Here is a 57,671-nt window from a genome sequence, read left to right on the forward strand (position 1 = left end):
AGCTTAGTCCTTTTATCGGCTCTGCCCAAAATAACAGGCTTACCGGCCTGCCTTTTCTGCTTAAAGATTATATCGAGCTAGTCGAACAAACCGGTCGACAATTTCAGCCCCGAAAACGTGGACGAATAACAAGCTCTCTACCCATAACAGAAAACACAGGCCTTTCAAATACAGACTGGCTCTGGTTAGTTAACAACATTGAAACCAGGTTCACCTCGCGTGTGAGTCTAAATGAGTCAACTCAAAAGCTAGGGCGTGAGCGTCGTCGAGTTATCTAAACATCCACTAGCTTCTGTCACATTTAGAAAAATGACAATTAACCCGTGAAAGTTTTCTTTAGCAAAAGCAAATCATATCTTCAGTTAAATTATTATATCGAAATTTTTTAAGAAAAGTTTGGGTATAATTGTACCCGGCACCGCATGTTTTCGGACCCCGAAGCCCAAGATTTCATCTTAAACATCTAAAGAGATTTAATAAGAGAGTCCTTAAATTTATTAACTCGATATGGATGTCCATGGTTTAGCCTATTCGACATGGATGTCCAAGGTTAATCCATTTTCGACTTATCGAAAGTATAAGGGAAATTACATGGTATTTTAGATGGTTAGTACCAAACAGAGCGTTGTAGCTATAAGCAAAATTCAAACTATCACAAATGGGTGTCTAGCTATTTGTCACCAACCTAAGTGAGTGTCCACCTATTTACCATTTAAAGTGTGAGTGTCCACATCTTTACACGTGAAATTCAAACGCTTTAGTACCTCAACCACAACCTCAGGATGAGTGGCTAAATTCAGACGGAAATAGCCGGGTTTACCGAATTGAGTACCATCGCCCAGTGCCAGTTTGTAGTGGTTAAGCATAAGATATTTTGCATTATCACCTAACCGGCTCGCGTCCAGCCAAGCAAAATAAGTTGCCGGACCTAAGTATAATGAAAATGGTTCACTCAGGTTAGATGTGGATACTATATGACGATTTGCGGCTATAGCCTGCTTCACTGCGTCAAACCAATCTTCACACATACTGCAGGCTGCATTTGTGACAATACTGGCTAATGGGCTGGGCTGCTGATGGTGTCGTTCCACATCTTTCGCCAATCTGTGCTTAATGCCTGAATTAGCTGTGATGATATATGCTGCAGGCCCAATTCCCGCTAAATTAAAGCTTTTTGAGGGCGAACCGAGCATGATGCAGCGTTCAAGTAACTCCGTTGGCAAATTGAGAACGCTATTAACCTGAGTATCAAACCCGAAATCCCGGTGTACTTCGTCGCTAATAAGTACAATGTTATGCTGTTTACAATGCCGGGCTAACGCCTCCAGCTCGTCATAGTTCCAAACACTGCCGGTGGGATTATTTGGCTGGCAGATAAGTATTATTGATACATCGGTAGGCAGATTGGCAATATCGGGGCGATAAGTCTGGCCATTATATTGCCAGTTTAGCTCGACTAACTCGCGCTGCTGCTCGGTTATACTATTAAAAAAAGGTCCATAAACCGGTGAAAATAACGCAATCCGATCTCCCGGTTCAGAGAATATATCAATACACCGCCAAAGGCTGTTGACAACGCTGGCTATGGGCACTATCCAAGAGTCACATGCGGGTACTCCTTGCTGTTTTAGCCAGGAAATAACAGCAGAGCAGATATCGACGTTTTGATACCCCACTTGCTTAGAGTGGAGATACTTAGTTATCGCCTGGCTGACGGGGCGTGGCATTGCCACGTCCATATCGGCAATCCACATGGATAAAATATTATCACCGACGACGCCAAACTTTTGCTCAATACCGTCGTATTTCAGCGAGCCGGTGTGGCTACGGTCAATAAACAGCTTATTTCACCCGTTCAAAGATATTGAATTCAGAAATACTGTGCTGAAATTTGCGTTTTGTTTCACGGATAACAAATTCAATATTTTTTGGTCCGCCTATACGTTTGCAATGAGTGAGTGCAGACTCTAAAGCAGCGGTTGAAGTCAATGTTTCACCCGTATTGTCTTTATAGCCCCCTAGCCATTCATCTCGCTCGGTATACTCTTCTAGCCAGGTAAAGGGCGAAGCGACGACCAGAATTCCATTCATGTTCAGACGCTGCTGTATGTCGGTCGATAACTTACGGGGTGAATAAACCCGATCTAACAGGTTACCTAAAAATATAAGATCATAACCACTGAACTGAGATTTCAGATTGCACGCGTCGCCCTGGGAAAAGAATACTTTATGGGCGACCTCTTCAAGGTCGAAGTCTTTAAGTTTGCGCGATTTAAATGAAGTCAGTTCGCCTTCGTCTATCAAGGTATAGCGCAGCTCTTTACGCTCCTGCATATCCGTAGCAGTTTTAATAAACCGGGCTGAAAAATCAATACCGTGTACTTCATCAAACTGTCGGGCCAGCTCAAATGAACTGCGACCTACCGCACACCCTAAGTCCAGGGCTTTGTTCTGAGCACGGCCTTTGGTGTATTCCAGACATAATTTAGCCGATTGCTGAGCAAAATTAGCTACGCCAAAAAACTGCTGGCCATAATGAAATTCGCTGTATTGTGACACCTGAGTGTCGCTTTCATAATCAAAATCGTTCACAGAAATCTTCTTATCAGATTGTACATACCGAAAACCCGCATGTTGAAAAAAGTGTCGCCGAAAGGCATATCGGCTATCGCGGGTCGCCTCGTTGCCTGTTGAAATCCACGAGCCACCTTTTATTAAATTATGCTTATTATCAAAGGTGGGCGTGGTGAAATCATCATATATTGGATGAACCTGAAATCCATCAAACGGATAAATAGGCGTTTCGGTCCATTGCCAAATATTGCCGGCAACATCAAAAAAGTCTCCATGCGCATTTTTTGTTACCGGTTCGGAAGATGCCGCCCTGGCCAGGTTGATATTCATATTTTCATGAAAGCGCATTTGATCTAATCCACTTTCGTCGCGCAAGCGCTGCCATTCATTCTCGGTAGGCAGACGAATATCCTCGCCCGTCAGGGCTGTTTTAAAATTACAAAAAGCTTTGGCTTCATGATAATTTACATCCACTGGCCAGCTCAAAGGTAGCGGCATTTCCTTTATCATCGCCCGGTACACGTATCCGTTATCTGTATTGCGCCAAAATACCGGGTGGCGGGCCTGCGTGAATTCACGCCACTTCCAGCCTTCATCTTCCCAAAATTCTGAACGGTGATAGCCTTGCGCTTCAACAAACTCCAGAAATTCAGCATTACTTACCAAATATCGGCTCGCCTGAAACTCAGGCACGTTTTCATGTTGATAACCAAATTCATTGTCCCAGCCATACCACGGTGATTTGACTGATTTGTCGTTCTTCACCTCTCCCTGTCTTACCGATCGCAATGTGTTAGCAGGGGCATCGCAGTGAATATCACTTGGCAACCATTGAGGCTGCGGTTTAATAAACCTCAAATCAAGCTGACGAATAAGCACCGAGGAGGTTTCCAGATGTATACGCTCATGCTCGATGCCCATCACCAGCGTCCACATCGGACTCTGCCAATTTATAGGCAACGAAAATTCAATATTGCTGATAATATCACTTACCTTCTCACGAACCGCTGAACGGTAGGCTTTTACTTTAGCGACATCGGGCCAGTCATAGTGAGCTTCATTTAAATCATCCCAGCTCATTTCATCAACGCCAATAGCAAATAACGATTCGAATTCCGGGTCAATTCGCTCATTAATTAGCTTTGCCAGCATTAATTTGTTGATAAAAAAGGTAGCCGTATGGCCATAATAGAAAATCAATGGGTGTCTGAGGTTATCTGGACGCTGATAAAACGCTTCGTCGCTGTTTAAATTTGTGAACAGGCTTTCATAGGTATCAAATGAGTCATGAAAATACGCCAACAATTCTGCGCGTTTTTGTGCAACGGTTCCCTCGTGCAGGTTGGGGGTATGAATGACATTCATGGTACTTCCTCTTACTAAAAGCCGCAAAACTGAACTACGCTCATTTCTGAGGATGAGAAACTCGCAGAACAGTGAAAGTAAATTGGTGTGCGATATCGCAGGTACAAACAACTGTGGTCAGTCAGTTGGTCTTATAAACAACTGTGGTCAGTCAGTTGGTCTTATAATACGCGGCAAAGCTACAACGCTCAGAATAAACAGGTAAGTTAATACGAAAATAATAAATGATTGAGATCAGCAAAGAAAGACATAGAAGCAACCGGGGTATAATAAATCACCCTAATTTATACTTTATTACCTCCATAAAAAAACCCACCAAAAGGTGGGCTTTTTTTATATGGCGGAGAGGGAGGGATTCGAACCCCCGGAAGGTTTGACCCTTCGCCTGATTTCAAGTCAGGTGCATTAAACCGAGCTCTGCCACCTCTCCATAAATTGTGTGTTAACCTGATTAAAGTTAACGAGTGTAAAACTTATCGCTATTACACTGTGAATATCGCTATGCGCTATTCTATAATAAGTTGGCGGAGAGGGAGGGATTCGAACCCCCGGAAGGTTTGACCCTTCGCCTGATTTCAAGTCAGGTGCATTAAACCGAGCTCTGCCACCTCTCCGGCAAGAGATGCGTATCTTAATGAAATTTTGCGTGCTGTAAAGAGGTAATTTGAAAAAAAGTTTTAACTGGTGGTGATTTAGCCAATTTGATGGATGTCTTAATCTTATTGATTATTTTTCATCCCAGGAGCAAAATATTTCGTATAATATATCATTAGAAATACTTGAATTTGGGAACCAAAACCCATACAAATGACTCAAATAGAAAACTTACTGTTTTTTGCTGTTTTTAATCCTGTTGGAGGGAATGATGGATAACCGTTCGATGTATGCTAATGCATCACAGCAGTCGGTGCTGGAAACTAACAAAGTGCTACGAAACACTTACATGCTATTGGCAATGACGCTGGCCTTTAGTGCTGCTTGTGCGGGTGTTGCTATGGCAGTGGGTGTAACAGCTATTCAATCACTGGTGATGATGATAGGTGCATTCATTACGCTATTTGTAGTACATAAAAAGGCTGAATCTGCCTCGGGCATTTATTGGGTGTTTGCCTTCACAGGTCTTATGGGGGCGTCACTTGGGTACACCCTTTCTTATTACCTGAACGTAGGTGGTCCTCTTTTAATCATGCAAGCGTTAGGCGCTACTGCATTAGTATTTTTTGCGCTATCGGGTTATGCCCTGACCACTAAAAAAGACTTCTCCTTCTTAGGCGGCTTCTTAATGGTGGGTCTGGTCGTTGTTATTGTAGCCGGAATCGCCAATATCTTCTTTGCGGTACCCGCAGTTACACTGGCGTTGAATGCGGCAATCGTGTTTATCATGTCAGGACTTATCCTGTTTGATACCAGTCGTATCATCAATGGTGGTGAAACCAATTACCTGCGTGCTACGGTTGCTTTGTACCTGAACATTTATAACCTGTTCACCTCTATGTTGCATCTTTTAGGTGTATTTGGCGGCGACGACTAAATTTTATAACAAGGAAAACACCCCGCCTGCCGGGGTGTTTTTATTTGTATGACTACCTATTCATTATTGATTACGCATTCTCCTTCTGATGTAACACAAACTATTGCTGCTCAGCAATTTGCACAAAATCTTCAGTTGCAAGGCCATCACCTTGACAACATTTTTTTTTATGGCGAAGGAGTATTGCATGCTAATGCCCTTAACCTGGCCCCCAGCGACGAACATGCCACCTACCATCATTGGTGCAACCTGCATCATGCGACTCAATGTCAACTGTTAGTGTGCATTACCGCGGCGATAAAACGGGGTGTAGTCAGCGCTGATGAAGCTAAAGACGACATGCATAATTTGCACAAGCCGTTTGAACAGGCGGGTTTAGGCGAATTTTTTTCAGCTCTTCACCAGTGCAATAAGCTGGTGCAATTCTAATGGCACGTATATTGGTTCGATTTACCCATAGCCCCTATCAGAACAGTCATGCTATCGATGGACTTGAATTTGCCATGTCGGCGACAAATTATGGACATAAGGTATCGGTCTTATTCGAAGGCGATGCGGTATGGATGTGGCAAAGCAATCAACAACCCCCTGTGGGTGTAAAGAATATCCAAAAAAAGCTCAGGGCACTGCCATTATTTGAAGTTGAACCTTGCTATGTGAGCCAGTCTGCAGCTGCCACTCATTGTATTGATATACCTACTAGTCAAGGTATGTTGGTAGACAATGCCCGTATTGTAGAGCTTATTAAAGAAGCAACACACGTGGTGACTTTCTAATGCTAATGGTACTTCAATACAACAATGTAAATTACGACCTTAATCAACAATTGAGTGCGCTTACCCAGGATGATGTTGTTTTGCTGATGTCTGACGCGGTCTACCTGACAATATGTGGTATGGCCGACCTGCAAGCGCAAATAGTGGTGTATGAGCCCGATGCGTTGGCCCGCGGTGTCGCCGTAAGCTGTGGTTATAAAGCGGTCAGCTCAGATGAACTGGTCAGGTTAAACGAAAAATATTCTACCTGGATTAAATGGTAAAAAATGGAACAAGCATATTTCAATTGGCAGGATCAGCAAATTGTACTAGATAAAAACGGCTATTTTCAAAATGTTTCAGACTGGCACGAAGACATGGTGCCCAGGCTGGCTGAAGAGGAGAACATACAGCTAACAGAAGACCATTGGCTGGTTATTCGCTTTGTTCGCCAATTTTATATGGACTACGATACCAGCCCGGCTATACGGGCATTGGTAAACGCAATGAAACAATCTTATGGGCCCGAGAAAGGCAATAGCCGGTATTTACAGCGCTTGTTTCCAAAGGGCCCGGCAAAGCAAGCAACCCGTCTGGCCGGGCTGCCAAAGCCCGCTAAATGCCTTTAGCGTGTTCAATCCTGCAAATTTAGCTATATTTTAGTGAACATCATTGAATGATAGAAAGAAAGAAGCTGAGTGGATTGACGTAGGCGTCTCGAAAAGCTGAAAGTGTCTTGGCTAGTCGTTAGCCGCACTTCTAATCCCGACTCAAAAAAAAGCCCAATGAACTTCATTGGGCTTTTTCATAGTAATATTGCTATCAACTGATATACGGGGATCAATGAATTTTAGCTTTTAAGCTCGCCTGTCGACGATTCAAGATGCGCGCGGACAAACCATTGATACTGCTCTAAGTCTGCAAGCTGACCTGTGATCATATCTTCTGACACGGGATCTATCTCGCTAAGCTCTTCTAATGCTTTGCGGTGATCGCCGTTAACGCCTTTGTATACATTATCCAGCGCTATCAGGTGATCTTTAACCAATGCTCTGCCTAAATCGTAATCGTCCCAACTACGGGCATCTACAATAGATTTAGGTGTCCCTTTCGGCACGCCGCCTAATGTAGCGATACGCTCGGCCAATGTGTCAGTCATACCACGTACCGAGTCGACCTGAGGATCGAGCATCTCATGTACGCCGATAAAATTAGGCCCTACTACGTTCCAGTGTATGTGTTTCAACGTTAGTTGAAGATCTAACAGTGCGGTCAAACGTTGCTGAAGAATATCAATAGTACGCTTCGCCGATTCGTTATCCATACCTGGAGCGGTGAACTCAATATTATTACTCATAGCTTCTCCTGTTTTCGCAATTTGAATGCGTATATAACATTACATAATAATATCAGGTGCAATGCATGTGCCTGTTTTCATCATTGCTCTGCATACCCCCTGCTATCAGTGGTTCAGCCATCATTAGCCTACTGCATACACAACAAGTAAAAATCAAAAATCGCAAAAGCTGCAAACTATCTGTAAATTTTATTGAGTATCAAGTAGCCGCTGAGTGAGAAACGGGTTGAAAAATACCGGGCTTTAAAAAGTACGAGCAGCAATAGATTCTGTACCCTACGCGGCTCGCGAACCTAAGCGCTCAGCCAACAACAGAACATTTTATAGTCGGTAAGCTATATAGGCCTTGTTTATCCGCATGGTTTAAAAAAATCTGGCCGCAGGCTTGTTAGTGGCAAAACTGTAGGTGGATTAATCACAGGGGGATAATAAGCGCCAGTAAATCAGGTAGGTTTTTTACCCTGTATATATTCAAAAGATACTTAGCGAGGAAGGGCCGCACAGACAATGAAGCCAATAATTTGTCTCATTGTCTGTGCGGCTTATTTATGCGCATTCACATTGCTTTTATATGGGTCACGCCACCCATATAATTAACCAGTGCCTCAGGTACTTTTACACTGCCATCAGCCTGCTGATAATTCTCGAGAATGGCGACTAATGTTCTGCCCACCGCCAGACCCGAGCCATTTAACGTATGTAATAATTCGGGTTTGGCCCCTTCAGCACTGCGGTAGCGAGCCTGCATCCGACGAGCCTGAAAATCCAGCATATTTGAACATGAAGAAATTTCGCGATAGGTATTCTGAGCCGGAAGCCATACTTCCAAATCATAGGTTTTAGAGGCACCAAAGCCCATGTCTCCGGTACACAACAACATCTTGCGATAAGGCAGTTCCAGCTTTTGTAAAATAGTTTCCGCATGACCGGTCAGCTCTTCAAGCGCATTAAAACTGTCTTCAGGCTTTACCAGTTGTACCAATTCAACTTTTTCAAATTGGTGCTGGCGAATTAAACCGCGGGTATCGCGACCGTACGAACCCGCTTCACTGCGAAAACAGGGCGTATGCGCGGTGAGCTTTAAAGGCAGCTGACTGGCATTAAAAATTTCATCACGACCAATGTTCGTTAAAGGCACCTCGGCGGTGGGAATTAATGACAGTCCCTGTCCTTCTTCGGTTGCAGGCTGAGTATGAAACAGGTCTTCGCCAAACTTTGGAAGTTGGCCGGTACCATAAAGGCTGTCATGATTGACCAGATAAGGTACATACATTTCTTCATAGCCATGCTCAGCAGTGTGCGTATCAAGCATAAGCTGAGCCAGGGCCCGATGCATACGCGCGATTGCACCCCGCATTACCACAAAGCGACTACCAGTTAACTTAGCAGCAAGTTCAAAGTCGGCCCCACGGTTAAGACCTTCTGCAATATCTACATGATCTTTTGGCTCAAAATCGAACTTTGCAGGGGTGCCCCAGCGGGTCACTTCTTCATTTTCTTCTTCATTGGCGCCTATCGGCACACTGTCATGAGGCAAATTTGGAATGCCCTGGGTTAGCTCGGTAACCTGCTCTTGAACTTTCGCAAATTCTGCTTTAGTGGCATCCAGTTCATCACCCAATTTGCCCACTTCGGCCAGTAACGGCGCAATATCTTCGCCCTGTGATTTTGCTTTACCAATGGACTTACTTCGCACATTCCGTTCGTTTTGCAATTCCTGCATTTGACTTTGCAGTGATTTACGCTGTTCTTCGAGTTTATTAAACGCGTTAACATCCAGCTTAAAACCACGGCTTTCAAGCCGTTTAGCTGTTGCTTCTATATCACTTCGCAAAAACTTGGGATCTAACATGTGCTTATAATTATCCTTTGATTATGGTCATGGCCAACCCTCCCGCCAGCAAACAGATGCCTACATTGAAAATGACATTCAATGCAGCTTTCATCCATAAGCCACTTTGTAGCAGGGCCAGAGTGTCTATTGAAAATGTTGAAAATGTAGTCAGAGCGCCTAATAATCCAACGGCGATAAACGCCCGGTAAGGTGTCTCTGCCAGCTCCTGTCGTTCAAACAGGCCGTATACCAGCGCCAGACAAAACGAACCAAGAATATTCACCGCAAGTGTACCAAATGGCAGGCTTTTTCCAAACCACGAATCAACCTGGCTGGTCAGAAAGTAACGTAAACAAGCTCCCAGCGCGCCTCCTGCAGCAATATAGCCGTATAAAACCACTGTGGCGCTCATAATTTAACGTTTCCGTGTTGCCTGACTATTCAGATTATAAAGATAATCACGTTTTGCTTTGAGTTGTTTTTCGAGGCCCCGGTCAACCGGTTCGTACAACCTTTCCTGTTGCAATTCGGGAGGCAGATATATTTCACCGGCAGCAAATGCATTCGGTTCGTCGTGGGCGTATCGATAACCTTCGCCATGACCTAATTCTTTCATTAGTTTAGTAGGTGCATTGCGAAGATGGTCAGGAACAGGATAATCCGGGGCCTCGCGCGCTAATTTTTTAGCGGCACTGAAGGCTTTATAAACCGCATTGCTTTTTGCCGCGAGTGCGCAGTATACGCTGGCCTGGGCAATCGCACGTTCACCCTCAGCCGGTCCGACCCGATGATATGTATCCCATGCATTCAGGCACAGTTGCAGGGCTCGCGGGTCGGCATTTCCGATATCTTCTGAAGCAATAGCCAATAACCGTCTGGCAACATACAGGGCATCTCCTCCGCCATTCAAAATGCGCGCATACCAATATAAAGCAGCGTCAGGGTCGGACCCACGTACCGACTTGTGAAAGGCTGAAATAAGGTCATAAAAAGCATCGCCCTGCTTATCGTACGCTGCCACTTTTTCACCCACAGCTTGTTCGATATCCGCCAGCACAATAGTGGTGTCGCTGGTAAAGTCGGCGGCCAGCTCTAAATTGGTCAGCAGACGGCGGGCATCACCCCCACTCAGGCCGATAAGCGCGCTGCGAGCGTCTTCAGCGATGTCTAAGCCGCGTTGCCCCAACCCTTTATCACAGTCTTGTAGGGCACGTTCAAGTAACGCGTGTAAATCGTCTTCGGCCAACGCTTTTAGTACGTAAACCCTGGCACGTGACAGCAGTGCTTTGTTCAGCTCAAATGACGGGTTTTCGGTGGTTGCACCCACAAAGGTTACCGTACCCGATTCAACATACGGCAAAAAGGCGTCTTGCTGACTTTTGTTGAAACGGTGAACTTCGTCAACAAACAGCAAGGTACGCTGATTATAGCGCACGTCTTCCTGGGCTTTATCCATTGCAGCGCGAACCTCTTTAACCCCTGAGGTAACCGCGGATAACCGAATAACATTAGCATGAGTGTAGCTAGCAATTAATTCAGCCAACGTTGTCTTGCCAGTGCCGGGAGGCCCCCATAAAATCATGGAATGACAATGACCCGCCTCCAGCATTTTACGCAGCGGTTTGTCTGCCCCTACCAAATGTGACTGACCCGAGTACTCATCTAACGTCACCGGTCGCATTCTTGCTGCCAGCGGAGCAAAAGGCTCTTCGTCTTTAAAAAGCATTAACGCTGGTCGTCTATGGTGTAAGTATCATCAATAGTCACCTCAAAATTTGACAGCTGTGGCGTAAATTGTGTTTCGATCGCTGTAAATTTTAACTCGCTGGTTTGCTCTTGCGCATCTTTCATACTCAGGGCTACTAAGCTATGTTCATCAAACACAAGCTGAAGTTGTTGAATTTGGCTATCACTGTTTTTAGGAGTAACGGTGAATGTGTCTTCATGAGGCTGAGTAATACGAAACTGTTGCCATTTTTCACTGTCGTTACTGGTGAGCAATATAATAGGGTTATTTTCTATTGCCCGGCTTTGCTCAATAATAGTCACCTGCTCAACAAACGTGTCCACGTTCCAAACCGCCCGTCCATCTGCAATCAGTAAGGTTTCGTCCGGTGACTTTGTTTGCCACCTGAGTTTGTCGGGGCGTGCCATAGTCAGCTGACCATTAGCCTGATGCACTGTATTGCCTTGCAGGTCTGTTACCTGTTGCGAAAAGTCGGCTCGAAACTGCTGCATCTGATTGAGCCGCTGTTGCAAAGCCTGCTTTGCCTGCTCGTCGGCTAAAGCAGAAAAAACTGTTGTACTTAACGCGCCGGCAAGTACTAATCTGGAAAAAAAGTTCATTGTATTATTAATCCTTAGGCGGGGGCGGCGCCATTACTTCACGATTGCCATTGTGGCCGGGTGAACTTACGACACCGCTAGCTTCCATTTGTTCGACTAATCTTGCGGCCCGGTTGTATCCGATACGGAATTTGCGCTGGACACCCGAGACACTGGCCCGGCGGCTTTCGGTGACGTAGGCCACGGCTTCATCATAAAATTCGTCAACTTCCTGGTCGGCGCCTTCTGGCTGCTCACCGGGTAACAGAACTTCGGCCGAAGTCTCACCGTTTAATATCTCATCAATGTACTCGGGCTCACCGCGTTTCTTCCAGTCGGCCACCACAGCGTGTACTTCATGGTCATCTACAAATGCACCATGCACCCGCGTCGGTACCGGGCTGCCCGGCGGCAAGTACAACATATCACCCATCCCCAGCAAGGCCTCGGCCCCTTGCTGATCTAATATCGTTCTTGAATCTATTTTACTGGAAACCTGAAAACCAATCCGGGTAGGAATATTGGCTTTGATTAAGCCGGTAATGACATCGACCGACGGCCTTTGGGTAGCTAATACCAGATGTATTCCGGCAGCCCGGGCTTTTTGGGCGATACGAGCGATCAGTTCTTCAACTTTTTTGCCTACAATCATCATCATATCGGCAAATTCGTCAACCACCACCACAATGGCCGGTAGCTTTTCAAGGTCAGGCGGTGCGGTATCCATACTTTCTTCGGCCCGCCATAATGGATCTTTAATTGGATTACCGTCAGCAATTGCCTGCGCTATTTTAGCGTTGTAACCTTTTAAATTTCTTACGCCTAACGCGGACATAAGCTTATAGCGCCGTTCCATCTCGCCTACACACCAACGTAGGGCATTAGCCGCCTCTTTCATATCAGTGACCACTTCTGAAAGTAAATGCGGTATGCCTTCATACACCGATAATTCGAGCATTTTGGGGTCGATCATAATCATTCGAACATCTTCTGGGGTCGACTTATACAGCAGGCTCAATATCATCACGTTGACCCCCACCGACTTACCAGACCCGGTAGTACCAGCAACCAAAACGTGAGGCATTTTCGCCAAATCGACCACCACGGGTTTTCCGCTAATGTCTGAACCCAACACCATAGTGAGTGCAGATGGGTTACTTTGGAAAGTTTCGCAACTGATTACTTCACTCAGACGCACCATTTCACGTGTTTTATTAGGCAACTCCAGCCCTATTACCGACTTGCCCGGAATCACTTCCACAACCCGCACCGAAATAGCTGACATTGCGCGCGCCAAATCTTTCGATAAGCCGGTAATTTTGCTTACCTTAACGCCAGGGGCAAGGTCTAATTCAAAGCGTGTGATAACCGGTCCGGGATATACTCCAACCACATTGGCTTCAATATTAAAGTCGGCCAGCTTTTCTTCTACCAGTCTGGAAACTGCATCAAGCTCTTCCTGGGTAATTGGATTTTCATGTTTATCGGGCCGTTCAAGTAAATCGAAGGAAGGCATGGGCGCTACGTCTGTGGTCTCATTGCCAGGCTCCTGCGCGCCGCCCTGCCCCGCTCGTTTAGATTGCTGACTGCTATCGGCAATATTATCCACCAGTTTAGCCGCCTGAGACTCTTCTGCTAAGGCCGAATCGGGCGGGGTCGCGCTGCCTTTCATTTTTTCTTTTAATGATGATAATGAAAACCGGGATTTGTCAGACGCTGCGGCGGACTCAGCTATAGCCGGTGCCTCGGGCTCGCTATGGCCCTGCGCTACCCTATCACCATGCAAAGCAGCACCTGAATTGCTGTTTCTGGGTTGCTGTGGTGACTGGGTCTCAGTTTTGGTCGGGTTATTGGCTTGATTAGTTGCAGTTACCTGCGGTTCAGGCTGCTCAAAAGTTGGAGTTTCGTCGTCAAATTCAAACACTTCATCAGGAATGCCAAAAGTGGGCTCTTCACGGGTTTTTGAAGCGCTGGTTGGTTCAGGGCCAGAGCGAACTGCATGCGGCTCGGCGCGCATACTGGTAATATCCAGCTCGTCACTGTATCCGGACGATTCTTTTTTACCCAGCGACGGCAGTGCTAAACGTGGCATTTGTATATCGAGTATCTGCGCCGGTGCCTCTATTAATTTACGACCCGACCATAAGACCCACTGGCCCGTACTATCGATTATAGTCAGCCAGCTAATCCCCGTCAGCAGCGTGAAACCGGTACAAAAGAAACACAGCAGTAACAGTACCGTTCCGGGTGTATTAAAATATGGAATAAGCGCAGAGCTGATAACATCACCAACAAAACCGCCGGCCGAAAAATTAAACAAATCGTTAAAATTGACACTGGCAATGCCTGAGATGCCAAGGCAGATGAGCAACGCCCCGATAATTCTAAGGCCAATAGTCAGATAATCAAATTCCTGGATGTGTTTAACATGCTGAAATAAAAACCAGCCTAAAAAAGCACTACAGAACGGCAATAAATAGGCTAGAAAGCCAAAACTAAACAGCAGCAAGTCGGCAATCCAGGCGCCAGTCGCCCCCACCCAGTTATGAATGTCTAATTGTAAACCAGCCTGACTCCACCCTGGGTCGCCAGGATGAAAAGAGGCCAGTGCCAGCAACAAATAAAAAGCAAACACGCAGGCAATGATCATACCTGCTTCCAGCAAACGCTGAATTCCGGAAAGTCGCGCCATATCTCTCAAATCTTATCAACCGTTATGGTGCAGCTACGCACGTTAAAAACATCAGCATCCATGACCTTAAAGGCGTGTATGGCCCATTAAGACTGGCTACGGTTCTACTCTATTGTGGCAAAGCCTAACACAAAGTTAAACTTTGCACCTATTATAAAGCTGTACAAAAACACAGATTTATTATTTCAGGTTAATTCGCAACCGACTGGTGCTTTTAACCTCTTCCATGACTACATAAGTACGCGATTCGCTAACCCCAGGCAAACGCAATAGCGTATCGCCTAACAGCTTTCGATAACTCGACATATCTGCCACCCGGGTTTTTAACAGAAAATCAAAATCGCCTGATACCAAATGACATTCTTGGATGTCTTCATGCTGTTGTACCGCAGCAGAAAATTCGGCGAAGATGTCTACCGAGGTTTTACTCAGGGTGATCTCAACAAACACCAGCATTGCCGCGCCTAATTTGTTGGGGTCTACGGTGGCATGGTAGCCGGTAATATACCCTTGATTTTCGAGCCTGCGTACACGCTCCAGACATGGACTGGCACTTAACCCTACCACTTTTGCCAGCTCTACATTAGAGATGCGACCGTCGCGCTGTAATACGGTCAGAATATTACGATCAATTCTGTCAACATCTTTGGGGGTTTTGACTAGCACAGTAAATCCTGTTGTTTCCGCTTTTTACAGTATAATACCCTGCCCTGGCATAATTTTCAGCACATACTTCGATTTCATAACCAGTATACTGCGCCCACATAAATCAAAAATTATGAGGCAAGTTATGTTGGTAGGTGTACCGAAGGAAATTAAGAATCATGAATACCGGGTGGGATTAACGCCTGCTGCGGTGAAGGAATTTGTAACCCACGGGCATCAGGTGTTGGTAGAGACCATCGCCGGAGACGCCATTGGTTTTACCGACGAGATGTACAAAGAAGCGGGTGCGACCATTGCCGGTTCTGCTCAACAGGTTTTCGCTGAAGCAGAAATGATTGTAAAAGTGAAAGAACCTCAGCCTAACGAATGTAAAATGCTACGCAAAGGCCAAACCCTTTATACTTACCTTCACCTGGCCCCCGACCCAGAGCAGACTCGTCTGTTGGTAGAGTCTGGTGCAACTTGTATAGCCTATGAAACCGTTACTGACAGTCATGGCGGTTTGCCATTGTTAGCACCGATGAGCGAAGTTGCCGGACGCATGTCGGTTCAGGCGGGTGCACATTATCTGCAAAAAGCTCAGGGTGGCTCGGGTACATTGTTAGGTGGCGTTCCGGGTGTAGCGCCTGGCAAGGTGCTGGTTATCGGTGGTGGTGTCGTGGGCACTAACGCGGCAAAAATGGCGTTAGGTTTAGGCGCAGATGTTACTATTTTAGACCGTTCTTTGCCCCGTTTGCGTCAGCTTGATGATATTTTTTCTGGCCGGGTGAAAACCGTATTTTCTACTGTTGATGCCATTGAGCATTATTCATCACACGCTGACCTGGTAGTAGGCGCGGTTCTTATTCCTGGCGCGGCCGCTCCAAAACTGCTTAATCGCGAACAAATTGCAGCCATGAAACCTGGCTCGGTACTGGTTGATGTTGCCATTGATCAGGGCGGGTGCTTTGAGACTTCTAGAGCTACTACGCATCAAGACCCTGTCTACGTTATTGATAATGTGGTGCATTACTGTGTAGCTAACATGCCTGGCGGTGTGGCGCGTACTTCAACTATGGCGCTGAATAATGCTACCTTACCATTTGGGTTAGCCCTGGCGAACAAAGGCCCCGTCAAAGCGATGCTGGATGATGCCCACCTACGCGCTGGTCTGAATACTCATGAAGGTAAAGTGACCTACAAAGCAGTCGTTGATGCATTAGGCGAAAAATTAAATCTTACCTATGTGCCTGCTGAAGAAGCATTGCGCAGATAAGCCTATCCAGGATGGGACAAACCAATAATGAAAAAGCCCTATAACGGGCTTTTTTTGTTTGTATTGCTTTTAGTTATGCAGGCTTTGATTAATCCTGGCTAACGCGGCCGAGGGTTGAGCTGCCTGAGTGATAGGTCGCCCCATAACCAGATAGCTTACCCCGCTGCTCATAGCCTGAGTCGGCGTCATGATCCGTTTTTGATCGCCTGTATTGCTTCCCTCAGGACGGATGCCTGGGGTTACCAGTAAAAAGTGGTCTGAGGTACAACTTCGTAACATCGATGCTTCGTGGCCTGAGCATACGACACCATCTAAACCCGCCGCCTGAGCCAATAAGCCCAGCTTTTTCACCTGTTCATCTGTAGTGGTGTGACCAATGACATCATCAAGCTGGGCCTGGTCCATACTGGTGAGTACCGTCACCGCGATAAGTTTTGTCTGAGGGTGAGCACTTTTATCAATTGCCTCTCGCGCCGCCAGCATCATAGGTTTGCCACCGCTTGCGTGCACGTTGACCATCCACACGCCCAGCTCGGCCGCTGCCTTACATGCCTTGGCAACCGTATTGGGAATATCATGAAATTTCAGATCTAAAAATACATCAAACTGTTTATCAACCAGCGTTTTGACAAACTCAGGCCCAAACAGCGTGAACATTTCTTTTCCAACTTTCAAGCGGCAGACGGTAGGATCAACCTGCTTCAGAAAGTTTAATGCCTGCTCTTTATTATCATAATCTAGTGCCACTATGACTTTGGGATCTTCTGCGCTCACGTTACTCTCCGTCTAATCCTTTTATTGGCTTTACAACATTCCACTTCTTGCAGGAAGGACACAGCCAATACAACTTGCGTCCTGAAAAACCACAACTGACACAGCGGTATTTCGGGCGTAGTGCTATCTGGTTTTCAACCAACTCTTTTAGTAATTTTAAACTGTCTGCTGACGCCTGATCTTGCACCTGGTCAATATACAAACTCATAAGGGTTTTGAACCCCTTCATTGTAGGACGTTTGCGTAACTGATCTAACAAATACTCTGCAGCCGAGCCGGTCTCACCTTCTCGCAGCATGACATCTACCATCGCCAGATAAGAGGTAGCACACTCTTGCCAATGCGACTCCAGTTCTTCAGCAAAACGTCGCCATTCGCCGGTTTCCTGGGCTATAGTCTCTAATTTTGGAACCGCTTCACTAAACCAGCTAATATCACGTTCGGCCACTTGCAGAAGGTATTCAATGGCATCGTCATACCGTTGCTGTTGCAAAGCGATATCGCCCAGCATAAGCCAGGGCCTGACTGCGCGCTCATCAGCATTAACGGCTTTTTGCAATAAACCCAAAGCTTGTCTGTGCTCTTCTGCTCGCTGTTCTATGAGCGCTTGTTCGCAATAAAAATGGGCAAGACGCTCACTAACATCATCATTATCACCGTGACACTCGACCATACGCTCGGCAAGCTCTATGGCGCGATGCCATTCTTTGGTGGTCTGATAAATATTGAAAAGTTGCTGACGGGCAATAACGTAGTGCTTATCACTATTTAGCAATTGCAAAAAGGCATTTTCGGCGCGCTCTAAAAAACCGGCCTGAACATAATCCATACCCAGTTCTTTAAGGGCGTTTTCACGTTGCGTAGTTTGGATTTCTTCTTTAGCTACCAGATTTTGATGTACGCGAATAGCCCGGTCAATTTCTCCACGATGGCGAAAGAAGTTTCCCATGGCTATGTGGGTCTCTACCGTATCACTGTTCAGGTTGATCATTTTGATCAAGGTGTCGACCGCTTTATCGGGTTGATCTGACAGTAAAAAATTTAAGCCACGAAAATAATGTTTAGAAAGAATACTAGATTGTTCACGCTGCGCCTGACGCACACTATTACGGCCCATAATCCAGCCATAACCAGCAGCAACAGGAAGTAAAAGAAACAGCAGCTCTAGCATGTTAGTGTTCTTTCAGTGCTTTCTTCAAACGGCTACGGGTCGTCGTCAGTTGAAGGCGTAAACTCAGCCAGCTGGTAAGCATAATCAGAAAGCCAATTGTTACACCTATCATCAGCGCTATAGCAATAAGCGTGGATACACGCATTTGTGCTTGAGCAATTAAATAATTAACTGATATCACTGATTCGTTTTGAGAGCCTATAGCAAACGCTAATACTAACAAAACCACAATAATTAAAAGTGAAAAAATTCCTTTCAATGCCTGACCCTTAAGAACCTAAAGTGCTACTGAGCATAGCAAATTGAACGCCGTGTTGATATGTATTGTTCGCAAAAAACAGTGTAAATGTAAACCTTAAGAGGTCTTTTTAACGCCGCGGGGTAAACTTTGATTTGCAGCGACTTCGGTAGACTTAGAAGCCGGTGGTTGAGGAATAGGTCGCAATCGACCTGCCAGAATAGCAGTTTGTAATACCGACTCATTAGTCAGATAAATAATATGGGTATAGGCACTTTGCATATTTAATAGCCGTTCATAGAAATTTTTATCTACTTTTGACAATAAAGCTAATCGCTTTTTAATCAAAGACGGTGATGTTTCAGCACAGCGCTGAACCTCAACCCGGGTAGCACACAGTTCTATTTTATCTTCGGCAAGGTGGCGAATCATTTGCTGCCGTATAGCTTTGTAGCAATAATCAGCATAGTTAACATAAACAAGTTTATTGTCTGATTTACGCTGACAATGAATGACAGAGGTCTGATTGATTTCGGCTTTTAACAAGCGTTGTAGTAACGCCGATTTGGGCTTACTTTGTCCTTGATCTGCAAAAAAACCGTGCAGCGGCGCAATATTGTTCTCTTGATTGAATGGATAGAGATCCTGTGAACTGTCTGTCAGATATAAGGTTTTAATACGATCTAGCAAAAACCGGTTCGCTACACACAGTAATGAGGCTGAAGGATGTTCTCTTACGGCCATCTCCCATATAAATCGATAGCGATTGCGGCTCATTCTTGCCGCGTCGCGAGGTTTAAAATATGAAGGGTTCTCATTAATAAATAGCGCAAAAGCAGACGAAGTTTTTTCCACCGTTTTCAGGCGTACAATTTGCCGCTTTTCACAATAATGTACTACCTGGTACTTTTCATTTTTAATCTTCAGGTCTGCAATACTGACTTTCAGCACTGCCGGCAATAAATTTGTATCCGGCTCATTAAGTTTTACTCTGATCCCTTTTAAAGACACATCCAACACTGTTGCGTTTACCGAACGCAACAGCCCAAGCTTAATGGTTGCGTTTTTTTCTACTTCATACCTGGCTTCCTGACGGCGGTCCAAATTATCATCCATAACCACCTGGATATCCCACAAATGGTTATCGGCTTGCAGGTTTTGATGTACCGGTCCCATCTGACAAGCTTCGGTTAGACCCAATGGGTCAATTTGATGACTAATATCAGTGAAAAATAGGAGGTTTGAGCAGCGGTTTAATTCTTCATGTTGGTTAAGAGCTATATCATGCATCGCAAAAGCAACATTTTTAATATCAGCAGAGGTTTTCACCCAGCGGCATTGATAGCATTGAAAACCTTTGCTTTTGCTAAGTAAATGTAAGACAGGAATAAACAAATTCGAGGCCAGAAGCTGCCTATGAGTCGCGTTTATCTTCAGGGTACCGCGCCGGGTTGTTATTTCGCCACATAGCAAAAAAGCTTCATTAAATGTCTCAAGTTCTTTTGTTAATAGTTCAAAATTATGTTTTCCAGAAAACGCCGCCAGAGAAGTAAATCCCTTATTGTAGTGCTGGTTTTTTTTGGTAAATAAGGCGGACCTGGGCGTTAAGACTCCATTCTCATTGTTAACTTGTATTGCAACCCAGGGGCTATTGGCAACAATGCGGTCTCGCTCCAAATCTTGCATCGCACGTTCTAATTCTAATTCGCGCTTAAGTGGTTGCTGATAGGTATTACTTTCGATGTATTTTTTTATATGCGCGCGGGTTTTCTCATTTACCTGTGCGTCGATAGAAAAGTGGCTTTCGTATCTATCGGTTTCTTTGTTAAATGTGAGTTTATCCAGTTTGTAGCTAACGGTAGTGTCTTTGTTTTGCAAAAAGACTTCGGGCAATGTGAATTCGTAAACCTCCCCCTCTTTGGCTTTAGGTGGCCTTTTGGTTTCAGTCACTACCTTGTCGTAACTTAGTGATGTAACCGTACTGCTTCGGCCTTTATCAAAATCGTTACAAGCAATCTGAAAATTAGGTGCTATAGCAATGTCATTACCAAATTGAATATCACTTTGCGACTGGCTTTCAATAGTAAATGCATCGACTATTTTCCGGTATTGCTCTTTCTTTATCTGAGCCTGATAAAATTCTGAATTCGTAAGTGATTCAAAAACCCCTACTGTATAGCGGTTTTGATACAATGAAGATTCTGTTTTCAGTATATTTGCACCCACTTTATCGAGGCGCATATCAATACCGAAGTGTTTGAATTTGAATACCGGAAACTGTGCGAAGTGCGAGTTATCTGCTGGAGCATCGGTCAACGATGTTAACCGGGTAACTTCATCACGAATAGTCTTGCGAACATTGGTAGGAATACGACCCGAAAAGCGGTTTAGCCCTTCGAGCAAACGGTTTTCCTGTTCATAAGGTATCAATGCTCGAATCAAAGCATGATATTGTTTAATTACTTGTGCTTCTTCGCCAGCCATGGCCATCGTTATTATTATTGTAGGCGGCGGTTAATATATAACTATTTAATTTTAGTGGTCAACTAATCACCGCTTATCCGGTGAAAATAATTCATAAAAAAGTATTAAATAGCGTAAAGCATTCGGCAACCAATAAATTCTGGGCATAAAAAAACCGCAGTTAAAACTGCGGTTTTTATAAAGCAATTATGCGATAGAAGCGTCAACCCGCTCCCGCAATTCTTTGCCGGGCTTAAAGTGCGGAACATATTTACCTTCTAACTCGACTGTATCGCCGGTTTTAGGGTTACGTCCCGTTCTTGGCGCCCGGTAGTGAAGAGAAAAGCTACCAAATCCACGAATTTCTATCCGCTCACCCTTTTGCAGGGTTTGCGCCATTTGTTCAAGCAGCTCTTTTATCGCCAATTCTAAGTCTTTTGCAGGAAGGTGACGATATTGATCTGCGAGCCGCTCAATCAGTTCCGACTTGGTCATATAAACCTCTTTGTCAAAAATAAAATCTAAACAACAACTGCAAATCAAGTATACGCCAGATTTTCCAATCTGGCGCACTTTACCGGATTATTCGCCTTTAGCAGCTTTAAATGCTTCTGCCATAGCGCTTCCGAAGCCACCATCGTCTTGCTGGTTAACTTTCTCGATTGCGTCTTTCTCGTCAGCCTGGTCTTTTGCTTTAACAGACAGGTTAACAGCGCGGTTCTTACGATCTACGCCCATAAATTTCGCTTCGATTGATTCACCAACGTTAACCACTTCAGATGCGTCTTCAACACGGTCACGTGCTAAATCGGCAACCCGAATGTAGCCGTCAACTTCTTCAGCAAGATTTACCGTTACGCCTTTAGCGTCAACTTCGGTGACCGTACCGACAACAATAGTACCTTTCTTGTTATCAGCAAGATACTTGTTGAACGGGTCTTCTTCAATCTGCTTCACGCCAAGAGAAATACGCTCACGTTCTGGGTCGACCTGCAATACCACTGCAGAAATCTCGTCGCCTTTCTTGTAATCACGTACGGCTTCTTCGCCAGATTTATTCCAGCTGATATCAGACAAGTGAACTAAACCGTCGATGCCACCATCAAGACCGATAAAGATACCGAAGTCAGTGATTGACTTGATCTTACCAGTAACTTTGTCACCTTTTTCGTGTGACTTAGCAAACGTTTCCCAAGGATTATCAATACACTGTTTAAGACCCAGAGAAATACGACGACGTTCTTCGTCAATTTCAAGAACCATAACTTCAACAGTGTCACCCAGGTTAACAACCTTAGACGGGTGAATGTTTTTGTTAGTCCAATCCATCTCAGAAACGTGTACCAGACCTTCAACACCGTCTTCGATTTCAACGAAACAGCCGTAGTCAGTCAGGTTAGTTACCTGGCCAGAAATCTTAGTGCCTTCTGGGTAACGTTGTGAAATGTCCTGCCATGGATCGTTGCCCATCTGCTTCATACCAAGAGATACACGTTGTTTCTCTTTGTCGAACTTCAGAACTTTCACATTAATTTCATCGCCAACATTCACAATTTCACTTGGGTGCTTAACTCGCTTCCAAGCCATATCTGTGATGTGTAGCAGGCCGTCAACACCGCCCAGATCTACGAACGCACCGTAGTCTGTCAGGTTCTTAACGATACCTTTAATTTCATGACCTTCTTCAAGGTTAGCCAGCAATGACTCACGCTCGGCGCTGTTTTCAGCTTCGATAACGGCACGACGAGAAACGACTACGTTATTACGCTTAGCATCTAACTTGATTACTTTAAACTCAAGCTCTTTGCCTTCAAGGTGCGTAGTATCGCGAACCGGACGAACATCAACCAGAGAACCTGGTAAGAACGCACGTACACTGTTAACTTCAACAGTGAAACCGCCTTTAACTTTACCGTTGATAACACCTGTGATGGTTTCTTTTTCTTCGTATGCTTTTTCAAGCTCAACCCACGCTTCATGGCGCTTGGCTTTTTCACGAGAAAGAATAGTTTCACCAAAGCCGTCTTCTACTGCATCAAGTGCAACGTCAACAGTATCGCCAATTTCGATTTCTAATTCGCCTTCGGCGTTTTTAAATTGGTCTGCTGGAATAGCACTTTCTGATTTTAAGCCTGCGTCTACCAGTACGATATCTTTATCGATAGAAACAACAGTACCTTTTACGATCGAACCCGGACGGGTTTCAAGTTCTTGTAGGCTTTCTTCAAAAAGTTGTGCAAAATTTTCAGTCATAAGGTCTTTTAATTAAATACAGTTGAAATCCACATTACAATCCGGTTAACGTGGGGTTATTAATATATACCGTTACATCCTGTTACGGCTAACTGCAATGGCGCTATACTGCTCACATATTGCTGAGACGAGAAGAGATAACTTCCATTGCTTGGTCAAAGACTTGGGTAATATCCAGGTCAGTCGAATCAATTATTTCCGCATCTTCTGCCGGTATTAAAGGGGCAACACTACGATTGGTATCGCGTTCGTCCCGAGCTTTAATATCGGTTAAAAGGCGCGCAATGTTAACATCCATCCCTTTGGCTTTCAACTGTTCATAACGACGCTGCGCGCGTGCCTCTGCGCTGGCCGTTAAAAATAGCTTCACCTGGGCATTTGGAAAAACCACCGTCCCCATATCGCGACCATCAGCCACCAACCCCGGTTCGTGTTGAAAACCTCGCTGACGGCGCAGCAATGCTTCGCGTACTCTGGGAAGTGCAGCTACTTTAGAGGCGACCGCGCCTACCTGCTCTGTTCGGATATCATCGGTGACATCCTCACCTTCTAAAATAATACGAATAACATCTGCATCAGTTTCAAAGCTAACATCCAGGCAGGTAGCCAAAGGGACAATAGACTCTTCATCTTCGGCTGGAATATCATGATGCAGTGTTGCCACGGCCAGTACGCGATAAATCGCGCCACTGTCTAGAAAGTGCCATCCTAGCTTTTCTGCAAGAAGGCTACTAAGCGTTCCTTTACCGGCACCGCTTGGGCCATCAACCGTGACTACGGGAATCGGATGCATACCTGCTCCAGTTATTAACAAAAGGTTAAAAAATCGGGCGCAATTATACGCACTCCCACCGGTAGTGCAATGCTCTGTCCCCGAATCATACTACTGACCAAAAATCCAGTGCATTGCGCTCACCGTCTTACTGGCAAAGTGTGGCAAATCTTTCAAAATAATCTGGAAACGTTTTTGCCGTGCATCCCGGATCGTTTATGGTTACGGCTGTATTACTTAATGCAACTAGCGAAAAACACATCGCAATGCGGTGGTCATTGTAGGTATCTATAGCGGCATGCTGCAGTGTATCTGGTGGCGTGATAGTAATGTAATCCTGTCCCTCTTCCACCCCGGCACCTAACTTTTTTAATTCTGTTGCCATAGCATACAAACGATCGGTTTCTTTTACCCGCCAGTTATAAATATTGCTGATGGTGGTAGGCCCGCGGGCAAACAGCGCAGTGGTGGCAATCGTCATTGCTGCATCAGGTATGTGGTTCATGTCCATTGAAATACCCGACAAAGGAGCGCCGGTAACTTCAATATAATCTGTATGCCACTTGATTTTTGCGCCCATTTGCTCAAGTACTTCGGCAAAACGAATATCTCCCTGAATACTGTTTTTCCCAATACCGGTCACTTTTACCGTGCCACCTTTAATGGCGCCCGCCGCTAAAAAGTATGAGGCAGATGAGGCATCTCCTTCTACTAAGAAACGGCCGGGTGATACATAACGCTGGCCTGCCTCAATAGTAAAATTACGGTAATTGTTATTCGCCACCTCAACCCCGAATTGCGCCATTGTATTAAGAGTAATATCGATGTAGGGTTTGGAAACAAGTTCACCTTTGATTTTGATCGTGGTTGTTTCACTAAATAGCGGGGCGGCCATGAGTAAGGCGGTTAAAAACTGGCTAGACACACTTCCGTCAACGGTGATATCGCCGCCTTTTAAACGTTGACCTTTAATTGTCAACGGTGGATACCCTGCATTTTTCTGATAAACGATGTTTGCACCGGCTTGCTGTAAGCTCTCAACCAAATCGCCGATGGGCCGCTCTTCCATACGCGGCTCCCCAGTCAGACTTACTGATAACTCACTGGCAGCTAAAGCGGCGCAAAGCGGACGCATAGCGGTTCCGGCATTACCTAAAAAGAGCTCCAATGATTGCGAGTGGGAAAAAGCTCTTCCCAGACCGGTAACCGTACAACACGTATTATTGTTACTTAAAGAATAGTCCACCCCCAACATAGACAGTGCGTTGAGCATATGTCGAATATCATCGCTGTCTAAAAGATTGGTCAGTGTGGTTTCGCCTTCGGCCAGCGCAGCCAGCAATAACGCCCGGTTTGACAAACTTTTGGAGCCCGGTACATTCACCTCGCCCTGAACCCGGCCCACCGGCTGTAGTGTTAATTGTTGCATATTACTTATCCGTACTTACGTTCAAATTCGGTCATAAAACTAACCAGTGCGGTGACCCCTTCCAGCGGCATAGCGTTATAACTACTGGCACGCATTCCCCCTACTGAACGATGCCCTTTAAGCGCTTTAAGTCCTGCAGCTTCCGCCTCTTGTAAAAAACGGCTATCCAAATCAGCATTTGCCAGTTGAAAAGGTATATTCATTCTAGAACGGCATTCTGGATGAATCCGGTTTTGATAAAAGTCTGACGCGTCGATAGCATTGTATAGCGTAGCGGCTTTACGGTGATTACGGCGTGCCATTTCGTCTAAACCGCCGATAGATTTTAACCATTTAAACACCAGGCCCGCCAAATACCAGGAAAAAGTAGGCGGCGTGTTATACATAGAGTCGTGCTTCGCTGCCAGACTATAATCAAAAATAGACGGTGTCACCGACTGAGCTTTACCAACCAGCTCTTCATCTACTATCACCACCGACAGACCCGAAGGTCCGATATTCTTTTGAGCGCCGGCATACAACACACTGTAACGCGAAACATCAAGCGGCTGAGACAATATGGTAGAAGACATATCGGCGACTAGCGGCACACCGTTTGATTCGGGAAGCCAGTCGTACGCCACACCATCTACTGTCTCATTGGGACAAAAATGCAGATACGCCGCGTTAGCCTCAATTAATTCAGGATTGGGCGGCGGCATAAAAGTTAATCCATCTTTTATTTGGGGCTCGCCGATAATTTTAGCCTGATTATATTTGCTGGCTTCTGCGACCGCGCCTTTTGACCACGAACCTGAAACCAGATGTAAAGAAGACTGTTGAGGTGTAGATAAGTTTAGCGGAACCGCAGCAAATTGACCTCGCCCCCCGCCATGCATAAAAAGAACGTTGTAGTTATCAGGAACCGCTAATAAGTCACGTAGATCCTGTTCGGCCTGGCTTGCAACCTCTAAAAATTCGGATCCCCGATGGCTCACTTCCATAACCGAGGAGCCGCTTGCATTCCAGTCGACAAATTGCTCGCGAGCCTGCTGCATAACCGGTTCAGGAAGCATGGCCGGCCCCGCACTAAAATTAAACACTTTAGACATAGTCGTTTATCTCGTTGTAAAACAAAACAAGCGGCCAGAAGCCGCTTGCACATTAACCATCGCTAAACCGGCAAGCCGGTTTTAAGGATCAGTCGTCGGCTGCTGACGCTTCATCATCGTGGCTGTTATCTGGCTCTGCCACAGACTCCGTTGCTTGGGTAGAGTTTGCTTCGGGGCTCTGAATAACCGGATCGCCGTTTTCATCCAGTTCAATAACATCTTCAACTTCTTCGATGCGCTGTAAGCCTACTACCGCCTCGTTTTCTGCGGTACGAATCAGGCGAACGCCCTGTGTATTGCGGCTAACAACCGAAACTTCATCAACCCGGGTGCGCACCAGCGTGCCCTGGTTACTGATAAGCATTATTTCATCGGTCTCATCAACCTGTACCGCGCCTACAACTTTACCGTTGCGCTCTGATACTTTAATGGATACCACACCCTGGGTTGCCCGGCTCTTAGCAGGATAATCCTGTAACGGTGTACGTTTACCAAAACCGTTTTCGGTCGCAGTTAAAATAGCCCCGTCACCACGCGGTACAATTAATGATACAACGCGCTGACCCTCTTTTAACCGAATACCACGCACACCGGTAGCGGTACGACCCATAGGACGCAATGCTAACAACTCTTCATTAGTTTCAGGGTCGCGTTTAACCTCGCCGGTTTCTGAATCACGCAGTTTTTCATTGAATCGTACTACTTTACCTTCATCTGAAAACAACATGATATCGTCATCGCCATGCGTAATGGCAACGCCAATTAACTCATCGCCTTCATTCAAATTTACCGCAATAATGCCACTTGAACGCGGGCGTGAATACAGGCTCAAATCGGTTTTCTTAACGGTACCATTCGCCGTTGCCATTAATACAAACTTGCCTTCTTCAAATTCTTTGATAGGCAAAATGGCAGTAATACGCTCGTTTGGCTCCAAGGGTAAAATATTTACAATGGGCCGGCCACGGGCATTACGGCTGGCAAATGGCAGTTGATACACTTTGAGCCAGTACAAACGTCCACGAGTAGAAAAGCACAGAATATGATCATGGGTATTGGCCACCAGCAGACGTTCGATGATGTCTTCATTTTTCATCTTAGTGGCAGACTTGCCCTTACCGCCCCGACGCTGTGCTTCATAATCAGATAGTTTCTGATATTTTACATAGCCTTCCCGAGAAAGCGTAACCACCACTTCTTCACGCTCTATCAAATCTTCAATATCAATATCGTGAGTTGCGGCAGTGATTTCGGTACGACGTACATCACCAAATTCATCACGAACTTTTTCAAGCTCTTCACGAATGACTTCCATCAGACGTTCCGGGCTCTCAAGGATATGCATTAATTCAGCAATTTGCTCAAGCAAATCTTTGTACTCAGCCAGAATTTTTTCATGTTCCAGACCGGTCAATTTGTGTAAGCGTAAATCAAGAATAGCCTGAGCTTGTTGCTCAGTCAGGTAGTATTTATCGTCGCGAATTCCAAATTCAGGCGCCAGCCACTCTGGACGCGCCGCGTCATTGCCAGCACGTTCGAGCATTTGCGAGACATCGCCCAGTTCCCAGCCCTGGCCAACCAATGATTTTTTAGCATCGGCAGGACTGTTTGACGCTTTGATAAGCTCGATTACCGGGTCAATGTTAGCCAGGGCAATCGCCAGGCCTTCAAGAATGTGCGCCCGGTCACGTGCTTTGCGTAATTCGAATACGGTACGACGGGTCACTACCTCGCGGCGGTGCAAAATGAAGCACTCGAGTACTTCTTTAAGGTTGAAAACTTTTGGCTGGTTGTTATCCAGCGCCACCATGTTAATACCAAATACCGTTTGAAGCTGGGTATTGGCATACAAATGATTCAGTAATACTTCGGCTGACTCGTTACGCTTAACTTCAACAACAATGCGCATACCGTCTTTGTCAGATTCATCTCGTAGTGCCGAGATACCTTCTATACGTTTCTCTTTAACCAGGTCGGCAATCTTTTCAATCAAACGCGCCTTATTAACCTGATAAGGAATTTCGTTCACAATGATGGTTTCTTTACCATTGCTCTCGGTTTCGATATCGGCTTTAGCTCGTAAGTAGATTTTGCCGCGCCCGGTGCGATAGGCATCTTCGATACCCTTGCGACCGCTAATCATTGCAGCGGTAGGAAAGTCCGGACCCGGGATATGCTCCATCAGACCTTCAATAGCAATGTCAGGGTCTTCAATTAGCGCAATACAGCCGTTGATAACTTCATTCAGGTTGTGGGGGGGAATATTCGTCGCCATGCCCACGGCAATACCCGATGAACCATTAACCAACAGGTTAGGTACTTTGGTGGGCAAGACCTCTGGAATAAACTCAGTACCATCATAGTTTGGTACAAAGTCGACGGTTTCTTTGTCCAGGTCGGCCAGGAGTTCATGGGCAATTTTTGCCATACGAACTTCGGTGTAACGCATTGCTGCTGCCGAGTCGCCGTCAACCGAACCAAAGTTTCCCTGACCATCTACCAGCATGTACCGTAATGAAAAGGGCTGCGCCATACGCACAATAGTGTCATAAACTGCAGAGTCGCCATGCGGATGGTATTTACCAATCACATCACCCACCACACGGGCAGATTTTTTATACGGCTTATTGAAGTCGTTCTTCAATTCGTTCATGGCGAACAACACCCGACGGTGCACTGGTTTCAAACCGTCACGAACATCAGGTAACGCCCGGCCAACAATAACGCTCATCGCATAGTCGAGATAAGAGTTTTTAAGCTCCTCCTCTATGTTAACGGGGAGAATTTCTTTAGCGTTATCAGTCATAAACTGCTTTTTCCCTTAGCTTAGGTTTAGTGCGCACTAGCGGACATAAAAAGTCCGAAACAGCCGAACGGCTGGCTTCACACATTCTTATTATTGGGGTAATAGATCAATGAATGAGTGTATCACTGACCGGAGAAATTATGTAGCGGTTAATCACAGCAAATGCTAAGTAAGATCTCAAGCGTCTATTTTTCATCCATATACACCCCTACGCGTTCGCAAAAGCGTGCTATTAGGACTGGTTTTGCGCTATGTTAGTGTTTTAAGTTAACGATGGGGCCCGGTCATGGCAAATGTTGATCCGCAGGAGATTTCTAAATTTGGTGATTTGGCGTCTCGCTGGTGGGACACCGAAGGTGAATTTAAACCCCTTCACGCAATCAACCCGTTGCGTTTAGATTTTATCGCTCAGCATGTTGATGGTTTATTTGATAAAAAAGTTCTCGATGTGGGTTGCGGGGGCGGCATATTAGCTGAGTCGATGGCGCGAATGGGAGCGCAGGTTACAGGTATCGATATGGCTGAGGCGTCGCTTGAGGTCGCGCGATTGCATGGTTTAGAATCGGGCATACAGGTTAATTATGACTGCGTGACTGCCGAAACCTATGCCGCGCAACATGCGGGACAATTCGATGTCGTGACCTGTATGGAAATGCTAGAACATGTGCCCGACCCGGCCTCAGTGGTGGCTGCCTGTGCACAGTTAGTGAAACCCGGCGGCTCAGTCTACTTTTCTACATTAAACAGAAACCCTAAAGCGTATGCACTGGGTATTGTTGCAGCCGAATATATTTTGAAACTGGTTCCTAAAGGTACCCACCAGTATCAACGCTTTATCAAACCTTCTGAGCTGATGAGCATGATGGATAATTCAGGGCTGGTCACACGCCATGCTACAGGCCTGCATATGAATCCTGTCACGCAGACCTTTTATACGTCTGATCAGAACCTTGACGTCAACTATATGCTACACAGTGTAAAAGCGATGTGACACTACATCTAGTGCTGCTGTCAAATTTTGACCACTACATATCGATAATTTGTCAGCAGCCGCTTTATTTCACCCTAAAATTTTTAAATTTTATCTTCCGCTAAAAAAGGTTGCAATCTGGATATATGGCGATTGCAAATCCGTATTAGGTTAGTCACTACTAACATTAAAAACTTGACACTCCGAATGCACCATTTTGGTCCGGATATTCGGTTGCATTACACCTTAAACCTCACTATCTTGTGGCTATTCAATTAGACCCTTGGCGCACTCGTGTTGATATTTTCATCGACGAGGCTTAATGCATGTCGCGGGGCTATTTGCCATCGATAAAAATTGTCGGTTACGACTTATAATATAATCGGGCACTGCCCACGCGACCAGCGCTAACAGAAAAACGGCCAGATATCATGAATAACGATTTACTAGTCACCAAACGTAACGGTGAAAAAGAGCCCATTGACCTTGAAAAAATTCATAAAGTGGTGGCCTGGGCGGCAGAAGGCCTTAACAATGTTTCTGTTTCTCAGGTAGAAATTAAAGCGCAAATTCAGTTTTATGACGGTATCAAAACCGGTGAAATTCATGAGACCCTGATTAAATCGGCAGCCGACCTTATTTCAACCGATGCCCCGGATTATCAGTACCTGGCAGCGCGTCTGGCTGTATTTCATCTACGTAAAAAAGCCTATGGCCAGTTTGAACCCCCTGCCCTTTACGACCATGTCGTTAAAATGGTCGATGCGCAAAAATACGATGCGCATTTGCTCGAAGACTTTACCCCAGAAGAATTCGCCGAGATGGACTCTTACATTGATCACTGGCGTGATATGAACTTTAGCTATGCGGCGGTCAAGCAGCTGGAAGGTAAGTATCTGGTTCAAAACCGGGTGACCGGGGATATTTATGAAAGCGCTCAGTTTCTGTATATATTAGTGGCAGCGTGTTTATTTGCAAATTACCCCAAACAAACACGTTTGACCTACATACGACGCTTTTACAATGCGGCTTCGACTTTTAAGTTATCTTTACCAACGCCAATAATGTCAGGTGTACGCACCCCTACGCGCCAGTTTAGCTCGTGCGTATTAATTGAAACCGGCGATAGCCTGGACTCCATCAACGCGACCTCGTCGGCTATTGTTAAATACGTCAGTCAACGCGCGGGTATTGGCGTTAATGCTGGCCGTATACGGGCATTGGGTAGTCCTATTCGCGGGGGTGAAGCTTTTCATACCGGCTGTATTCCGTTTTATAAGTATTTTCAAACTGCGGTTAAAAGCTGCTCGCAAGGTGGTGTACGCGGCGGAGCTGCCACTTTATTTTACCCGTTGTGGCATTTAGAGGTTGAATCATTACTGGTTCTTAAAAATAACCGCGGTGTGGAAGAAAACCGGGTGCGTCATTTAGATTATGGTGTGCAGTTTAATAAACTGATGTACCAGCGCATGATGAAAGATGATTATATTACCTTGTTCAGCCCTTCTGATTGCCCGGGTATGTACGATGCGTTTTTTGCTGATCAGGCAAAATTTGAAGAGCTATATGTAAAATACGAAAACGACGACAGTATTCGTAAAAAACGCATCAAGGCCATGGAGCTGTTTAGTCTATTTATGCAAGAGCGTGCTTCTACAGGTCGTATTTATCTGCAGAATGTTGATCACTGCAATACCCACAGCCCATTCGACCCCTCGGTGGCTCCGGTACGACAAAGTAATCTGTGTCTTGAGATTGCGCTGCCTACCAAGCCATTGCGTCATGTGAACGATGAAGAAGGCGAAATTGCCTTGTGTACTCTGTCGGCCTTCAACCTGGGCGCCATTGAATCAACAGACGAATTTGCAGAGTTATCAGATTTAGCCGTGCGCGCCTTAGACAGTTTACTGGATTATCAGGATTACCCGGTGCCGGCGGCCCGCAATGCGACGATGAATCGCCGTACCCTGGGTGTGGGCGTGATTAACTTTGCCTACTTTTTGGCTAAAAATAACGTGCGTTATTCTGATCACAGCGCCAATGGGCTGGTTCATCGTACCTTCGAAGCAATGCAGTATCATCTGCTTAAGGCATCAAACAACTTAGCCAAAGAAAAAGGTGCGTGTCCTAAGTTTCACGAAACTACGTATTCGCAAGGTATTATGCCTATTGATTCTTATAAAAAGGATCTGGACTCAGTGTGCAACGAACCATTGCATTGTGACTGGGATTCACTGCGCGAAGACATTAAAACTCACGGCCTGCGCAATTCGACCTTATCAGCGTTGATGCCCTCAGAAACCTCATCGCAAATATCTAATGCAACAAACGGTATTGAGCCGCCACGAGGGCATATCAGCATTAAATCGAGCAAAGATGGTGTGTTAAAGCAGGTGGTGCCTGAGTACGAGACTCTTAAAGAAAAATACGAGCTGTTGTGGGATATTCCATCTAATGATGGTTACCTGCAACTGGTGGGTATTATGCAAAAATTTATCGACCAAACGATATCTGCCAATACCAACTACGATCCAAGTCGTCATGCTAATGGCAAAGTGCCCATGAAACTGTTATTAAAAGACTTATTAACAGCCTACAAACTGGGCGTTAAAACACTTTATTATCACAATACTCGTGATGGTGCAGCTGACGCGAGCTCTGTGGAAGTTAAAAGCCAGCAGCAAAAACCGCTGGCACAGGAAGCCATCATTGAAGAAGATGACGATTGCGCAGGGGGTGCGTGTAAAATATGATAGCTGTGTTTTATAAAGTGTAACATTATTGTGGATAACTTTCCGTTACACTAAATAAATCAATAACTTAGAAAGGGGCGCTTGACGCCCCTTTTTTGCTCACTATACTTGAATATCTTTTCTTAGTTTAAAGTGTAACATTTCGATGCGTTATTCAGTTCTAAGCATACCTCACCCACAGTACAACGATCAGAGGCTACCATTACTGATCGATAAGAATAATTTTAGCATTCCCGAGCCTAGCTCAGCGTTATGGATATGGGATTTATGGCTTTCCGGGAAGTTCAATACGGTAGAAGCTAGAGCACGCGATCTTTGCGTGTTTTATGAGTTCGTAAGCACTGAGTATAGCGATTTCTTTTCTGATGCTGCACGGTTAAAAACATTGTCTTCAAGGCAAGTAAATCAACTCACAAGTTTTCTGTTACTCAACTTTAACCATAACATTGAAGACCATATTTTGATCGCTCCCTCCACGTTTAATCGCAGGTTGGACTCCATTCGATCCTTTTTAAGATTTCACTACTCACGTTATATAGCCCGTGTAGAGAATATTGAAATGGCAGATATTCATCAGAAGAGAGTAGATAAGCTGGACGCTCTACTCAAGAAGAAGAAATATTCAACTTGCGATGTAGAAAACCAAACTCGCCAGATTCCCCCCCTTTCACCAGCGGAAATTGAAATAATCAAGCTTGTGATCCGCCCCTCAAGCGACGACCTCAAAAACGAGGTAAACCCCTTCCGTACGAGCCTTCAAATTAGAAATGCATGCCTCATATTGCTTCTAATTGAACTTGGCTGTAGGGCTTCTGAGTTGGTTTTGCTAAGGAATAACGACCTGGACTTAAAATTAACTCATAATGCCACGGTCGTTATTCAACAGTCCGCCGCGGGAAACAACTTAAAACGGCATCGTCGAGATGGAGCATCTCATAAAACACGAAATCGCGAACTCCCTATCAGTCCTGGATTACGTGATTTAATCGTAGAATATATTGAAGATCACCGGCCAAAGCTTCGCAAGCCTTACAGGGGACAATTGACAGGTTATCTTTTTGTGAGTGAACACGACGGCGGTGCAATGACAACTTCAGGCCTTGAGTATGTGGTCGAAACAATCTTTAATAAGACCAAGGGATTAGCTGATGTTATTACGCCCCATCGTTTTCGAGTGGCAAGAATGAATGAATTGCGAGAGTCGGTTGACAATAAATATGCAAACAGCAACTCTCCTATGATTAAAGCTGGCGACATGCAAGATACACTTACGACTTGGGGAGGATGGACTAGCACAAGCTCGATGCCTAAGCGCTACACTAACGCTCATCTAATGAGAAAAATAAACGAATATTTAGCCGAAAAAGATACTAAAAAGGGGCCTGTGGATGGCGCATGCAAACACAGTTTATCTAGCAAATCAGAGCGTAGATTGTTATGAATACTTATACGCGGAAGCAAAACGCCTAAATCATGATTACGAACCACTTCCCTACGAGATAGAGACTTTTTTTGGTCAGAAGGTCACGATTCGCAATTCAGACGGACGGTTAAAGAGTTCAATACGCTTAATCAATTTAGGCAGTCGAACTGCGAATTTCAGGCTAAGCGACAAATATTCAAAATACGACTATCTGAGCTATATAGCGATACAGTGCTGGCTCGACACAGCAATAACACGCAGTCCATCCATGATAATGCACTATGCCTACGGACTTCCTGTGCTTCAACATATTTCGCTTTCTGATGAAGCGCTACTTAATGAGGCAGTGTTTGCTAAGGAGATCGCCTCCCAATTATCCAGGCTGATATTAGAAAACAAACAAAATCAAAGTGTCTGGTTGTCTATTCGGGCATTCGCTAATTACGCTATTGAAAACTGCTATTGGGGTTTTGACGAAACCCTTGTGTTTAAGCTCGCTGAAACAAAAATTAAAAATCATGGCCAGAAGGCGCGTGTATCTCTGCTGGATCATGAATACGGGCCTTTTACACGATCAGAAATAGGAGAAATCACGCAGGCATTGCAAAATGATGACGTAAATATCCATGAACGGGTTATGATAAAGTTGGCAATGCAGTTTGGTTTACGCCCTATTCAACTCGCGCTGTTGCGAGAATCAGATATTTATTATGACGCCTCTAAGCTGGGTTGGTATATCAATATCCCTCGCGTAAAAGGGAAAGTATCCCAGCTTCGCCGAAATCAAAATAACTTCGTGCTTCGGGAGTTATCAGATGATCTGGCAAATGAGATTGGTGAACTAATCAAGCAGGATGCCGTTAGGTCACTAACTCATCCTAAAGGCACCCCACTTCCTCGTCCCCTGTTTAAAAGAGAGCAAGTCGACAAGGAGTTAATTGTAGATGATAAGTTAACAGAATATGCATGGCATAAAAATTCGAATGCGTTAACTCATAAATTCATTTCATTAGGCAAGCGATTAAACATATTTTCAAGACATGTAAAGGATGATAACGGCGACCCCACGCTACTGAGAATTTCATGTTACCGGTTCAGGTATACCTTGGGTACTCGTATGGTTCTGGAGGGGAAAACACCAGAAGAGCTCGCTATTGCCCTAGATCACGGTTCCACTAACTCGGTTCAACATTACTTTCGTTACAATAGAGATTTGATTGATTTTATTGACGACACATTTGACTCTTCAATAGTGCTAGAAAATGCCGTCATGCGATGGAAAGGGTTCCTTATTGACGAAAACGACAGTTCCGTCGGAGGTAGGCTGATTCGGACGAGCTCAATTGCAAATCTTGGGAAATGTTTAAAGCAAACCAGCTGTGAGTTTCATCCTACTGTTAGTTGTTATGGATGCGGAAAATTCAGGCCATTTAAAAATGCAGATCATCAGGCCCAACTAAAAGTTATTGAAGCAGAGAGAGAGTTTGTCCAGCAACATTCATCTGGCCCCGTACGGCACCAATTGGATGAAGCTTTACAAGGGGCTATCGAAATCTGCGAGGCTCAAAACTTGTTAAGGGTATACGGATTTAATGGTTGATGGGGCACCTTCACCCCATCAATCTGATACCACCCTCAGATGGTTGATAGATCGACTCCGTAGTTGAGTTCCTCTGCGAAGTCCGGCAGTCCGTAACCGATGGTTTTCTTGTAGAAAGGAGAGACCTTCGCAGTCGGTGCCTTCTTCTTGTGCTTCGTGGTGTAGAGCATTCGTGCCCGCATCACCTCGAAGGAGTAACCGCGCCCTTCACGGTTCTTGTCCTTGGCCAGTCGGTTGATGGACTCCGTGTAAGCGTTGGTGACGGGCATGTCCGTCTCGAAGTAGGTCATGGTCTCTTCGCGCCAGTTTCCCACTGCCCTGACCAGATCGCTCCAGACTTCCTTTTGGCCCTTCGGGATGGTGGCTATCCACTCGTCCAGGGCGGCTTCTGCCTGGAGCCGTGTGGTGGCGTCCCAGATGCCGTAGAAGCGCTCCTTGTGCTCGTAGGCGGCCAGCAGTTGCGGGAACGCGCCTGTCCAGGTCTCCATGATGAGGCGCTCCCGGTCTGAGACTTCGTGAGCGCGTTTCAGCAGGATTTTCCGGTCTCCCTTGAGAGTCCGGCTCTGGGACGGTTTCAGCTCCTTTCTGAGGCCCTTGCGCACTCTCTCTAGGGCATCGTTGGCCATGCGCACCACATGGAACTTATCGACCACGATACGGGCCTGGGGCAGCACAGCCTTGACCGCTGCCCGGTAGGGGTTCCACATGTCCATGCTGACGATCTCGACCTTCTGCCGGTCTTTCAGCTTCATCAGGTAGTTGGTCACCACGTCCTGGCGGCGGGTGGCCAGCAGGTCGAGCAGGGTTCGCTCCTCAATGTTGGTCAGAATGCAGCGGTAGCGCTTGTTCAGGTATAGCTCGTCAATGCCCAGGATGCGGGGCGTCTCGAAGCGGTGCCAGCGCCCCAGGAACTCGGCGCGGGCGTTGAAGATGTCGCGCACCGTCTTCTCGTCCAGGCCGGTCTGTGCCGCCACAAAGGTGTAGGGGTGGTTGAAGGATTCCTTCTCCACGTACTCATGCAGCCGCAGTGTCATACGGAATCCGTCCACCATCTCCGGTAACTGGGGCCTGAATGTTGTCTTGCAGGCCCGGCAGGTGTATCGGCGGCGGACCACCCAGAGAGTGACCCGCTTGCCGTGGATGGGCAGATCACGATAGGGAACGTCACGCTTGCCGAACCGTACGAACTCACCCTGCACGCCGCATTCCTCGCGGGCGATGGGATCGGGCACGTCCACCTGGAAGTGCATTTCGTCGTCGGTTGATTTGCAGCCCAGTACTTGGTATTGCGGCAGGTGAAGGATGTTGTCGGGAAGTTCGGTCATGGTGTTGTATAGGCGTAGGTGTCAGTCAGATCCATCCGACTCGGCATTGGTGTTTGCTTTTTTACCCAACAAGCTGCTGGAAACGAAAAGTAAGGCACCGAGGACAATTGCAATATCAGCCAGGTTGAAGGCCGGCCAATGCCAGTCTCGCCAATAGAAATCAAAGGAATCCACAACATAGCCGCGAAAGACCCGGTCAATCAGGTTGCCCATGGCGCCACCGAGGATAAGACTGTAAGCGATGGCTTCTCCTTTATGACGATTTTCAAGGATCAGCTTGATCAGAAAAATCGAGACCACTACCGCGATTCCGATAAAAAAGTAGCGCTGCCAGCCTCCACCATTCGCAAAAAGACTGAATGCGGCACCGGTGTTCCTTAGGTGCACCCAGTTAAAGAACGGGGTCACCGAAACAGACTCGCCATAGGCCATTGATTGCTGCACCAGCCACTTTACAGCTTGATCAGACGTTGCCAGCAGGCCCGATATGGACAACAGGGCGTACGGCGAGAGCTTTTTGCCAATAATGAGCATTATTTAACCCTTGAGCGCCAGAATGCGCCTGGCACCGTTAAGCACGACGAGCCCCGCGATGGTGCCGATAATTAGATCCGGATAATTGGAACCGGTCCACACGACCAGGGCGCCGGCGGTGATGACCCCCAGGTTGATCACCACGTCGTTGGCCGAGAATATCCAGCTTGCCTTCATGTGCGCCCCGCCCTCCCGATGTTTGGATATGAGCAGCAGACAACTGGTATTGGCAATCAATGCGACGAATGCGATAGCCATCATCACCAGCGATTCAGGCTCACTACCGAATACAAAGCGTCTCACCACCTCTATGAGTACGCCCACAGCCAAGATCAGTTGCAGTACACCAGCAACATGCGCGGCACGTAGCTGCATTCTCACGCTATGTCCAACCGCATAAAGTGCGAGCCCGTACACGGCCGCATCGGCGAAATTGTCCAGGGACTCTCCAATCAGGCCGGTGGACTGGGCGATCAGGCCGGCTGTCATTTCCACTACGAAAAGGAGCGCATTGATGCCGAGCAACCAGCGCAGAGTCCCGGATTCTTGCGTGGCAGAGGCTGCCGAGAACTCGGCCGCCTTGATGGTCTCCGGATCGGCAGCGACGCTTTCCTGAAGCGAGGCGCCTAGCTCCAAGGTCTTCAGCTTCGCGGTGACGGGCTCGACCTCACCGTCATGCACGACCTTCAACCGGCGGTTCGACAAGTCGAAGGACAGTGCCCGAATCCCCTCAACGCCGTTCAGGGCCAGGCGAATCATGCGCTCTTCTGATGGACAGTCCATCTTCGGCACGGCATAAACACTGACCCATTCCCCCGACGCATCGGAGGAGGCCTGCATATCGGTATCCGCCGCAGGCCTTGCATGGTCGCCACAGGGGCCTCCGCAGTTTTTACTCATGATATGACTCCACTTGAATGTGATCGGGTTTTCATTTAAAACTATATAGTCGCTATAAGGTCAATAGCGTAGAGAATCCGTTGCGGAGGAACCCGATGCGTATTGGTCAGTTGGCACAGTCAGTAGGGGTAGATACACAGACGATCCGCTTCTACGAACGGCAGGGCTTGTTGCCGCCGCCTGGTCGGCAGGAGAACGGTTACCGTGTCTATACCGAGAAACACGTTGAGCGGCTGGCCTTTATTCGTCGCTGCCGCAGCCTGGATCTGTCACTGGCAGAAATTCACGAACTAAAGCGCTATCAGGACGACCCTCATCAGTCCTGTACCGCTGTCAATGCCTTGCTCGATGATCACATCTCTCATGTGCGCTCGCAGATAACCGCTCTACAGGCACTTGAGAAACAACTCGTTTCACTAAGAGCGCGTTGCAACGATGACCGGGAAGTTAAGGCGTGTGGGGTTCTTGCTGGAATTAGCGAGGGAAGCATGCATCAGCAGTAGGTTGGAGTGCCAACCAGATAATCCGATGAGATGCCGGTTTGCCTCACTCTCATGCAAAGGTAAGATCAACCATTTAATCCGCTTACCCCTTGTTAAAAAAGGAATCGGACTCATGAACAGCGTCGGGGACCTCGATAAGATCCGTCAAAACAAGCGTTTACGAAGTGTTTTATTACGATTAGATGAACTAGAAAGAAATGCCCGCGACGAGTTCGAAACTTTAAGCCAGACAGATCCTCAATTGGGGGGATGGACAGATGATGTATGGCGATACCAAAATCGTAGCATCTATTTTACGAAGCCATTGGACGCAAATGAAAATCTAGTTACTGGAAAAACGAAAAAGTCCGATAGAGAGCCTGTAGACGGCGTTTGGGCAGTTATAATGCGACTGTGGGCTCTCAAAGGTATTAAAAACGGTAAAGTCGGGAGAACCATCTCCACTGAACTTGGGGCACTATCGTGGCTCGCCAACTCTGTATCATACATGGATGAGTCACTCATTAAGTTCAACCAATCCACTCTTGACGCAACCATCCCAGCACTTGAATTGCGCTTTAAGCGCCGTGGCCCATTTGAGCGCTATAAAACCATGGTATCCATTACTAAACAGTTGCTGATTCCTTTCAAAATTGTACCTCGGTTTAATCCTAAAGTTAACATGAAGAACCCAGCCCACGAGCAAGCTGATGTCACAACAAGCAAATACGAAGAACGCCGAAATAAAAAATATGATCAAAATATAGACAAGTATTTAGGCCAGGTTAAAGCCAAATTTGATAACTTCAAGCACCTTAAAATACAAGATGAAGCCCACTCCCATCCAGAACCAAAAGAGGGTTATGATGAATTAAGACTCCTCGCGGTTCCTTTTTTGATGGCCTTCGGGTTACGCATAGGTGAATTGTGCAGGCTTACAGATGACTGCATCGAATATGACGAGGTTAACGAAAAATACTATCTGAAGGTTTTAACAGAGAAAGGCGAACTCCCAAGCGCTCGTCCAGTACCACGCATGTGGGAAGATGTCATCGTAAGCTCATACAAGCGGATAAAGGAATTGACAACAGAACACCGTGCGTTCGCTAAGAAAGTAGAGCAAGATGCGTCTTCAGCTTTCCTTTCTGCTCTTAAATTTGACTCTAGACCAGCTCAATTAACCGAAGCATTGAAAAAAAATGGTTACAATCCAAACTTATATTTCTTGCGTTCAGAAGTCAGCCCGTCACGTGAAGTGCAACATGAGAGCGGCATTTCATACAGCGCCTTGAGGATAAGATACGCAACGGCTGAAGTTGGCCTCATTAAATACAAAAGTCCCAGAGCAAAAAAAAATCAATCCCATACGGTGTACAGCAAAGAAAAAATATCGTCTATCGCATATTCAACGTACCAAGCTTATCGACAAAAAATTTACAACGAGAACCACATTGATGAGAATAAAATTGGCAGCTTTTCATCGAAAAGTTTCTCTGTATCCGTCCCATTTAGTCAGCTTCTCTTTATAGTAAAAGATGAGACATTTACGAGCCAATCCTCAGGTCATGGATTCATCCCTCATCCAATGACAGCAAAGTCATTTTCGAGTTGGATATCAAACGACAAGTCTTCGAGGAGTAAAACCGTTTTTGAGCGATACGATATAAGAGATGAGGACGGAAACGTAGTATCCATAAAGACTCATCAAATTCGTCATTGGCTGACGACTGCGCTTAAGCGTTCAGGGAAAAATGAAATGATGATTGACCTGTTCATGGGCCGAACACCGGGACAAGGTCGACATTATGACTATCGGACATCAAAAGAACGCGCTGAAACTATTCGTGAGCGCTATTTGAGCCAGCCCCCACCAGATGATGCCCTTGGCCGGCGAATAAAGCGTATGCGCGACAACGATGTCCCTGAAAGCGAGATAGACTGGGTTCTAAACCATACAATGTCGGTGATTCACTATACTCCATGGGGTACATGCAAGAGAGACCTAGACGTAAGTCCTTGCGAAAAAGGTATGATGTGCCTAAGGGGAGATACAGGTGAAGGGTGCGAACATTTTGGTATCGACCCGGACGATCTAGAAGCAAAGCAAAACATCTTAAATACAAAAACTCACTACGAAAATCAGCTTGCCGCACTAATTCCAAATTACCGCGAATTAACTGAAAAGCTCAATACAGAAGAACCTCTAGATCAGCATATTAAGTTTTGCATTGACACGGTAAAAGGATGTGAGAATGCTTTAAAGTCCTATGAAAACTGGACTGAGAAAAAGAACCAAAGAATAGACGTCGTTCAAGTATATGATCCGGAGGCAATGTAGATGGCTAACAGAAATTGGGAACCTAAAGCATTATCGTCCTTGCAGTGGTTTGCCGAAAATCCAGAATTTAAAGGTGAGTTTGGTCACCAGTATTTTGTCGATAATCTAGGTGTCAGCAGAATGACGCTTAATCGCAGTAAGAAATACATGAAACGGTACCGAGAGGTGAAAGAAATACTCAAGGGCTACCAATCCACCGAGCCAAATACAGGCCCGGCTCCAGTTGATGGAATGAAGCAGAAACTTGAAAGTAAGAATAAACAAATTGAAGACTTAAAGAGTCAAGTTGAGGCGTTACAGTTACGGCTTAACGACTGCTACCAAATGTTAGAAGACCACAATATAGACCCTCAGTTTGTATACACTCCACGACTTAAAAAGCACACAGAGGTGTAAGGTGGCTAATCCCCAAGCAGAAAAAAATTATCAAACATTCAGAGCCTTTGTGAAACTGCACTGCGTTGAAGATGATTGGGACGATTATGTCCTGCCAGACAAGCTTGATTTAAACAAGAAACGGATTGCGAGAGAATGCGAATTTGATCGCAAGAGGATTACGGGGAACACCAAGATCCTTAGGCTTTATAACCTAATAAAAAGGAAACTTGTAAAGAAAGGTATACTGGTCGCTGACTCTCGTTCAGGAACCGAAAAGCGGCAGCACGAGACTGCTTTGAAAATCGCTAGCAAAGACTCGAAACTTATTAGTTCTCAACAGCAACAAAATGCATCGCTACAGGCACAACTATACGACGTTACGAGGGAACTGAAAGAGGCTAACGAGAAGCTCAAGCGCTTGAAGGCAATAGAGGATTATCTCATGGCCACCGGGAGACTGTAACGGAATGTTTGAAGGTCTCCTACAAATTAGAAAAGTTCGCAATAGAGGTCCATTCGGTGGGGTTATTTTATCTGCGGCCACCTTGGAGGCCAACCCCAAACGATATGTCGTTAAAGCTAATTGGAAAATGGCTCGATCCCCCAGCCTATTCAAAGATAGGCATATCTGGCGCGTCAAAGGCGCAGTCAAAGATGAAACCATAATTTGGAAAGACGGTACGACAGCGAATGAGCGCGTAATTGAAGCTGAGTCCCTCACGTTTGAAAAAGCAAAAAACGAAAACCTAGTGAAGCTTCTCGCGCAATCCAGTGACTTCAAGGGGATTAGTGACCTTAAAGCAGAAAAACTTGTTGAATGTTTTGGAGATGGGTTAATACAGATCGCAATTGAGGGAGACATTGAGCGCTTATTGCCGGTCGTCGGGCGAAATGTAGCGGAACGTATCATTAGTGGTTTAAGAGAATACGAACAGCTTGGGACCTTGCAGCTTCTCGATGAATTAGGTGTGCCACCCCGTGTCGGAGAATCAGTGTTAGAAATTTGGAAAAATAATGCCTATGAGCAAATAAAGAAAAATCCATATTTCCTTACTGCTTTTATGGCCGACATGCACATGGTCGATGGCTACGCAATCGACCGGCTAGGAATGGCACTAGATTCACCGCAAAGACTCATAGCGTACACCAAAGAGGTGTTATTCAAAGCCTTTAATAGTGGGCATACCTGTCTTCCGGTCAATGAACTTAGGTATCGATTAAAACGGACTTTGCCTAAACCACTCGACGCGGCTCAAGCGATAGAGGTGGCGGTAGCGCACGAAGAAATAATCGTTATTGGTGACTATGCACAAGTTAAGAGTATGGCAATAGTTGAAGCTACTGTTGCCGACATCATAACAAAATCGCAGTTCCGAGCGGTTTCAGATACTTTGAACAAAGACCTTAATCACGCGATTGAAAGGTACGAAAAGGACAGTGGGATTGAGTTGACGGACGAACAAACCAATGCGGTATTCCAGTGCTGCAAGCACTCTTTCACTCTTCTAACAGGTGGTGCCGGTTGTGGTAAGACAACCGTAATAGCGGTTATATGCTCATCTCTGGAGGCTTTAGGCTACACAAGCCAGGTCATCCTGCTCGCATTGGCTGGAAAGGCTGCACAGCGAATTACCGAGGCTACTGGCCGAGAGGCAATGACTATAGCGAAATTTGTGCTTGCTTTAGAGCAGGAAGAGATATCGGATGATGCAGTAATAATTGTCGATGAAGCGTCAATGGTCGATATTTTGTCGTTACTTAAGATTTTAAAACGGTTCCCAAAAAACGGGCGTATTATTCTCACTGGTGATGAAGAACAACTGCCGCCAGTGGGGGTTGGTTTAGGGTTACATACTCTGGTCAACTTGCCATTACCCCATCCCCAATTAACTGCAATTCAAAGGCAAACTAAGGAATCTGGAATACCGGCAGTCGCGATGGCGATAAGACGTTACCCGCAAGCTCCCAGCGAAATTAACTTTGCACCATATACGGGAATACAAAATGGCGTTAGCTTTATTGAGTGCGAGGCGTCAGAGTTAAACAAACGAGCCTTGGACATATACCAAACATTAGGGGGAGATGGAACTTCCAATGAAGTTGTAATGGTCTCCCCAGTCAAACACCAGATAGGAGGTGTTGACGCCTTGAACTTGCTTGTTCATGACTCTCTCGCCAAAGGGGAGCCGCTATCCTTTAACTCCTCCGACTTCGGCTATTTTAATCACACCATACTAGGCAGTGCCTTACGTATTGGTGAATTGGTCATGTGTACTGTGAACGACTATGAGCACGATATTCGTAATGGGTCGATAGGAAAGGTTATAGAACAAAAGGGAAATGAGGTCATCATTGATTTTACTGGACGAATCGTGAACCTCCCTGCCTCCAAGCTTTGCTCTCTGGACTTTGCCTACGCATTGACTGTACACAAATCACAAGGTAGTCAATTTGATCGGGTTGTAGTGGTTGTTAAGCAGAGTCGAAATTTGGATAGGCACATGCTTTACACTGCAATCACAAGAGCAAAAAAACAGGTTGTTTTACTTGGCGATCGAAACGCATTTAACGATGCTCTTTGCCAATCCAATGCCTTGAATAGGCACACTTTGCTTACACATCACTTCGAAGAGCACACTAGCTATCATTCACTCGGGACGCTAAATAATGCATCAGCTTTCTAGACAGGTTTTAAAGTTACTGGAAGACACATCCTTCCCTCGCTCGTTATGCCTAACGGGGAATGGGGTGAAGGTAAAACCTATTATGTCATGAAAAATTTAATCCCGAACCTAAAAAAGGGCCAACAAGAATGTGTTTACTTCTCTCTAACTGGTCTATCTAGCATTTCTGACTTCAAGGTCCGATTGTTGCCTTTGCATCACTCCGGCAGACACAGTTGCAGCTTGAAGTTGAACACGGTATTCTAACCTCGTTAATGTAAATGGCTTAGGTTTGAAATGCTTAGACTGGGATTTTTATTACTGGTGCTTGCTGCCGTTCTGACTCAAATCAGTCAGTCGGTTGCTGACGTGCATCAATCTCACCAGTCATCTTCTGAGCAACACCTCAATTTTGAGCATGACGAATCGCACATCGATAAGCGAAACCTCCCTAAAAGTGGCGAAATCAGCTTTGACTGCCATCATTGCTGTCACTGCCATGGTTCATTTCATTTATATGCCATGAAGGCTGAAAAAACTCTCGCGTTACCACGAATGGGCACAATACGTCCTGGGTATACTGAGTTTTACACTAACCCTCTATCATCTCCGCTGTTCCGGCCTCCCATCTCCTCATAACTGCCTAATAAGCTGCGTTAGCAGCGCAAGAAATCATTATTTTACGCAGTAATATGACTGAGGAGTCTATCTATGGGTCCGTTTTCGACACATAGCAAACGCTTGTTTGTTGCCGTAAGTCTGGCAATAAGTTCAAGCTACGCCAATGCACAACAGTTGCCCGAGCAATGGCAAAAAACTGTGCAGCAACACCCCAGTGTTGAAGCCGCTCAACAGCAGGCTGAAGCGCTGATCCAACAGGGCAAGCAATTAAATCAGCCTTTGTACAACCCTAGCTTATCGTCACGCTTAGAGCGCGAGGGTGACATCAATAACTACACTGTTGGTCTAAGCCAAACGCTGGACTGGAGCACTCGCAATGAAGCAAGAGCCAGTCAGAGTGACGCCATGACGGCTATGGCAGTGAGTATTTATCGCCAGTCGGCGACATCGCATGCTAAAACTCTGTTGAATGCCTATGTGCAATGGCTGGATGCAAAACAGCGTTACGCACTGGCCGAGCAACAAGAGAAAATCGTTAAACAGGCGATAAGCTTGGTTGCCGAACGACGTAAAGCCGGTGACTTAGGTGCCGTCGACGAACAACTGACGGTACTCGCGCTAAGTCGGCAACTGCAACAAACGGCAGCGGCTTATCAACAACTGCAATCCGCTGAAGCAGAGTTAAACGCTCTGCTAACAACATCTGATGTCGGTCAACTCTCCATTAACGAGGAGCTATTTAACGTTGAACCTGCGTTAACGGCTCGTTGGCAACAACATCCAGCGTTAAAAGCCGCTTACCTGCAATGGCAATTAAAGCGCGCCAATGTCGACTGGAAACGCTCGTTAACCACCGCCAACCCAACCATAGGCGTCGAAGCGGGCGAGAGCGATAACGAAACAGTAGTTGGCTTATCATTCAGCATTCCACTACAGATTCGCAATAACTACAGCGATGCAGTACGCGCAGCCAATAGCGAAGCTGTTGCTGAAGAAAAACGTTTGATTGCACTAAGGCAACAATGGCAAGCAGCACTGAAATCATCTCTTAACAATTATCGCTTTGTGAAAAAACAGTGGCAAAGCTGGCAAAAAGACTTTCAATCTCGGCAGGATGAGTCGATGCAGGTGATTGAACAGTCCTGGCTCGCCGGTGATCTATCCACCACAGACTACCTCACCGCTGTGCAACAGCAGCTCGATAGCCAATTTGCAGGGATAGCGCTGCAAACACAATATCGGTTGGCCGCCATTGAATGGTTGTACCGTTCGGGCGAACTCAGTAAAGCGCTGACGTTATCGCCGTTAAGCCAGCCAACAAACGCAGAGATTGGAGAGTAAACGATGTCAGTAAAACCTTTATACGCAGCAATAGCACTTGCGCTGAGCTTTTCGGTTATGGCGCAGGATGAACACGGACACGACGAAAAAGAAGATACCCACAAGGAAAAAGGCAAACACGAGCAATGTGAACATAAGGAAAGTGCAGGCGTGGAGCTATCCAGCAAGCAGCTGTCCATGGCGTATATCACCACGCGAACCTTGCAAACTCAAGTTATTGAATACCCGGTTTATGCTCCGGGCGAGGTGGTTGCTAACGACTTTAACAGCTACATCGTGAGTCCGCGCATCGACTCGACCGTGCTCAAACGTTTTGTCAGTATTGGCGACCACGTCGAAAAAGGTGAGCCGCTGGCAACCCTCTTCAGCGCGACCATGGCGGAGGCGCAAAGTCAGTATTTGGTCACACTTAACGAGTGGCAACGCGTGCAGTCACTCGGCGAGTCAACGGTGGGTGAAAAACGCTTTGTCGAAGCGAAAAACGCCTTTACCTCAGCGCAAGCGCAACTCAAAGCATTTGGTATGTCAGCCAGCGACATTAAGCGTTTAAGTAAAGCTAACTACCCTATCGGCGAATACCAACTGACCTCAGAAATTGGCGGGATTGTGGTTAGCGATAACTTCAAGCAAGGCCAGCAAGTTAATGCCGGTAATCACTTGGTTGAAGTGCTGCAAGAAGAAACCTTGTGGGTTAATGCTCGTCTACCAGGCTCAGCTGACCTTAATGTGCAGTTTGGTGATCCTGTTACAGTGAGTGTCGACAATCAGCGCTTTGCGGCAAAAGTCATTCAGGAAGGCCACACAATAGACCATAAAACCCGCACCCGAACGGTACGACTTGCGGTAAATAACGAAAAGGACCAATTACACCCTGGTTTATTTGCGGATGTTTATTTCTCAGTCAAGTCGGATGGACCGGTGCTTGCAGTTAAGGACTCAGCCTTAATGCGGGCATCTGATGGTGACTGGCAGATATTCATTGAGCACGAACCCGGAAAGTTTGAACCGAAGAAAGTCGAATTGGTTGATGAAAAGGGTCCGTGGAAAGTTATTCGAGGCGTTAAGGAAGGCACAAAATACGTAGACAACGGCGCGTTTTTCGTTCGCTCACAAATCGCTAAAGGCGGTTTTGACCCACATAACCACTAACAGGAGGTTGTATGTTTCAGCGCATTATTCAGTTTGCTGTCGCCAATCGCCTGTTATTGGTATTGGCTTTATTCAGCATCAGCATTGCGTCATTTTTTATTATTCCCAAACTTAATCTGGATGCCTTTCCCGATGTTACCAACGTTCAGGTAACGGTAAATACGGAAGCACCCGGATTAGCAGCGACCGAAGTCGAGCAGCTGATTACCTATCCGATAGAGTCGGTGATGTATGCCCTGCCCGACGTCAAAGAAGTTCGGTCAATCTCAAAAACAGGTTTATCGGGCATTACCGTGGTATTTGACGAGAGTGTCGATATCTACTTTGCCCGGCAACTGGTATTCGAGCGGCTGCAAGCGGCAAAGGAATTGATTCCAGAGGGAGTCGGCACGCCCGAAATGGGCCCTAACTCTTCCGGTCTCGGCCAGGTTTATCAGTATCTGCTACTTGCCGAGCCGGGCTCTGATGTCAGTAGCATGGAGCTACGCAGTCTTAACGACTATGTGGTTAAACTGCTACTGATGCCCGTTGAGGGAATTACCGAAGTCTTGTCCTTTGGCGGTGAAGTTAAGCAATATCAGGTTAACCTCAATCCCGCCAAGCTGCTGTCTTACGACCTTACCCAGCAAGACGTCATGGGCGCGGTCAACAAGAATAACGGTAACGTTGGTGGTTGGTATATGCCCCGCGGTCAGGAGCAGTTGGTTATTCGCGGCACCGGCTGGCTGGAAAGCGGTAAAAAAGGTCTACAGCAGATACAACAAATACCGCTCAAAACCGTTGACGGCGTTTCCGTAACACTGGGCCAGGTTGCCGACGTCGAAATCGGCAGTGAAATTCGCCAGGGAGCGGTCTCAATGTCGCGTAAAGTCGACGGCGAGGTCAACCAGCTGGGCGAAGTGGTGTCGGGTATTGTGCTCAAACGCATGGGCTCGAATACCAAAGCCACCATCGACGGTATTAAAAAGCGCATTCCGCTTATTCAGCAAGCATTACCCGAGGGTGTCACCTTTGAGCCGTATTATGATCAGGCCGATTTAATACAAAAAGCCGTATCTACGGTCGCGTATTCACTGCTCATTGCCTTTGTCTTTATTATCGCAGTATTAGCACTGTTTTTGCTCAACATACGCGCTACTTTTTTAGTGTTACTGTCCATTCCCGTTTCTATCGCCATTGCCCTGATGGTAATGTCCGCGATGGGCATGTCAGCTAACCTGATGTCGCTGGGCGGGATTGCTGTTGCCATTGGTATGCTGGTCGACGGCTCCGTGGTGATGGTTGAAAACATCTTTAAGCACTTAAGTCGTCCGGATAGTGAACACCAAGACGACGCCGAGCAACGCACAGAGCACCGCGACCCAGATCCTCAGGCAGCCAAACTCGATAGCCATGGTATCAAGCTGCGAGTTAAGGAAGCGGCGAACGAAGTGGCACGACCGGTATTCTTTGCCGCCATGATTATCTTGGTGGTCTTTATGCCACTGTTTAGTTTTCAGGGTGTTGAAGCTAAATTATTTGAGCCCATGGCTATCAGTATTATGTTGGCCATTATCTCCGCGGTTTTTGTGGCCATCATGGTTGTACCGGCATTAGCCAGTTACTTTTTCAGTCGGGGTATTAAGCCTCGTGAAAATAAACTGCTTAAACCACTAGATAATGGTTATAAAAGACTATTATCGGTGGCGTTACGCAGTAAAAAGGCTGTTATTACCCTGGCCGGTGTGCTGTTTGTCGGCGCTTTGGTGTTAGTGCCTCGTCTCGGCACAGAATTTGCGCCCGAATTGGAAGAAGGCACGATTAATATTCGCGTGACATTAGCCCCCTCCTCTAACCTTGAAACGGCCTTAGAGGTGGCTCCGAAGCTTGAAAAAATCCTGATGTCGTTCCCGGAAACCACCTACGCACTCAGCCGCATTGGACGAGCTGAAGTGGGTGGTGATCCAGAGCCTATCAGCAACATCGAGATATATGTGGGCCTTAAGCCGCAATCCGAATGGACAACGGCATCCGATCGCTACGCCTTACAAGAAAAAATGGAGGCAAAACTAGATGCTCACCCAGGCTTGTTGTTTAATTTTTCACAACCTATTGCAACACGGGTTGATGAACTGCTCTCAGGTGTAAAATCGCAGCTAGCCATCAAACTATTTGGACCCGAGCTTGACGTGTTGGCCCGTAAAGGCCAGGAAATAGAAGGTGCCGTCAAGCAAGTTGACGGGGCGGTTGCTGTAGCGATGGAGCAAATAAAAGGTGAAGCACAACTCGTGGTTTCGCCGAAACGCCAGCAACTCTCACGCTACGGCTTAAATGTCACCGATGTACTGAGCGTTGTCGACAATGGCTTGGGTGGCGCTTCGGCAGGCCAGATCATTCGCGGTAATGAGCGCTATGATATTTACGTGCGGCTGGCCAAGCAATTCCGCGATACGCCGGAGTCTATTCGTTCGTTACGCCTGTTAACTCCCTCAGGGGCCTGGGTAACCTTAGGCGAAGTCGCCCACGTCGCAATTGAATCAGGACCACCGCAAATCCGTCGTGATGACGTACAGCGTCGCGTTGTGATTCAATCGAACGTTCAGGGTCGTGACATGGGTAGCGTGGTTGCCGATATTAGGAAGGCGATTGACGAGAAGGTGGATTTACCAACCGGTTACTCAGTCGATATTGGTGGCCAGTTCGAAAGTCAACAACGAGCACAGGAGCGCTTGTCCATTGTCGTTCCCATATCGCTGGCACTCATCGCCCTGCTGCTTTATTTTGCTTTCGGCACCATGGGTCAAGCCATGTTGATTTTGGTGAATGTACCATTGGCAGTCATCGGCGGTATTGTGGCACTCTATGTGTCAGGACAGTACTTATCGGTGCCCAGCGCCGTGGGTTTCATCACACTGTTTGGTGTAGCGGTACTAAACGGTGTGGTTCTGGTCGAGAGTATTAACCAGAGAATAACCGATGGGCATGCGGTTAATGATGCCGTGTTTGATGGCGCGTGGTCGCGACTACGCCCGGTATTAATGACAGCAATAACCTCAGCGTTAGGACTCATTCCCATGCTGTTTGCAACCGGTGCAGGGGCTGAAATTCAACGCCCACTGGCTACCGTCATTGTTGGTGGTTTGGTATCAGCTACTCTGCTGACATTGGTTATCTTACCCGTGCTCTATCCTTGGTTTTCGAAACAAAAAATTAAGGATCTGAGCCGTTAGGGTTCAATAGCATTTAAGGGGGCGGTTATTGTCGCCCCCTTTTATTAAAAGAGGAACGTATTATGGGACATCACCATAACCATGATCACTCAAAGGACATGCCGTCCAACCGATTAGGTTGGGCATTCCTGCTTAACTTTGTTTTTACCATTATTGAGTTCATTGGTGGTTTTCTTACCAACAGTACCGCCATTTTAGCTGATGCCGTTCATGATCTTGGCGATAGCCTGTCGTTAGGTCTCGCGTGGATACTAAATAAACTTGGCAAAAAACAGGCTAACCAACACTTTACCTACGGTTATAAAAGACTGAATCTTGCCGGTGCATTTATTAATGCCGTTGTGTTAATCGCAGGCTCTGCCTGGGTACTTGTGGAAGCAATTCCCAGACTCTGGAACCCTCAGATGCCCGTCGCTGATGGCATGATTGCTTTAGCCGTCGTTGGCATTACAGTTAATGGATTTGCTGCTTACAAATTGTCAGAGGGCAAAACGTTAAACGAACGCGTTATTAACTGGCACTTGCTGGAGGATGTTTTCGGCTGGGTTGCTGTACTTATCGTTGGTATTGTTTTGCTGTTCGTAGACTGGCCGATTCTCGACCCTATATTGTCGATTGGCTTTACTCTATTTATTTTAGTGAATGTACTACGCAACCTGTGGGCAACGCTGAAACTCTTCATACAAGCAACTCCTGACAAAAAAACCTACAGACAAGTCGCTGACGCTTTACTGGAGCTACCTCATGTTGCTGACCTACACCATCTTCATTTTTGGTCACTAGACGGCGAGGAGCATGTATTAACCGTTCATTTGGTGTTAACTGAAAACCTTGATATTGAGACCCGTAGCGATTTAAAACAGCGCATCGATAACGTCCTTGCGCCCTATGCTCTAAGCCATACAACGGTAGAACTCGAAAATCCTGATGAAGCGTGCCGGGACAACTGATAATGAGTGCATTATTTTTGTTCAAGACGAGCCAGTAATACAACAGATGTGCGCATGAAATTGATGCTCGATATCATATTCTCCAAACACAACATCGACACTTTGGTGACCCGAGTCTTAAATATGCAAAGAAGCAGATGCAGAGGTAAAAAAGCTGTGTTAATAAGACCAATATGAGCAACCAAGATATTTTCGTAACGGCCACTTTATCTAATAATCCACCATAAAACCAGCGCTGAAACTCGTGTTAACGTGTGATAAACTGTAGGTATATCGAAATCGTTTTAAGGTTGTTCCAATGTCATCATGTTGCGGAAGTTCAGCGCAAGCCGAAATGGATAACTCTCAACGCAGGTTGTTATGGACGGTTCTACTCCTTAATGGCGTCATGTTCTTTGTTGAGTTCATTGCGGGTTGGATGGCTGAATCCAGTGGTCTTATTGCTGATTCGCTGGATATGCTTGCCGATACTTTGGTTTATGCTGTGAGCTTATACGCTGTTGGCAAAGCCATTAAATATAAAGTCAATGCCGCTATTTTAAACGGCATACTGCAAACATTATTAGCTCTGGCGGTGTTATTGGATGTCATCCTTAAACTGGCATTTGGTAGTCAGCCCGAAACCTTTGTCATGCTCTCAATAGCGGGGCTTGCATTACTGGTAAACATCGTTTGCTTTGCCCTTCTATATAGCTCCCGAAACGGCGATATTAACATTCGCGCCAGCTGGATTTGTTCACGCAATGACATGATCATGAATGTCGGTGTTATTGTCTCTGCGATGCTCGTCGCCCAGCTCCATGCGGCATGGCCTGACTTACTCATCGCAACTGTCATAGCCATCATTGTACTGCACTCTGCTATTCGCATCATCAAAGACGCGATAGCCGTAAGGGCAGGTGAAAGAGACGATATTTCTGGGTGTTGCGGGTAATCTCTAGGATTCATAATGAGTGCATTATTTTTGTTCAAGACACTCGGGTTGTTTATTACCACCGCAATTGCTGAAATTGTCGGTTGCTATTTACCCTACCTATGGCTCAAAGAGGCTCATTCCGTTTGGTTACTCATTCCCGCGGCAATCAGCTTAGCCCTATTTGCATACTTATTAACACTTCATCCAGCGGAAAGCGGGCGCGTTTACGCAGCCTACGGCGGTATTTACGTGTTAAGCGCCATAGTGTGGCTGCGAATTGTCGATAAATCGCCGCTATCCAGTTTCGACCTGATTGGGACGGCGTTTGTACTCACTGGCATGGGAATTATTGTGTATGGTTGGCGTTAGCTATAAAACAACGCGGTTAAAGAGCTCCACTCAAAAGTTTTACACAGACTAACGAACCTTATGTTTGTCCGTTTTGGATGACCAGCTATCTTTACAGTTACCGTTGAAAAAAAATATAAAATGATACGGGTTCATTGCACGCAATACATCGTAGAACATCAAGAATTTTCAGACTTTCGTGGTTGCTTTAATGTCCAAACTATACGCGAGCAAGAACCATCAGTAAGGCTCGGGTACTTAAATTGGACCATTGAGGACGATGTTATTCACATTGATGATTTATTTCTTAATGAAGCGCACCGCTAATACGGAATTGGTAGTGGCCTGGTAGAGACACTGCTCAATACTAGACTCCGAAAATTTTACGAGAAGTTCGGTCTCTACTTCGATGAATAACCAGACGACCGTGGGCAACAGCCATTTAGATTGCATTTAGTTGACGCCGTAGAGCACTAGAGCAGAAAGCTTCGGCCGCTATCAGCGCAAGATACCTTAGATGTCATGGATCCATTCTATCCAATCTGGTTACTTTCCAACAGGACACACGATTAAGTTAAAAATCCACAATTATCAATTGAGTAGACTAGGTTTGGCGATTTCTGTATAAATCCCGGCTTACCCTCTATTTCATTATCTTTACGGACTGGTGCTATAAAGTCTTATTTTGTTTTTGGTTGCTCAATAATTGAGGGGATTTTGGCAAGTCGGGGAGAACTTTTAGCCGTATCAAAGGCAGCTATCTAAGAAGTCATTTGGTAAATTGTTGACAGCTTGGTCAACCGATGGTGTTCCGCGTGAAGAGATTGCAGCTATATGGGATGACTTGAATTTGCTGCTTGAGTACAGAAATTTTATACACGTAGGGAAGGCCGTACGAAACGAAAATGCATACTGGCAAAACATTCTTAATAGGGAGCCAGAACTGATTTCCGCAGTCGATCGATGCCTAGAGTATTTGTCTGATTGCTGCAATGGATTATAGCCAACTTTTCCGCAAACCCCTTTCCAACTTGATGGCAGTAGTTTACTGTTGAAGCTTAGACAAAGGCCGGGGTACTTTAGGTCATTCGCATTCTCTTAGAGATTAAGTTTGATGATGGCAGGTCTGCTAACAGGCGCTGTTATAACGCCCTTACAAGACAAGAAAAACCGTGAATAATATCTCCTGCACCAAAATACTCAACCGTTAAACAGTTGAAGGTGGGAAACATCCTCAACCGTTCAACGGAGGATCTGAGCAATGAAATGTAACATTTTGACGCTTTTGCACTTGTATCAAAAGGGTTCTTTTTTGCTCAAATAGAGCCTGATTTTGTGATACATTAGAGGGCAGTTACAAATTATGTTGCTATGTAAGTAAAGAGTGAGTGTAGTGAGCTATAGTCGGCGGGATTCAGAACCGACCCACCCACCCAGCTGTTACATAAAAACTAACTACATAGCACAATTTAACACGCACCGTGCACTAACCATGGTTTAATACATAAAAATTGAGTTTATTCGGTACTTATGAAATACACCACATTTAATCAAAACAGCATTAATACACTGGACGAACCTATGTTTTTTGGGAATCCGGTAAATGTTGCACGCTACGATCAACAAAAGCATTCTATTTTCGAAAAACTGATAGAAAAGCAAATCAGCTTTTTCTGGCGCCCTGAAGAAGTAGATGTCACACGTGATCGGGTTGATTTTCAAAAGTTAACCGACCCTGAAAAACATATTTTGATTTCGAATCTGAAATATCAGACTTTGCTGGACTCGGTTCAGGGCAGAAGTCCGAACATTGCATTTTTGCCTATTGTGTCGCTGCCAGAACTTGAAACCTGGGTTGAAACCTGGTCATTTTTTGAAACCATTCATTCACGTTCTTACACGCATATTTTGCGAAATCTGTTTTCTGACCCCAGTGAAATTTTTGAAGATATTGTTGAAAACGAAGAAATTAAGCGTCGGGCTGCAGATATCTCCCGTTACTATGACGATTTAATTTTTGCGACTCAGTTGTGGCAAACGCAGGGTGAAGGCACACATACTGTACACGGTGAAACTCACGTCATTAATAAGCGCGAGCTTAAAAAGAAACTGTATTTGTGCATGAATTCGGTTAATGCTTTAGAAGCTATTCGCTTTTATGTGTCTTTTGCCTGTACCTTTGCTTTTGCCGAACGCAAATTAATGGAAGGGAACTCAAAGATAATTCGTCTTATTGCCCGTGACGAAAATCTGCATTTAACATCCACCCAACATATTTTAAATTTGTGGGCAAAAGGGAAAGATGATCCAGAAATGGCAGAGATTGCCGAAGAATGTAAAGATCAGGCCCGCGACATTTTTATGAATGCAGTAGAGCAGGAAAAAGAATGGGCTGATTATTTGTTTCAAAACGGCTCTATGATAGGCCTGAACAAACAGATTTTATGTGAATACGTTGAATATATTGCTAATCAGCGTATGTCAGCTATAGGCTTAGATACCCCGTTTGAAGTAAAAAGCAATCCACTGCCATGGATGAACAATTATCTTAATTCAGACAATGTGCAGGTAGCGCCGCAAGAGTCTGAAATTAGCTCGTACCTGGTAGGACAAATCGATTCTTCGGTAAGCGAAGATGACTTTGCCGACTTTGAGCTATAGTACTCTGTTGGTTTAATGAAACAGCCTGACGACGCATTTTGTATCGATATTGTGGATACAAAATGCGTACCTGCTGGTAATGACAAAACTTTGCTGGAATCCTTAGAACAACAAGGAGTTGCCGTACATTACCATTGTCGGGAAGGATTTTGCGGAGCATGTCGTACCAAACTACTCACCGGTGAAGTACGCTACACAACTGACCCGCTAGCATTTATCGATGATGATGAAATACTGCCCTGCTGTTGTATTCCTACCTCTGACCTTAAGGTTATCGTACCCTTGTAATCACTGTGCACCCTACCCTTATAGTTATGTGTAAGCGCATAATTTTGGGAGCCTGGTCGCCTTTGTTTTAAAATTTTTTGATAAACGTTACTGCGCTGACACTTTTTTAGTCACCTGATAAAAGCCATTTTCTGCAGACCTACTTGTAACGAATCACCAGGGCAATACCACCCAGCGTTGCCAGACCCGCAATCAGCATTTGAGCGGTAATCAGTTCGTCCAGAAATACCCAGCCCATCAGCATAGCAATCACAGGAACGCTTAGCTGAATTGTCGCTGCTACTGAACTTTGCAAATGCGGTAACACCGAATACCATAGGGCGTAACCCGCGCCTGAAGCCAAAGCGCCCGATAGCACCGCGTACATTAGTCCGGCACTGGTAATGCTAGATACGCTGTCTTCGGGTAACCACCACAGTAAAATGATTAGTAATGGCAAAACGCGCCAAAAGTTGCCTGTAGTAACCCACAAAGGTTTGGCGCTTTTACGTCCCATCAGGGTGTACACCGCCCAGGCTACCCCCGCACTTAGCATCAGCAATGAAGGCACTATTGCAGGGCTGATTGCCGATGGTAACAGTAGAATAATCAAACCGGATAAGGCAACCACAAAGCCAATGGTTTGCACAATGTTAAAGCGTTCTTTGTTGGCCAGGCTGTAACCTATCATGGTTAATTGTACAGCCCCGAATAATAACAGTGCGCCAGTACCGGTGTTCATGCCGGTATAAGCAAATGAAAACCCCGCGGCATAGATAAACAGAGCTGTTGCGGCTGTCCAACTGCCTCCGGTCAAATTAATGCCGTTTTTTACACTGTAAATAATCGCCAGTGTTAAAGCCCCGCTGACCAAACGAATAATAGTAAAACTCGCCGGATCAAGTGCAGCATCGGTCAATGCCATACGGCACAGCAATGAATTACCAGCAAAAGCGAGCATTGCAATACAGGTAAACACAGCAACCCGTAAGGGTTCAGAAGTAATAAACATAATAAAAAAGGGACCGTATGGTCCCTTTAAACGTATCCTAAAGCTTCAAACCGAGACGGTCAGCCACTTCAATGTAAGTTTCTACCACTGAACCAAGCCCTTGTCTAAAGCGGTCTTTGTCCATTTTTTTGCGGGTTTCTTTATCCCATAGCCGGCAACCATCAGGGGTAAATTCGTCGCCCAGAACCAAAGCACCCGTATTATCAACGCCGAATTCCAACTTGTAATCCACCAGCAGCATGCCAGCATCATCAAACAACGTTTTTAATACCTCATTAACCCGAAATGTGAGCTTTTTCATCTCACATACCTGCGCTTCGGTAGCCCAGCCAAACGACATAATGTGATAATCGTTGATCATGGGGTCGTGCAGAGCATCATTTTTCAAAAAGAACTCAAAAACGGGAGGGGTAAGTGATTCACCCTCTTCGACGCCCAACCGACGAACCAAAGAACCCGCGGCAACATTACGTACCACAC

47 protein-coding genes, 2 tRNA genes and 1 pseudogene (1 of these 50 running past the window's edge) are annotated in these 57,671 nt (G+C 45.9%); 24 read left to right on the forward strand and 26 right to left on the reverse strand.

Annotation, left to right across the window (positions count from 1 at the left end; all coding sequences use genetic code 11):
* A pseudogene (locus JK130_RS13880) lies at positions 1 to 278 on the forward strand (hypothetical protein); the annotation flags it as partial.
* A 423-nt stretch (positions 279 to 701) separates the two neighbouring features.
* Here JK130_RS13880 and JK130_RS13885 read toward each other — a convergent pair.
* The 4 genes from JK130_RS13885 to JK130_RS13900 all read right to left on the reverse strand — a co-directional run bounded on the left by JK130_RS13885 (position 702) and on the right by JK130_RS13900 (position 4,553).
* The gene (locus JK130_RS13885; protein WP_218354928.1) at positions 702 to 1,727 is read right to left on the reverse strand and encodes an aminotransferase class I/II-fold pyridoxal phosphate-dependent enzyme; all 1,026 of its coding nucleotides are present in this window, start codon (positions 1,725 to 1,727) and stop codon (positions 702 to 704) included.
* Positions 1,728 to 1,842: 115 nt separating this feature from the next.
* Complete coding sequence (ovoA, locus tag JK130_RS13890) at positions 1,843 to 3,939, reverse strand: 5-histidylcysteine sulfoxide synthase (RefSeq protein ID WP_218354929.1); 2,097 nt, start codon at positions 3,937 to 3,939, stop codon at positions 1,843 to 1,845.
* A 338-nt stretch (positions 3,940 to 4,277) separates the two neighbouring features.
* Positions 4,278 to 4,369: transfer RNA gene (locus tag JK130_RS13895), tRNA-Ser, on the reverse strand.
* Positions 4,370 to 4,461: 92 nt separating this feature from the next.
* Positions 4,462 to 4,553, reverse strand: a tRNA-Ser gene (locus JK130_RS13900).
* A gap of 251 nt (positions 4,554 to 4,804) precedes the next feature.
* Between JK130_RS13900 and JK130_RS13905 the strand changes: the two genes are divergently transcribed.
* The 5 genes from JK130_RS13905 to JK130_RS13925 are packed head-to-tail and all read left to right on the forward strand — an operon-like array spanning position 4,805 to position 6,854.
* Positions 4,805 to 5,470, forward strand: coding sequence for a Bax inhibitor-1/YccA family protein (locus JK130_RS13905; protein WP_218354987.1), 666 nt, complete (start codon positions 4,805 to 4,807; stop codon positions 5,468 to 5,470).
* A gap of 48 nt (positions 5,471 to 5,518) precedes the next feature.
* Positions 5,519 to 5,899, forward strand: a complete 381-nt coding sequence (tusD, locus tag JK130_RS13910; protein ID WP_218354930.1) for a sulfurtransferase complex subunit TusD — start codon at positions 5,519 to 5,521, stop codon at positions 5,897 to 5,899.
* Positions 5,899 to 6,246, forward strand: coding sequence for a DsrE family protein (locus JK130_RS13915; protein WP_218354931.1), 348 nt, complete (start codon positions 5,899 to 5,901; stop codon positions 6,244 to 6,246). Before tusD ends, JK130_RS13915 begins: the two co-directional genes overlap by 1 nt.
* Positions 6,246 to 6,509 (forward strand): DsrH/TusB family sulfur metabolism protein, encoded by a 264-nt coding sequence (locus JK130_RS13920; protein WP_218354932.1) that lies wholly within the window; start codon positions 6,246 to 6,248, stop codon positions 6,507 to 6,509. Before JK130_RS13915 ends, JK130_RS13920 begins: the two co-directional genes overlap by 1 nt.
* Positions 6,510 to 6,512: 3 nt before the next feature.
* A complete protein-coding gene (locus tag JK130_RS13925; protein ID WP_218354933.1) occupies positions 6,513 to 6,854 on the forward strand; it encodes a TusE/DsrC/DsvC family sulfur relay protein in 342 nt (113 codons plus the stop codon).
* Between the two features lie 221 nt (positions 6,855 to 7,075).
* On the opposite strand, the gene dps is transcribed toward JK130_RS13925, so the two are convergent.
* The 7 genes from dps to lrp all read right to left on the reverse strand — a co-directional run bounded on the left by dps (position 7,076) and on the right by lrp (position 15,099).
* Positions 7,076 to 7,603: a DNA starvation/stationary phase protection protein Dps gene (gene dps, locus JK130_RS13930; RefSeq protein ID WP_343211006.1), complete on the reverse strand. Its 528-nt coding sequence runs from the start codon at positions 7,601 to 7,603 to the stop codon at positions 7,076 to 7,078.
* Between the two features lie 535 nt (positions 7,604 to 8,138).
* Complete coding sequence (gene serS, locus JK130_RS13935) at positions 8,139 to 9,434, reverse strand: serine--tRNA ligase (protein WP_218354935.1); 1,296 nt, start codon at positions 9,432 to 9,434, stop codon at positions 8,139 to 8,141.
* A 10-nt stretch (positions 9,435 to 9,444) separates the two neighbouring features.
* Positions 9,445 to 9,828, reverse strand: a complete 384-nt coding sequence (crcB, locus tag JK130_RS13940) for a fluoride efflux transporter CrcB (RefSeq protein ID WP_218354936.1) — start codon at positions 9,826 to 9,828, stop codon at positions 9,445 to 9,447.
* Positions 9,829 to 9,831: 3 nt separating this feature from the next.
* Entirely contained in the window at positions 9,832 to 11,142 is a 1,311-nt protein-coding gene (locus tag JK130_RS13945; protein WP_218354937.1) for a replication-associated recombination protein A, read from the reverse strand.
* On the reverse strand, positions 11,142 to 11,762 hold the full coding sequence (lolA, locus tag JK130_RS13950; RefSeq protein ID WP_218354938.1) for an outer membrane lipoprotein periplasmic chaperone LolA: 621 nt from the start codon (positions 11,760 to 11,762) through the stop codon (positions 11,142 to 11,144). The genes JK130_RS13945 and lolA overlap by 1 nt, the downstream gene beginning before the upstream one ends.
* Positions 11,763 to 11,769: 7 nt before the next feature.
* On the reverse strand, positions 11,770 to 14,433 hold the full coding sequence (locus JK130_RS16785; RefSeq protein ID WP_218354939.1) for a DNA translocase FtsK: 2,664 nt from the start codon (positions 14,431 to 14,433) through the stop codon (positions 11,770 to 11,772).
* A gap of 180 nt (positions 14,434 to 14,613) precedes the next feature.
* Entirely contained in the window at positions 14,614 to 15,099 is a 486-nt protein-coding gene (gene lrp, locus JK130_RS13960; protein ID WP_218354940.1) for a leucine-responsive transcriptional regulator Lrp, read from the reverse strand.
* A 124-nt stretch (positions 15,100 to 15,223) separates the two neighbouring features.
* Between lrp and ald the strand changes: the two genes are divergently transcribed.
* Positions 15,224 to 16,354 (forward strand): alanine dehydrogenase, encoded by a 1,131-nt coding sequence (gene ald, locus JK130_RS13965; protein WP_218354941.1) that lies wholly within the window; start codon positions 15,224 to 15,226, stop codon positions 16,352 to 16,354.
* Positions 16,355 to 16,423: 69 nt separating this feature from the next.
* Here the strand turns inward: ald and pyrF are convergent, their stop codons facing one another.
* The 10 genes from pyrF to gyrA form a co-directional block, all read right to left on the reverse strand.
* A complete protein-coding gene (gene pyrF, locus JK130_RS13970) occupies positions 16,424 to 17,128 on the reverse strand; it encodes an orotidine-5'-phosphate decarboxylase (protein WP_218354942.1) in 705 nt (234 codons plus the stop codon).
* Between the two features lies 1 nt (position 17,129).
* Complete coding sequence (gene lapB / locus JK130_RS13975; RefSeq protein ID WP_218354943.1) at positions 17,130 to 18,299, reverse strand: lipopolysaccharide assembly protein LapB; 1,170 nt, start codon at positions 18,297 to 18,299, stop codon at positions 17,130 to 17,132.
* Between the two features lies 1 nt (position 18,300).
* A complete protein-coding gene (locus tag JK130_RS13980) occupies positions 18,301 to 18,558 on the reverse strand; it encodes a LapA family protein (RefSeq protein WP_218354944.1) in 258 nt (85 codons plus the stop codon).
* A 96-nt stretch (positions 18,559 to 18,654) separates the two neighbouring features.
* Positions 18,655 to 21,021: a PilZ domain-containing protein gene (locus tag JK130_RS13985; protein WP_218354945.1), complete on the reverse strand. Its 2,367-nt coding sequence runs from the start codon at positions 21,019 to 21,021 to the stop codon at positions 18,655 to 18,657.
* Positions 21,022 to 21,207: 186 nt separating this feature from the next.
* A complete protein-coding gene (gene ihfB, locus JK130_RS13990; protein ID WP_218354946.1) occupies positions 21,208 to 21,495 on the reverse strand; it encodes an integration host factor subunit beta in 288 nt (95 codons plus the stop codon).
* A gap of 87 nt (positions 21,496 to 21,582) precedes the next feature.
* Positions 21,583 to 23,253, reverse strand: coding sequence for a 30S ribosomal protein S1 (gene rpsA / locus JK130_RS13995; protein WP_218354947.1), 1,671 nt, complete (start codon positions 23,251 to 23,253; stop codon positions 21,583 to 21,585).
* A 112-nt stretch (positions 23,254 to 23,365) separates the two neighbouring features.
* A complete protein-coding gene (gene cmk / locus JK130_RS14000) occupies positions 23,366 to 24,046 on the reverse strand; it encodes a (d)CMP kinase (RefSeq protein ID WP_218354948.1) in 681 nt (226 codons plus the stop codon).
* Positions 24,047 to 24,173: 127 nt separating this feature from the next.
* A complete protein-coding gene (gene aroA, locus JK130_RS14005; protein WP_218354949.1) occupies positions 24,174 to 25,454 on the reverse strand; it encodes a 3-phosphoshikimate 1-carboxyvinyltransferase in 1,281 nt (426 codons plus the stop codon).
* Between the two features lie 5 nt (positions 25,455 to 25,459).
* Positions 25,460 to 26,545 carry a 3-phosphoserine/phosphohydroxythreonine transaminase gene (gene serC, locus JK130_RS14010; RefSeq protein ID WP_218354950.1) on the reverse strand — a complete coding sequence of 362 codons (1,086 nt, stop codon included), beginning with the start codon at positions 26,543 to 26,545 and terminating at the stop codon, positions 25,460 to 25,462.
* Positions 26,546 to 26,633: 88 nt separating this feature from the next.
* Positions 26,634 to 29,351 (reverse strand): DNA topoisomerase (ATP-hydrolyzing) subunit A, encoded by a 2,718-nt coding sequence (gene gyrA / locus JK130_RS14015; protein WP_218354951.1) that lies wholly within the window; start codon positions 29,349 to 29,351, stop codon positions 26,634 to 26,636.
* Positions 29,352 to 29,637: 286 nt separating this feature from the next.
* On the opposite strand from gyrA, the gene ubiG reads away from it, so the two are divergent.
* From ubiG to JK130_RS14035, 4 genes are all read left to right on the forward strand, one after another.
* Entirely contained in the window at positions 29,638 to 30,342 is a 705-nt protein-coding gene (gene ubiG / locus JK130_RS14020) for a bifunctional 2-polyprenyl-6-hydroxyphenol methylase/3-demethylubiquinol 3-O-methyltransferase UbiG (protein WP_218354952.1), read from the forward strand.
* Between the two features lie 410 nt (positions 30,343 to 30,752).
* Complete coding sequence (gene nrdA, locus JK130_RS14025; RefSeq protein ID WP_218354953.1) at positions 30,753 to 33,074, forward strand: class 1a ribonucleoside-diphosphate reductase subunit alpha; 2,322 nt, start codon at positions 30,753 to 30,755, stop codon at positions 33,072 to 33,074.
* 145 nt (positions 33,075 to 33,219) lie between these two features.
* Entirely contained in the window at positions 33,220 to 34,515 is a 1,296-nt protein-coding gene (locus JK130_RS14030; RefSeq protein WP_218354954.1) for a tyrosine-type recombinase/integrase, read from the forward strand.
* On the forward strand, positions 34,463 to 36,097 hold the full coding sequence (locus JK130_RS14035; protein WP_218354955.1) for a site-specific integrase: 1,635 nt from the start codon (positions 34,463 to 34,465) through the stop codon (positions 36,095 to 36,097). Before JK130_RS14030 ends, JK130_RS14035 begins: the two co-directional genes overlap by 53 nt.
* A gap of 35 nt (positions 36,098 to 36,132) precedes the next feature.
* Here JK130_RS14035 and JK130_RS14040 read toward each other — a convergent pair whose 3' ends face one another.
* Genes JK130_RS14040 through JK130_RS14050 form a run of 3 tightly spaced genes read right to left on the reverse strand, consistent with a single transcriptional unit; the run spans position 36,133 to position 38,856 of the window.
* Positions 36,133 to 37,422, reverse strand: a complete 1,290-nt coding sequence (locus tag JK130_RS14040; protein ID WP_218354956.1) for an ISL3-like element ISPpu12 family transposase — start codon at positions 37,420 to 37,422, stop codon at positions 36,133 to 36,135.
* Between the two features lie 21 nt (positions 37,423 to 37,443).
* Positions 37,444 to 37,956 carry a signal peptidase II gene (gene lspA, locus JK130_RS14045; protein WP_218354957.1) on the reverse strand — a complete coding sequence of 171 codons (513 nt, stop codon included), beginning with the start codon at positions 37,954 to 37,956 and terminating at the stop codon, positions 37,444 to 37,446.
* Positions 37,957 to 37,959: 3 nt separating this feature from the next.
* Positions 37,960 to 38,856: a cation efflux transmembrane domain-containing protein gene (locus JK130_RS14050; RefSeq protein WP_218354958.1), complete on the reverse strand. Its 897-nt coding sequence runs from the start codon at positions 38,854 to 38,856 to the stop codon at positions 37,960 to 37,962.
* A gap of 95 nt (positions 38,857 to 38,951) precedes the next feature.
* On the opposite strand from JK130_RS14050, the gene cadR reads away from it, so the two are divergent.
* From cadR to yfaE, 13 genes are all read left to right on the forward strand, one after another.
* Positions 38,952 to 39,359: a Cd(II)/Pb(II)-responsive transcriptional regulator gene (gene cadR, locus JK130_RS14055; RefSeq protein ID WP_218354959.1), complete on the forward strand. Its 408-nt coding sequence runs from the start codon at positions 38,952 to 38,954 to the stop codon at positions 39,357 to 39,359.
* A gap of 112 nt (positions 39,360 to 39,471) precedes the next feature.
* On the forward strand, positions 39,472 to 41,676 hold the full coding sequence (locus tag JK130_RS14060; RefSeq protein WP_218354960.1) for a hypothetical protein: 2,205 nt from the start codon (positions 39,472 to 39,474) through the stop codon (positions 41,674 to 41,676).
* A complete protein-coding gene (locus JK130_RS14065; protein ID WP_218354961.1) occupies positions 41,677 to 42,072 on the forward strand; it encodes a hypothetical protein in 396 nt (131 codons plus the stop codon).
* 1 nt (position 42,073) lies between these two features.
* Positions 42,074 to 42,517 carry a hypothetical protein gene (locus tag JK130_RS14070; RefSeq protein WP_218354962.1) on the forward strand — a complete coding sequence of 148 codons (444 nt, stop codon included), beginning with the start codon at positions 42,074 to 42,076 and terminating at the stop codon, positions 42,515 to 42,517.
* 4 nt (positions 42,518 to 42,521) lie between these two features.
* Positions 42,522 to 44,738, forward strand: coding sequence for an AAA family ATPase (locus JK130_RS14075; RefSeq protein ID WP_218354963.1), 2,217 nt, complete (start codon positions 42,522 to 42,524; stop codon positions 44,736 to 44,738).
* A 690-nt stretch (positions 44,739 to 45,428) separates the two neighbouring features.
* On the forward strand, positions 45,429 to 46,679 hold the full coding sequence (locus tag JK130_RS14080; protein ID WP_218354964.1) for a TolC family protein: 1,251 nt from the start codon (positions 45,429 to 45,431) through the stop codon (positions 46,677 to 46,679).
* Between the two features lie 3 nt (positions 46,680 to 46,682).
* Entirely contained in the window at positions 46,683 to 47,828 is a 1,146-nt protein-coding gene (locus JK130_RS14085) for an efflux RND transporter periplasmic adaptor subunit (protein WP_218354965.1), read from the forward strand.
* Positions 47,829 to 47,839: 11 nt separating this feature from the next.
* Positions 47,840 to 51,037, forward strand: a complete 3,198-nt coding sequence (locus JK130_RS14090; protein WP_218354966.1) for an efflux RND transporter permease subunit — start codon at positions 47,840 to 47,842, stop codon at positions 51,035 to 51,037.
* A gap of 62 nt (positions 51,038 to 51,099) precedes the next feature.
* A complete protein-coding gene (locus JK130_RS14095; RefSeq protein ID WP_218354967.1) occupies positions 51,100 to 51,987 on the forward strand; it encodes a cation diffusion facilitator family transporter in 888 nt (295 codons plus the stop codon).
* A gap of 298 nt (positions 51,988 to 52,285) precedes the next feature.
* Positions 52,286 to 52,921, forward strand: coding sequence for a cation efflux transmembrane domain-containing protein (locus JK130_RS14100; RefSeq protein WP_218354968.1), 636 nt, complete (start codon positions 52,286 to 52,288; stop codon positions 52,919 to 52,921).
* Between the two features lie 15 nt (positions 52,922 to 52,936).
* Positions 52,937 to 53,272, forward strand: a complete 336-nt coding sequence (locus JK130_RS14105; RefSeq protein ID WP_218354969.1) for a YnfA family protein — start codon at positions 52,937 to 52,939, stop codon at positions 53,270 to 53,272.
* Positions 53,273 to 54,781: 1,509 nt separating this feature from the next.
* Entirely contained in the window at positions 54,782 to 55,912 is a 1,131-nt protein-coding gene (gene nrdB / locus JK130_RS14110; RefSeq protein ID WP_218354970.1) for a class Ia ribonucleoside-diphosphate reductase subunit beta, read from the forward strand.
* A gap of 15 nt (positions 55,913 to 55,927) precedes the next feature.
* Complete coding sequence (yfaE, locus tag JK130_RS14115; RefSeq protein ID WP_218354971.1) at positions 55,928 to 56,200, forward strand: class I ribonucleotide reductase maintenance protein YfaE; 273 nt, start codon at positions 55,928 to 55,930, stop codon at positions 56,198 to 56,200.
* Between the two features lie 139 nt (positions 56,201 to 56,339).
* Here the strand turns inward: yfaE and JK130_RS14120 are convergent, their stop codons facing one another.
* Both JK130_RS14120 and purC read right to left on the reverse strand, forming a co-directional pair.
* On the reverse strand, positions 56,340 to 57,191 hold the full coding sequence (locus tag JK130_RS14120) for a DMT family transporter (RefSeq protein ID WP_218354972.1): 852 nt from the start codon (positions 57,189 to 57,191) through the stop codon (positions 56,340 to 56,342).
* A gap of 37 nt (positions 57,192 to 57,228) precedes the next feature.
* On the reverse strand, positions 57,229 to 57,671 hold the 3' portion of the coding sequence (purC, locus tag JK130_RS14125) for a phosphoribosylaminoimidazolesuccinocarboxamide synthase (protein WP_218354973.1). 271 nt of this gene lie beyond the right edge of the window; 443 of the gene's 714 nt are visible here — the last part of the coding sequence; the start codon falls outside the window, past its right edge — the gene reads right to left on this strand; it ends in the stop codon at positions 57,229 to 57,231.

The sequence above is a fragment of the Alteromonas lipotrueiana genome (assembly GCF_019249245.1).
Taxonomy (GTDB): domain Bacteria; phylum Pseudomonadota; class Gammaproteobacteria; order Enterobacterales; family Alteromonadaceae; genus Alteromonas; species Alteromonas lipotrueiana.

Bases quoted from the DNA above. Each gene is read 5' to 3' on its own strand.
- JK130_RS13885 (WP_218354928.1), bottom strand. From the start codon at position 1,727: ATGCCACGCCCCGTCAGCCAGGCGATAACTAAGTATCTCCACTCTAAG.
- ovoA (WP_218354929.1), bottom strand. From the start codon at position 3,939: ATGAATGTCATTCATACCCCCAACCTGCACGAGGGAACCGTTGCACAA.
- JK130_RS13905 (WP_218354987.1), top strand. From the start codon at position 4,805: ATGGATAACCGTTCGATGTATGCTAATGCATCACAGCAGTCGGTGCTG.
- tusD (WP_218354930.1), top strand. From the start codon at position 5,519: ATGACTACCTATTCATTATTGATTACGCATTCTCCTTCTGATGTAACA.
- JK130_RS13915 (WP_218354931.1), top strand. From the start codon at position 5,899: ATGGCACGTATATTGGTTCGATTTACCCATAGCCCCTATCAGAACAGT.
- JK130_RS13920 (WP_218354932.1), top strand. From the start codon at position 6,246: ATGCTAATGGTACTTCAATACAACAATGTAAATTACGACCTTAATCAA.
- JK130_RS13925 (WP_218354933.1), top strand. From the start codon at position 6,513: ATGGAACAAGCATATTTCAATTGGCAGGATCAGCAAATTGTACTAGAT.
- serS (WP_218354935.1), bottom strand. From the start codon at position 9,434: ATGTTAGATCCCAAGTTTTTGCGAAGTGATATAGAAGCAACAGCTAAA.
- crcB (WP_218354936.1), bottom strand. From the start codon at position 9,828: ATGAGCGCCACAGTGGTTTTATACGGCTATATTGCTGCAGGAGGCGCG.
- JK130_RS13945 (WP_218354937.1), bottom strand. From the start codon at position 11,142: ATGCTTTTTAAAGACGAAGAGCCTTTTGCTCCGCTGGCAGCAAGAATG.
- lolA (WP_218354938.1), bottom strand. From the start codon at position 11,762: ATGAACTTTTTTTCCAGATTAGTACTTGCCGGCGCGTTAAGTACAACA.
- JK130_RS16785 (WP_218354939.1), bottom strand. From the start codon at position 14,433: ATGGCGCGACTTTCCGGAATTCAGCGTTTGCTGGAAGCAGGTATGATC.
- ald (WP_218354941.1), top strand. From the start codon at position 15,224: ATGTTGGTAGGTGTACCGAAGGAAATTAAGAATCATGAATACCGGGTG.
- lapB (WP_218354943.1), bottom strand. From the start codon at position 18,299: ATGCTAGAGCTGCTGTTTCTTTTACTTCCTGTTGCTGCTGGTTATGGC.
- JK130_RS13985 (WP_218354945.1), bottom strand. From the start codon at position 21,021: ATGGCTGGCGAAGAAGCACAAGTAATTAAACAATATCATGCTTTGATT.
- ihfB (WP_218354946.1), bottom strand. From the start codon at position 21,495: ATGACCAAGTCGGAACTGATTGAGCGGCTCGCAGATCAATATCGTCAC.
- rpsA (WP_218354947.1), bottom strand. From the start codon at position 23,253: ATGACTGAAAATTTTGCACAACTTTTTGAAGAAAGCCTACAAGAACTT.
- cmk (WP_218354948.1), bottom strand. From the start codon at position 24,046: ATGCATCCGATTCCCGTAGTCACGGTTGATGGCCCAAGCGGTGCCGGT.
- aroA (WP_218354949.1), bottom strand. From the start codon at position 25,454: ATGCAACAATTAACACTACAGCCGGTGGGCCGGGTTCAGGGCGAGGTG.
- serC (WP_218354950.1), bottom strand. From the start codon at position 26,545: ATGTCTAAAGTGTTTAATTTTAGTGCGGGGCCGGCCATGCTTCCTGAA.
- gyrA (WP_218354951.1), bottom strand. From the start codon at position 29,351: ATGACTGATAACGCTAAAGAAATTCTCCCCGTTAACATAGAGGAGGAG.
- ubiG (WP_218354952.1), top strand. From the start codon at position 29,638: ATGGCAAATGTTGATCCGCAGGAGATTTCTAAATTTGGTGATTTGGCG.
- nrdA (WP_218354953.1), top strand. From the start codon at position 30,753: ATGAATAACGATTTACTAGTCACCAAACGTAACGGTGAAAAAGAGCCC.
- JK130_RS14030 (WP_218354954.1), top strand. From the start codon at position 33,220: ATGCGTTATTCAGTTCTAAGCATACCTCACCCACAGTACAACGATCAG.
- JK130_RS14035 (WP_218354955.1), top strand. From the start codon at position 34,463: ATGGCGCATGCAAACACAGTTTATCTAGCAAATCAGAGCGTAGATTGT.
- JK130_RS14040 (WP_218354956.1), bottom strand. From the start codon at position 37,422: ATGACCGAACTTCCCGACAACATCCTTCACCTGCCGCAATACCAAGTA.
- lspA (WP_218354957.1), bottom strand. From the start codon at position 37,956: ATGCTCATTATTGGCAAAAAGCTCTCGCCGTACGCCCTGTTGTCCATA.
- JK130_RS14050 (WP_218354958.1), bottom strand. From the start codon at position 38,856: ATGAGTAAAAACTGCGGAGGCCCCTGTGGCGACCATGCAAGGCCTGCG.
- cadR (WP_218354959.1), top strand. From the start codon at position 38,952: ATGCGTATTGGTCAGTTGGCACAGTCAGTAGGGGTAGATACACAGACG.
- JK130_RS14060 (WP_218354960.1), top strand. From the start codon at position 39,472: ATGAACAGCGTCGGGGACCTCGATAAGATCCGTCAAAACAAGCGTTTA.
- JK130_RS14065 (WP_218354961.1), top strand. From the start codon at position 41,677: ATGGCTAACAGAAATTGGGAACCTAAAGCATTATCGTCCTTGCAGTGG.
- JK130_RS14075 (WP_218354963.1), top strand. From the start codon at position 42,522: ATGTTTGAAGGTCTCCTACAAATTAGAAAAGTTCGCAATAGAGGTCCA.
- JK130_RS14080 (WP_218354964.1), top strand. From the start codon at position 45,429: ATGGGTCCGTTTTCGACACATAGCAAACGCTTGTTTGTTGCCGTAAGT.
- JK130_RS14085 (WP_218354965.1), top strand. From the start codon at position 46,683: ATGTCAGTAAAACCTTTATACGCAGCAATAGCACTTGCGCTGAGCTTT.
- JK130_RS14090 (WP_218354966.1), top strand. From the start codon at position 47,840: ATGTTTCAGCGCATTATTCAGTTTGCTGTCGCCAATCGCCTGTTATTG.
- JK130_RS14095 (WP_218354967.1), top strand. From the start codon at position 51,100: ATGGGACATCACCATAACCATGATCACTCAAAGGACATGCCGTCCAAC.
- JK130_RS14100 (WP_218354968.1), top strand. From the start codon at position 52,286: ATGTCATCATGTTGCGGAAGTTCAGCGCAAGCCGAAATGGATAACTCT.
- JK130_RS14105 (WP_218354969.1), top strand. From the start codon at position 52,937: ATGAGTGCATTATTTTTGTTCAAGACACTCGGGTTGTTTATTACCACC.
- nrdB (WP_218354970.1), top strand. From the start codon at position 54,782: ATGAAATACACCACATTTAATCAAAACAGCATTAATACACTGGACGAA.
- yfaE (WP_218354971.1), top strand. From the start codon at position 55,928: ATGAAACAGCCTGACGACGCATTTTGTATCGATATTGTGGATACAAAA.
- JK130_RS14120 (WP_218354972.1), bottom strand. From the start codon at position 57,191: ATGTTTATTACTTCTGAACCCTTACGGGTTGCTGTGTTTACCTGTATT.